Raw genomic sequence first — 56,480 nt, 5'->3', positions numbered from 1 at the left:
GTCGCGCCGGCCCCGGTTGGGGTGCCGGTGGGGGTGGCGGAGGCGCCGGTGGGCGCGCTGACCTTCGCCGGCGCCTCCGGCGTGCGCGGCTGGGCCTGCGATGCGCGCCGGCCGGGGGTGCCGGTGGCGGTGGAGCTGCTGGTGAATGGGCAGGCGGTGGCGCAGGTGCTGGCCGATCGCGGCCATGCCGGGCTGCGCCGCGCCAGGCCGGATCTCGCGACCCACGGCTTCACCCATCGCTTCGACCCACCGCTGGAGCTGGCGGAGGGGGCGGATGTGGTGCTGGAGGCGCGGGTGGGCGGCCGGCTGCTGCTGCACAGCCCCTGGTTCCTGGCCCGCCGCCTGCGGCCGGAGACGCCGAAGGCGGGGCCGGAGCCCGTGCCGCAGCTGGTCAGCCTGGCCGCGGACACGCCGCGCGGCTGAACCAGCTTGCCCCCTCCCCGTCGGGGGAGAGGGCGTCAGGCGCTCAGCCCCGGGCGACGGCGACCTGGGCCTTGGCGGCGGTCAGCATCAACCCGCTGTCGTTCATGATGGTCGCCAGGTTGAAGCCGCGCTCGAACATCTCCTTCGAGTACTGGCCCGTCATGGTGTGGATGCCGACCTTCACCCCGGCCGCCTGGGCGGTGGTGCGGATCTTGTCCAGCACGGCCAGGAACTCCGGCTCCCGCCGGTCCTGCAGCGGCGCCATGCCGAGCGAGAGGCTGAGATCGGAGGGGCCGATATAGATCGCGTCCACGCCGGGGACATTGACGATGGCCTCCAGGTTGTCGAGCGCCGTCTTGGTCTCGATCATCGGGATGACCAGCACATCGTCATTCGCCGCATTGGTATCGGCCGCGGCGCCATAGATGCCGGAACGGATCGGGCCGAAGCTGCGGCTGCCCTTCGGGGGGTAGCGGCAATAGGAGACCAGGGCGCGGGCCTCGGATTCCGTGTTCACCATCGGGCAGATCACGCCCTTGGCCCCGCCATCTAGCACCTTGCCGATGATGCCCGGCTCGTTCCAGGGCACCCGGACCATGGGGGTGACGCCATGCGGCTGCATGCCCTGGAAGCAGGCGACCATGGACATGTAGTCCTGCACGCCGTGCTGGATATCGACGGTCAGGCTGTCCCAGCCGGCCTGCGCCATGACTTCGGCCGTGAAGCCATGTGGGATGGCAAGCCACCCGTTCACCACGGGCTTGCCTGCCGCCCAGGCCGCCTTGACGCCGTTTGCCATCTTCTACGTTCCCCCGCGGGTGGTTGTATGATGACTCGACGCTAGGCGCGCGCCGCCGGGGCGTCAACGCGGCGGGGCGCATTCAGGCGCCCGCATGGCAGGCCAGGCGCTTTGCGGGGGGCGGGGCGCGTGGCAGGCTGCGCGCCATGAACACCATCTCCCCCCGCCCGGTGGATGCCGTCATCGCCGCCGCCTCCGCCTTCCTCGGCGAGCGCATCACCACAAATGCCGCGCTGCGCGAGCAGCACAGCCATGGCGAGGACAGTTCCACGCCGACCCTGCCGGATGCCGTCGCCTTCGTGGAGACGACGCAGGAGGTCAGCCAGCTGCTGGCGCAGTGTCACCAGCATGGCGTGCCGGTGGTGCCCTTCGGCGCCGGCACCAGCCTGGAGGGGCATGTGAACCCCGTCCGCGCCGGCATCAGCCTCGACCTTTCGCGCATGACCGCGATTCTCGAGGTGAACGAGCAGGACATGGACTGCCTGCTGGAGCCTGGCGTCACCCGCCAGCAGTTGAACGAGCATCTGCGGGACAAGGGCCTGTTCTTCCCGGTCGATCCCGGCAGCCACTGCACGCTGGGCGGCATGGTCGCCACGCGCGCTTCCGGCACCAATGCCGTGCGCTACGGCACCATCCGGGAAAACACGCTGGGGCTGGAGGTGGTGCTGGCGGATGGAAGGGTGATCACCACCGGCGGCCGCACCCGCAAGGCGGCGAATGGCTACGACCTGACGCGGCTGTTCATCGGCAGCGAGGGCACGCTCGGCGTCGTCACCAAGGTCCGCCTGCGGCTGCACGGCATTCCGGAGGCGATGAGCTCCGCCGTGGTGCAGTTCCCGACGCTCGCCGGCGCGGTGGAGAGCACCATCCAGGTGATGCAGCTCGGCATCCCCGTGGCGCGGATCGAGCTGCTGGACGACGACATGATGGCCGCCTCCATCGCTTTCTCGAAGCTGGAAGGCTTCGCCCCGCTCACCACCCTGTTCCTGGAATTCCACGGCACCGAGGCCGGGGTGCGCGAACAGGCGGAGCTAGTGGAGGCGATCACCACGGAAAACGGCGGCAGCGGCTTCCGCTGGGCGACCGACCCCGCCGAACGCGCCAAGCTGTGGAAGGCGCGGCATGACAGCTACTGGGCCGGCGTCGCCTGGAAGCCGGGCCGCAAGGCGCTGACCACCGATGTCTGCGTGCCGATCTCCCGCTTGGCGGAGGCGCTGGTGGGCGCCAAGCAGGAAGCCACCGAACGCGGCCATACCACCTGCATCGTCGGCCATGTCGGCGACGGCAACTTTCATCAAATGATCCTCTACGATCCGGCCGATCCCAACGGGCTGGAGGGCGCCTGGGACATGGACCGGCGCGTGGTGGCGCGCGGCCTGTCGCTGGGCGGGACCTGCTCCGGCGAGCATGGCATCGGCCTCGGCAAGCGCGAATTCCTGGAGACGGAGCACGGGGCGGAGGCGCTGGCCGTGATGCGCAGCCTGAAGGCCACGCTGGACCCGAAGGGCATCATGAACCCGGGCAAGATGTTCCGGAATTGAGGTGATGTCCCCCGCCCAGGCCGGGATGGCGCTGCCCATCCTGGTGCTGTGCCTTGGCCATATCTTTTCGAATGCCGTGCGGACGATTCCGGCGGTGGCGGCGGATGTGCTGATGCGCGACCTCGGCCTGACGGCGGAGGCGCTGGCGCAGATCACCGGCGCCTTTCCGCTGGCCTTCGCGGCGGTGATGCTGCCGGTCGGCATCGCGCTGGATCGCTTCGGTGTGCAGCGCGTGGCACTCGGCCTGCTGACGGTGGCGGGCTGCGGCGCGGTGCTGGGCGCGCTGGCGACCGGGCCCTGGTCCATGCTGCTGGCCCAGGTGGTGCTCGGCGCCGGCTGTTCGGGGATGTTGATGTGCCCCATCACCTTCGCCGCAAGGGGGCTTTCCACCGCGCGCTTCGCGGTCTGGTCCGGGCTGATCCAGGCGGTGGGCAATACCGGCATGCTGCTCTCGGCCAGCCCGCTGGCTTTGCTGATCGAGGCGGTGGACTGGCGCGCCGGCTTCCTGGCCTGCGCCGGCATTGCGGCCCTCGCCTTGCCGCTGGTGGCGCTGCTGGTGCCGCGCGACCGGCCCGCGGCGCAGCCGCCGCGCAGCCTGGGGGCGGATCTGCGGGAGGTGGCGCGCATGGCCGCCCAGCCGGCGCTGCGCGGCGTGATGGTCTTCGTCTTCGCCTCCTTCGCCGCGGTGCTGGGGCTGCGCGGCCTCTGGGGCGGGCCCTGGCTGATGGAGGGCAAGGGGCTGGATCGCGTGGCTGCGGGCAATGTGCTGCTGGCCTGCACCGTGGCGCTGACCATCGGGCCGCTGCTGGCGGGGCTGGTGCTGCGGCGGGTCGGCCATGCGCCGGCGCTGCTGGCCGGCAGCCACCTGCTGTGTGCCGGCTTCATCCTGCTGATCGTGGGCGGGGGCCCCGGCGGCTGGCTCGCCACGCTGCTCGGCCGCCCGGTGCTGCCGGTGGCCTGGGATGCGGCGCTGCTGGTGGCCTTTGGGGGGATCATCTCCTTCCAGGTGCTGGCCTTCTCCATCGTCCGCGCGGCCGTGCCGCCGGAACAGGCGGGGCGGGCGCTTTCGGCGGCGAACCTGTTCTTCTTCTCCGGCGCCGCCTTCTTCCAGGCGCTGTCCGGGGTGATGGCCGCCTGGGGCGGTCCCGCGGCGGCGCTGACAACCTTTGCCGTGGGGCTGGTGGTCTGCTCGCTCGGCTTCCTGGCGCTGCGGCCGCGGTGAGGGGCTTCGCGCGCCGCGCTCGGCGCTGATGCAGGGCGGCAGGGTCGCCCCCGGCCTGCCCCTGTCGTAACTGTTCGGCCCGCCGTCTGATCGGCTAACTTTCCCGGATCGTGGGGGAGGGCGGGCGATGCTCAGGCTCATCGGGCTGCTGGCGTTGCTGGCGGGGGGCGCGGTGCTGGGCCATTGGCTTCTGCTGCAGGCACAACAGCAGCCCGGCCAGATTGGCCGCTTCGCCGCCGGCACCTGCGCCGCCTGTCACTGAGGCGGGGTGCCGCGGCGGCCGCGGCTGCGCTAGCATGGTCCTGCAGGAGGATCGCTTATGCTGCGCAGCATTCTGGTCGCTTTGGATGACACGCAGGGCGCAAAGGCGGCGCGCGACGCCGCCTTCGCCCTCTCCCGCCGCACCGGCGCCAGCCTGACGGCGGCGGTGGTGCTCGACCGCCCGCATACCGAAAGCGAGCACGAATTCGTGCCCATCGGCGGCGCCGCCTTCAAGGCGCGGCGCGACGCCGCGCTGGTGAAGCGGGCGCAGCAGGATGCGGACCAGGCGCTGGCCGAATGCGCCGCCGCCGCCGCCGGCCATCCCTATGTGGAGATCCGACTGGAGGAGGCGCCGGAGCCGGCCCTGCAGCGCGCCGGCGCGACGCACGACCTGGTGGTGATCGGCCGCGACAGCACGCTGGGCCTGGAGGAGGTGGAGGACGGCGTGGCCCCGGTGATCGAGCGCCTGCTGATGGACGGCGCCCGCCCCCTACTGGTGATCCCGCCCGAGCCTGTGCTGGCCGAGGGCCCGGTGCTGGTTGGCTACGATGCATCCCTGCCCAATATGGCCGCGCTGCAGCTCTTCGCCCTGCTCGGCCTGGCCGAAGGCGCGCCGGTGCGCGTCGCCTCCGCCGCCGAGACGCGGGAGGCCGCGCTCGCCATGGCGGAGGAGGGCTGCGTCTATCTGCGCCGCCACGGGCTGCAGGCGACGCCGCTGGCCCTGGTGGGCGACCGCCCGGCCGACCTGCTGCTGGCCGAGGCCGAGGGCATGGCCGCGCGCCTGCTGGTGGTCGGCGCCTTCGAGGAAAGCGGCCTGCGCCGCCTGCTGACCGGCAGCGCCACCCACGAACTGCTGCGCCGCGCCCGCTGCCCGGTTTTCATCCACCATTAGCGAAAGCCCTCCCCCGCACTTGCGGGGGGTCGCGGCACTGCCGCGACGCCTCGGGCTGGGGGGGGGGTAGTCCGGTACCCCGCGCCTTCCTCACCCCGGCCGATGCAGCACCGCCGGCGCCCGCGTCACCGTCCGCCGCCCGCGCTTGAAGGCATCCAGCACCGGGGCGATGCCGCGCAGCGCCTGCACCTCGTCCGGCGCATCCACCACCACCAGGTCGGCCGGCGCGCCCACCCGGATCCCGTAGTCGTCCTGCCGCATCAGCCGGGCGGAGCTGTCGGTGATCATCGACCACATGGCCCGCACATCCTCCGCATTGCCGCGCTGGATGATGTTTCCGTAGTGGCTCGCCTGCCGGATCAGCTGCCCATCGCCATAGGGGGTGAAGGGGTTCTGGATATTGTTCGACGAGATCGAGCAGACCACGCCCGCCTCCACCAGCCGGTTCGCATCCACCACGCTGCGCGGCACGTCGGCATCCCTGTGACGCCCGCCGAGATAGAGGTCGGTCGCGGGCAGCACCGTCAGTGCCACGCCGGCATCGGCCAGGCGCTTCGCCACCTTGTCCACCTCCGCCGGCGGCATGGTGGAGAGCTTGGTCACATGGCCGATGGCCACCCGCCCGCCCCAGCCGTATTTCTCCGTCAGGTCACAGACCAGCAGCGTGTCGAGCTCCGCGCCGCTGGTGCCGCTATCCAGGTGCATGTCGATGTCGACGTCGAATTCGCGCGCCATCTCGAAGACGCGGCGGATCTGCGCGGCGCGGTCGCTGTCGTAGTTCGGCGCGGCGCCGACCACCTTCGCGCCGTTGCGCAGCGCGGCGACCATCAGCTCGTCCGTGCCGGGATTGTTGGTCAGCCCCTCCTGCGGCATGACGCAGATCTCGACATCGATGGCCCAGGCGTAGCTGTCGATCAGCGCCTTCACGCCCTCGAAGAAGCGCAGGCCGATGCGCGGGTCGACCTCGACATGGGTGCGCATGCGGGTGCAGCCGTGCAGCACGCACATCTCGAGCGTCCGGCCGGCGCGTGCCGTCACCTCCTCCACCGTAATCTCGGGCTTGATGGCGGAGACGCGCTCCATCGCCAGGTGCGGGAAGCGCGTGGTCTCGCAGGCGCAGCGGTTGAACAGGCAGGACTTGTCGAGGTGGATGTGGGTCTCGACGAAGCCGGCGCAGACCAGCCGGCCCTTGCCCTGCACCGTCTCGGCCGCCTCCGCTTGCAGCCTTGGTGCGATGGCGGCGATGCGGCCGGCCTGCACGCCGATGTCCATCAAGGGGTCAGATGCAGCGGAATGAGGCAGACGCATCTCGCGCAGGAGGAGGTCGAATTCCATGCGGGGGCTCCGGGATACCAGTTGTGCGGCGGGCCACCGAACCATGCAGGACGCGCTGCGTCTACGGCACCGAAGTTGCTTTCACCCACCCGACCGGATCATCGGATCCAGGATGGGAGATGACGCAGATGCCCGACAATGCCGGCCCGACCCGCCGCCAGATCCTCGGCGGCCTTGCCACGGCCCTGGCCGCCCCTGGCCTGGCCCGCGCGCAATCCGCCTGGCCGGAGCGGCCGATCCGCTGGATCGTGAACTTCCCCCCGGGCGGTGCGGCCGACATCCTCTCCCGCATCCTGGCCGAGTGGTTCGGCACCAGGCTTGGCCAGCCCATCGTGGTGGAGAACCGCCCCGGCGCCGGCGGCATGCTGGGCAGCGACCTGCTGGCCAAGGCGCGCGGCGACCAGCACTTGGTGATGATCTCCAACGCCGCCTCGCACGGCATCGGGCCGGTGCTTTATGCGAACGTGCCCTATGACGCGGTGGCCGATTTCACCCACATCCACCTGGTCGGCACCTTTCCCAGCGTGCTGGCCGTCGGGCCGGGCGTGACGGCGCCGGATCTCGCGGCCTTCCTGGCGCAAGCCCGGGCGAAGCCGGGCGAGATGACCTATGGCTCCGGCGGCAATGGCACGATGAACCACCTGATCGGCCAGCTTCTGGCCCGCGCCGCGGGGGTCGAACTCACCCATGTGCCCTATCGCGGCTCCGCGCCCGCCATGACCGATGTGATGGGCGGGCAGATCCCGGCGCTGATGGAGAGCCTGCCCACCGCCCTGCCCAATCTCCGCGCCGGCCGCATGCGCCCGATCGCGACCAGCGAGCCCGAACGCTCCCCGGCCCTGCCGGATGTGCCGACCTTTGCCGAGGCCGGCTTCCCCGCCGTGGCCTCGACCAACTGGTTCGGCTTTTCCGCCGCCGCCGGCATCCCGCCCGCCGTGAAGGCGCGGTGGGAGGAGGAGATGGGCAAGGCCATGGCCTCCCCCGAGATCGCGGAGAAATTCGGCCGCATCGGCGTGCGCCCCGGCACGCTGGGCGCCGAGGCCTATACCGCGATGATCCGCAGCGAGCTGGACAAGTGGCGGGAGGTGATCCGCGCCGGCGGCATCAAGGTGGACTGAGCAGTCCGCCATACCCTCTCCCCCCACCGGGGGGAGAGGGATGGGTGAGGGGGGTCCGCAGCACCGTGCGGTGCTTGCCCCCTCAGCCCGCGAGCACCCCCGCTTCCCGCATCGCGGCGATCTCAGCCTCGGAATAGCCAAGCTCCGCCGCAATCGCCGCGCCATCGGCGCCCGGCGCGCGCAGGTCCCCCGTGCCGCCCGGGCGCGCACCGTCGATGGCCACCGGCAGGGCCGGCAGGTCGATCGGCGTGCCGTCCGGCAGGTGCAGCGGCACCAGCCCGCCGGAGCCCAGCAGATGCGGGTCTTCGAACAGCTCCGCCGGCTTGCCGATGGGGGCGAAGGGCAGGCCGAGTGCCTCGCACTTCGCCATCAGCTCCGGCTTGGTATAGGCGGCCAGGGCCGCGGCGATGCGCGGGATGGTGCGTTCCCGCTGCGCCACGCGCTGCTGCTTGGTGGCCAGGCTGGAATCGGCGGCCAGGTCCTGCAGCCCGAAGGCCGTGCAGAAGGCCGGCCACTGCGTATCCGTCACCACGCCGACGAAGACCTGCCCGCCATCGGCGGTGCCAAAGATGTCGTAGACCGGCCAGGCGGGGCGGCGGACGGACATGGGCGGCGGCGCCTGCCCGGTGATCTTGGTCTGCGCCATGTGCTGCGCCATCAGCAGGGCCACCGTCTCGAACAGCCCGGCCTGGATCTCGCCGCCCTTGCCGGTGCGCTGGCGCTCGGCCAGCGCGGCCAGGATGCCGATGACGGCGGACAGCCCGCCCATGATGTCGATGACGGAGGACCCCGCCCGCAGCGGCCGACCCTCCAGCCCCGTCATATAGGCGAGCCCGCCCATCATCTGCACCACCTCGTCCAAGGCGGTGCGGTGCTCATAGGGGCCGGGCAGGAACCCCTTGCAGGAACAGTAGATCAGCCCGGGATTGGTGGCCGACAATTCGGGAAAACCCAGGCCCAGCTTGGCCATGGCGCCGGGGCGAAAGTTCTCCACCACCACATCGGCCTTCGCCGCCAGCTTCTGGACCAGCGCCAGGCCCTCGGGCTGCTTCAGGTCCACGCACAGGCTGCGCCGCCCGCGGCCGAAGGCGGCGTAGAAGCCGGTGCCGGATCCGGTCAGGCGGCGGGTGCTGTCGCCCTCCGGCGCCGGCTCCACCTTGATGACCTCCGCGCCCAGATCGGCCAGCGTCATGCCCACGGTCGGGCCCATCACCATATGGGTAAATTCAAGAACGCGCATCCCGGCGAGCGGGGTCGGGCTGGTCATGCAGGGGCTCCGCTACGCGGCATCAGGTCACCGCCGAGTCGTCTTGTGAGATCGGAGGCCGCTTCGGCCACGGCCGCAAGATGCGCCGCCCGCTGCGCCTCGATCCGCGCCTTGGGGCCGGACAGGCCGAGCGCCCCGGCCAGGCTGCCGCCGGGACCGAAGACGGCGGCGGCCACGGCGGCGGTTTCGGGGTTCCGCTCGCCGAAGGTCGCCACCACGCCGAGGGCACGGGGGTCGGCGGCCGAGAGCACGCGGCCGCCGGCGCCGGCGGGCAGCGGGATCAGGTCGCCCGCCGCCAGGTCGTCGCCGATGCGGTTCGGGCTGCGGACGCGCGCCAGGCACAGGCGCTGGTCGGCATGCCGCACCCAGAAGCTGGCCGTTTCCCCGCTGCGCTGGGCCAGCGCCGCCAGCAGCGCCGGCAGGTGCCGCTCCACCGGCAGGGACCGGGCATAGAGCGTGCCCCAATGGAACAGCATGGGCCCCAGCGCCCAGCGCCCATCCGCCAGCCGGCTGACGCAGCGGGCGCGCTCCAGCGAGGCGAGAAGGCGCAGGATGGTGGATTTGTACAGGCCGGTGCGGGCGGCCAGTTCCGCCAGGCTCAGCGCCGCATCGCCTTCCCGGAAGGCGCCCAGGATGGTCAGGGCGCGATCTACCGCGGCGACGCCGCTTTCAGGCGCGGTGCTCACCCGGCGCGAACCCCGGCCTCGCGCAGGATGACGGCCCATTTCGCCATTTCGGCCGTGACGAAGGCATGGGCCTCGGCCGGGCTGTTGCCCACCAGACGTTCGGCGCCGAGCTCGGCCAGGCGGGTCCGCGTCGCGGGCTCGGCCAGCACGGCGGCGACCTCCGCCTGGATGCGGGCCAGCAGCGGGTCCGGCGTGGCGGCGGGGGCGAGGATCGCCTGCCAGACCATGAAGGTGGCGTCCGGGAAGCCGGCCTCCGCCATGGTCGGCACATCCGGCATCACCGGGCTGCGGCTAGGGCCGGAAATGGCCAGCGCCCGGGCGCGGCCGCCCTGGGCCAGGCCGAAGCCGGTCAGCCCGGCATCGTAGAGCATGTCCAGCGTGCCGGAGGCGAGGTCGAGCGCCGCCGGGGCGCCGCCGCGATAGGGCACCTCGGTCATCTTGATTCCGGCGGCGCGCAGGAACAGCAGCGACACCAGCTGCAGCGCGCCGCCGCCGCCGGTGCTGCCATAGGTCAGCTTCTCGGGATTGGCGCGCGCCGCGGCAACGAAATCGGCCAGCGTCCGGTGCGGCGAATTGGGCGGCACCAGCAGCACCATCGGGCTTTCGGCGACGATCGAGACCGCCTTCAGATCGGCCGCCGGGTCGTAGTCCAGCTGCGGGTAGATCGCCTTGGTCACCGCATGGCCGATGTTGTGGAACAGCAGCGTATGGCCATCGCCCGGCGCCTTGGCGACGAAGGAGCTGCCGATGGCCCCGCCGGCGCCGGTGCGGTTTTCCATCACCACCCGCTGCGGCAGGCGCTGCGACAGCCGGTCCGCGACCAGCCGGCCGATCACATCGGTGGCGCCGCCGGGGGCATAGGGCAGCACCATGCGGATCGGGCGGTTGGGCCAAGCCTCCTGGGCGCGCAGCGGGGTGGCGGCGAGCAAAGCGGGGGCGGCGAACAGGCTGCGGCGGCGGAGATTCATGGCGTTTCCCTTCTCGTCGTTCTATCTGTCAGAATGACGTTCTGTTTCTGAGATGAGCTTACGCACAGGCCCGCCGCGCGGGTCAAGCGCGGCGCGTCCTCTCAGGCCCGCTCGTAGACCAGGTGCAGGGCGTCGCCCACGGTCCGGCTCTGCCGCAACGCCAGCCTTGTCTCCGGCGTGCCGGGCGGGAAAAGCGGGATGCCGGCGCCGAGGATCAGCGGCAGCACCGCCATCTCCAGCCGGTCCAGGGCGCCGATCGCCAGCAGCCCGCGCAGCAATTGCCCGCCGCCTTCCACCCAGACGCGGCCGAGGCCGCGCTGGCGCAGATCCGCCACCAGCCCCGGCAGGTCGCCGGCATGGGCCTCGACCCCCGGCGGGGCATCGGCCAGGGGGCGGCTGGTGACCACCCGCACCGGCTTGTCCGGATAGGGCCAGTCGCCCATCTGCCGCACCGCCTCATAAGTGCCGCGGCCCATCAGGATGGTCTCCACCCCGGCGTAGAATTCGGCGAAGCCGAAGGCCTCGGGCGGCGGCGCGCCCTGCAGCAGCCAGTCCACCGCGCCATCCGGCCGGGCGATCATGCCGTCCAGCGAGGTCGCGATATGGCAGTGGAAGACCGTCACGGCGCCGGGATCTCGGCAGCCAGCAGGCTGCCCGACTGGCTTTCGGTGATCACCAGCGTGCGGCCATCGGGCGCGAAGGCGCAGTTGGTGGGCATGCGGCCGAAGCCCGTGCAATCCACCCGATGCGTCGCAATGCCATGCGGATCCACCACCCAGACCTGGCCATGGCCGGGATTGGCGACGAACAGCCGGTCATGCGCATCCACCGCCATGCCATCGGGGCCGGAGGTGCCGGCCGGCACCCGGAAGAACAGGTTCGCCTTGGCCACCACCGCATCCGGCCGCAGGGCGAAGCGCCAGACCTCGCAGGACCGAGTCATGGCCACCAGCAGATGCGTGCCGGCGCGGTTCAGCGTGAGGCCATTGGGGCTCGGCCCGTTCGAGATCAGCCGGTCCATCCGCCCGTCGCGGTGCAGCCGCCACACGCGCCCGGTGGGGTCCTGCAACCCGGTCTGGCCCTGGTCGGTCAGCAGGATGGAGCCATCCGGATGCAGGATCAGGTCGTTGATCCCGCGGAAGCCCTCGCTGTGGATATTCTCCGCCACCGCGGTCATGGCGCCGGTCCGCGGATCGAGGCTCAGCACGCCGTGGCGGTAATCGGCGACCAGCAGCTCCTCCTCCCGCGCTGCCAGGCCGTTCGGCCAGCCTTAGTAGTCCGCCACCACCTCCCACTGGCTGCCGGAGATGCGGAAGACGCGGCCATGCGGGATGTCGGTGCAGAACAGATTGCCGGCGCCGTCGAAGCAGGGGCCTTCCAGGAAGGAATCCACCGGCGCGCCGCCGCGATTCGCATCCGCCCAGGCGCTGGGGCGGGGCCGGCGCAAGGCATCGGGCAGGCGGGAGAGCAGGCTGGGGGCGATGACGGCGGGCGGCGTGTTCCACATGGGTTGAACCTGCCCGGGTCTTGCCTGGCCGCCAAGCCGGCGCCAGTGTCATCCCATGGGACAAACGCTTTTCCAAAAGATCTGGGACGCGCATGTGGTGCAGGCCCGCGATGACGGCCTCGCCTTGCTCTATGTGGACCGCCACTATTTCCACGAGGGCAGTTTCCACGCCTTCAACATGCTGAAGGCGCGTGGTCTGGCAGTGCGCCGCCCCGACCTGACCTTCGGCTTCGGCGATCACTACGCGCCGACCGTGGGCCGCAGCACGCCGGAGGTGAAGGACCCCGAAATCCGCGGCATCATCGAGACATTCGAGGAAAATGCCCGCGCCAACCGGATTCGCGCCTTCGAACTGGCCGACCCGGACCAGGGCATCGTGCATGTGGCGGGGCCGGAGCAGGGGCTGACCCTGCCGGGCATGACGGTGGTCTGTGGCGACAGCCATACCTCGACGCATGGCGCGCTCGGCGCCCTGGCCTTCGGCATCGGCGCCAGCGAGGTGGCGCATGTGCTGGCGACGCAAACCATCTGGCAGTCCCCGCCGAAGCAGATCCGCTGCACCTTCGACGGCGCGCTGCCCGCCGGCAGCACCGCCAAGGACATGGCGCTGGCGCTGATCGCCCGGATCGGCACCGGCGGCGGGCTGGGCGGCGCGATCGAATTCGCCGGCGTGGCCGTGCAGGCCTTGTCCGTGGAAGCCCGGCTGACCCTCTGCAACATGGCGATCGAGGCCGGCGCCCGCACCGGCATGGTGGCGCCGGATGCGGTGACCGCCGCCTGGCTGAAGGGCCGCCCCTATGCGCCCGCGCAGCCCGACCCGGCCTGGTCCCGCCTGTTCAGCGACCTGGACGCCCGCTTCGACTCCGAGGTGACGCTCGACGCGACAAAAATCCGCCCCATGGCCACCTGGGGCACCAGCCCGGAGGAGGCCGTGCCGCTCTCCGGCCGCGTCCCCCGCCTGGATGAAGCCCCCGACGAAACCCGGAAAAAGGCCTGGGCGCGCAGCCTGGACTACATGGGCCTGCGGGGCGGAGAGGCGATGGCCGATGTGGCGCTGGACCGCGTCTTCCTCGGCTCCTGTACCAATGCCCGCATCGAGGATCTGCGCGAGGCCGCCGCCGTGCTGCGTGGCAAGCGGCTCGCCGTGCCCATGCTCGTCTCGCCCGGATCCTCCCGCGTCAAGCGCGCGGCGGAGGCCGAGGGGCTGGACCGCATCTTCAAGGAGGCCGGCGCGCGGTGGGAGGAAAGCTCCTGCGCGCTCTGCGTCTCCATGCATGGCGAGACGGTGGGGGAGGGCGAGCGCTGCGCCTCCACCTCCAACCGCAATTTTGCCGGCCGGCAGGGGCGGGGGGCACGCACCCACCTGGTCTCTCCGGCCTCCGCCGCCGCCTCGGCCGTGGCGGGCCGGCTGGTGAGTGCCCTCTGATGGACGCCTTCACCCAGCTCACCGCCATCGCGGCGCCGCTCGACCTGGCGAATGTCGATACCGACCAGATCATGCCGGCGCGCTTCATGCGGCGGCCGCGCGACGAACGCTACGCGACCTATGGCTTCCACGACCAGCGCTTCACGGCCGAGGGCGCGAAGCGGCCGGACTTCATCCTGAACCAGCCGCCCTACGATACGGCCGCCATCCTGGTCGCCGGCCGCAATTTCGGCGTGGGGTCGTCGCGGGAGGCCGCGGTCTATGCGCTGCTGGCCATGGGCTATCGCTGCGTGGTCGCGGCCAGCTTCGGCGATATCTTCTTCTCCAATGCGCTGAAGAACGGCCTGCTGCCGGTGCGGCTGCCCGAGTCGACGGTGAACGAGCTGCGCGCCGCCGTCGCCGCCGCGCCGGGCACCACACTTTCCGTTGACCTACGGACTCAGATCCTGACCGCGCCCGACGGTTCCACGCATGAATTCGTCGTGCCGGGCTTCGCACGCGACTGTCTGCTGCGCGGCCTGGATGAAATCGGGCTGACCCTGACTCTGGAGCCGGAGATCGCGGCCTTCGAGCAGCGCCGCGCGGCCGGTTAGCGCCGCGCAGAAAACTTGACGCGGCCGGTCGGGATAGGTTTGGGTGCGGTCCAAATCTCGGATCGCTTCCATGCCCAAACAGCACCAGGCCGCGCCTCGCGCGGCTTTTTCAGCTTCGGCCGCGCTCCTGGGGCTCTGCCTTCTCGCCGCCCCGGCCCAGGCCCAGTTCGGGCCGCAGGGGCCGCCGGCGGTGGGCGTGGTGGAGGTGGAACGCCGCCCGGTGCGCGAAAGCACCGAATTCGTCGGCCGGGTGGAGGCGCAGAACCGCGTCGAGCTGCGCGCCCGCGTTACCGGCTTCCTGCAGGAGCGCACCTTCCGCGAGGGCCAGGAGGTGACCGAGGGCCAGGTGCTGTTCCGCCTGGAACGCCCGCCCTTCGAGGCCGAGGTGGCCCGCGCCCGCGCCTCCGTCGCCTCGGCGGAGGCGGAGCTGCAGAACGCCAATAGCGCGCTGGCCCGCGCCCGCGACCTGGTGCGCAGCTCCGCCGGCACGCAGGTGAATGTGGAGAATGCGACGGCCGCCCAGCGCACCGCCCAGGCCACTCTGCTGGGCGCCCAGGCGCAGCTGCGGGTGGCGGAGATCAACCTGGGCTATACCGAGATCGCGGCGCCCTTCGCCGGCAAGGTCGGGCGCTCCACCTTCTCGGTCGGCGCCGTGGTGGGACCCACCAGCGATACGCTGGCCACCGTGGTCAGCCAGGACCCGATGCGCGTCTCCTTCCCCGTCAACCTGCGCACGGGGACGGAACTGCGCGACCGCTACGCGACGCGCGGCGGCGCGGAGGCGGTGCGGGTGCGCATCCGCCTGGTGACCGGGGAGATCTACAACCAGGTCGGCCGCATCGAATTCATCGACCCGCAGGTGGACCGCAACACGGATACGGTGCTGGTCCGCGCGCTGATCCCCAACCCGCCCCGCGGACCCGCCAATAGCGACGGCAGCGTGGACCGGGAATTGATCGACGGCATGTTCGTGAATGTCTTCGTCGAGGGGGCGGAGCCGGTGCAGGCGGTGGTGATCCCGCGCAGCGCCGTGCTGCAGGACCAGGGCGGCAACTATGTCTGGGTGCTGGATGCCGAGAACAAGCCGGCCCGCCGCCCGCTGACGCTCGGCCGTTCCATCGCCGACCAGGTGGTGGTGGAGCGCGGGCTGGAGACCGGGGAGCGCGTGGTGGTGGAAGGCGTGCAGCGCGTGCGCGCCGGCCAGGCGGTGCAGCCCGGCCCGGCTACCCCGCCCATGCGTGCACCGGGCGCGGCCCCGGGCGCCCAGCCAGCCGCCCAGCCCGCCGGCCGGCAGGGCTGACGCCGCATGATCTCCGCCGTCTTCGTCGATCGCCCGCGGCTGGCGATCGTCCTTTCCATCCTGCTGACGCTGGCCGGCGGGCTGGCCATGCTGCGCATCCCGGTGGCGCAGTTCCCGGATATCGTGCCGCCGCAGGTCTCCGTCACCACCAGCTACCCTGGCGCCTCCGCCGCCGTAGTGGAATCGACCGTGGCCCAGGTGGTGGAATCCGCGGTGAACGGGGTGGAGGGCATGATCTACATGTCCTCCAACAGCGCCAATGACGGCAGCTACTCGCTTTCCGTCTCCTTCGCGCTGGGCACCGACCCGGATATCGCGACGGTGAATGTCAACAACCGCGTGCAGTCGGCGCTCGCCCGGCTGCCGACGGAGGTGCAGCGCGCCGGCGTGACGGTGCGCAAGCAGTCCTCCGCGGTGCTGCAGTTCATCGCCGTGACCTCGGACAACCCCGAGCACGACGCGCTGTTCATCTCCAACTACGTCACCATCAACATGCTGGACCGGCTGGCGCGGACGCCCGGCATCGGCTCCGCCCAGATTTTTGGCGCACGCGACTACTCGATGAGGATCTGGTTCGAGCAGGACCGGCTGATCAGCCTGAACCTGACGCCGGCGGATGTCATCGCCGCGATCCAGGCGCAGAACGTGCAGGCCGCGGTGGGGCGCATCGGCGCGCAGCCGATCTCGGATGACCAGCAGTACCAGATCAACCTGCAGACCCAGGGCCGCCTGACGACGCCCGAGGAATTCGGCGCCATCGTCATCCGCGCCGATGCCACCGGATCCCTGCTGCGGCTGCGCGACGTGGCGCGCGTCGAGCTCGGCGCCGCGCGCATCGACCAGGAAAGCCGGCTGAACGGCCGCCCGGCGGTGACGCTGGCGACCTATCTCTCGCCCGGCGCCAATGCGGTGACGGCGGCCGGCAACCTGGCCACGACGCTGGAGGATATGTCCCGGCGCTTCCCCGAGGGCATGCGCACGCAGGTCTTCTACGACACCTCCACCTTCGTCGTGGACACGATCCAGGAGGTGATCAAGACGCTGCTGGAGGCCTTCGTCCTGGTCGTGCTGGTGGTGCTGCTGTTCCTTGGCAGCTTCCGGGCCACCATCATCCCGACGATCGCCGTGCCGGTCAGCCTGATCGGCACCTTCGCCGTGCTGCTGCTGCTGGGCTTCTCGGCCAATACCGTCTCCCTGCTGGCCATGGTGCTGGCGATTGGCATCGTCGTCGACGACGCCATCGTGGTGGTGGAGAATGTCGAGCGGGTGATGTCGGAACACCCGGAGCTGACGCCGGCCGAGGCCACCAAGCAGGCGATGCGGGAGATCACGGCGCCGATCATCGCCATCACCCTGGTGCTGCTCTCGGTCTTCGTGCCGGTGGGCTTCATCCCCGGCCTGTCGGGCGTGCTGTTCAGCCAGTTCGCCGTCACCGTTTCCGTCGCCATGGTGATTTCGGCCTTCAATGCGCTGACCCTGTCTCCGGCGCTCTGCGCGCTGTTCCTGCGGCCGCATCCGGCGGGGCATGGGCCGCGCAAGGGCTTCCTCGCCGCCGTCATGCGCGGCATCGACTGGGTGCGCGACAAATACGGCAATATCGTCGCGCGCCTGGTGCGCTTCTCCATCCTGTCGCTGGTGCTGGTCGCCGTATCCGGCGCCGGCATCCTGTTCCTCGGCGGCCGCACGCCGCAGGGCTTCCTGCCGGCCGAGGACCAGGGCGCCTTCTTCGTGCAGATGCAACTGCCGGCCGGTGCCAGCCTGTCCCGCACCCGCGCGGCGGTGGAGCAGGTGGAGGCGATCATCGCCCCGGTGCCGGGCGTGGACCGCATCCTGTCCATCGTCGGCTTCAGCCTGATCGATGGCGGGTCGCAGTCCAATGCCGCCTTCATCGTGGTGCGGATGAAGCCCTTCGCGGATCGCCCCTCGGCGCAGGAAAGCGTGTTCGCCGCCATCGGCACGGTCTTTGGCGCGACGCAGCAGGTGCGCTCGGCCAATACCTTCGCCTTCAACATCCCGCCGATCATCGGCCTCGGCACCGGCGGCGGCTTCGAATACCAGATGCAGAACCTGGAGGGCCGGCCGCCGGAGGAGATGTTCTCCGCCATGCAGGGCCTGGCCGCCGCGGCCAACCAGGATCCGCGTCTGACCGCGGTCTTCTCCACCTTCACCGCCAATACGCCCTCGCTCTACCTGGATGTGGACCGCGACAAGGCGCAGGCGCTGGGCGTCCGCATCAGCGATATCTTCAATGCGCTGCAGACCACGCTGGGCGGCTTCTACGTCAACGACTTCAACCTGTATGGCCGGTCCTGGCAGGTGAATATCCAGGGCGAGGCGACGGATCGCGACGACATCCCCGACCTCTGGCGCATCCATGTGCGCAACAGCGCGGGAGAGATGGTGCCGCTGCGGTCCTTCGCGGATGTGCGCATCGTGCTCGGGCCGCAGACCATCAACCGCTACAACAACGTCCGCTCCGTGCGCATCGGCGGGTCGCCGCGGCCGGGCGTTTCCTCGGGCGATGCGCTGGCGGCGATGGAGCAGCTTTCGGAAACCGCGCTGCCGGCCGGCTATGGCTATGAATGGACCGGCACCGCGTTCCAGGAAAAGCAGGCCAGCGGCCAGACCGGCATCATCATGGCCCTCGCCTTGCTCTTCGCCTATCTGTTCCTGGTCGCGCTCTATGAAAGCTGGGTGATCCCGATCCCGGTGCTGCTGTCCATCTCGGTCGGCGCATTGGGATCCTTCGGCGCCATCGTGCTGGCGGGGCTTTCGCTCGATGTCTATGCGCAGGTGGGGCTGGTGGTGCTGATCGCGCTCGCCGCCAAGAACGGCATCCTGATCGTCGAATTCGCGAAGGAGAAGCGGGAGGCCGGGATGCCGATCCGGGAGGCCGCGGTGATGGGCGCGCGGCTGCGCTTCCGGGCCGTCATCATGACCTCGGTGGCCTTCATCCTCGGCCTGGTGCCGCTGATCATCGCCTCGGGCGCCGCCAGTGCCTCCCGCCGCGCGGTGGGCACGCCGGTCTTCGGCGGCATGCTGGCGGCCTCCATCGTCGGCATCTTCATCATCCCGATGCTCTACGTGGTGTTCCAGTCGATGCGCGAAGGCGTGAAGCGGCGCTTCGGCCGCCGCGGGGCGCCGTCGCCGTAAAGGCGTCACGCGCCCCCTTCACGGAAGGCCCCGGGACAGCAGATACTCATCGGAACCAAGCGGGGATGTGACGCCATGGCGAAGTTCGGATTGAGCCAATCGGTGCGACGGGTGGAGGATCCGCGGCTGCTGACCGGCCGGGGATCCTATACGGATGACCTGGCCATGGCCGGCCAGGCCTATGGCATCGTGCTGCGCAGCCCGCAGGCGCATGCCACCATCACCCGCATCGACACCGCCGCGGCCCTGGCCCTGCCGGGCGTGCTGGCGGTGATCACCGCGGCAGACCTGAAGGCCGCGGGCATCGGCGACCTGCCCTGCCTGATCCCGCTGAAGAACCGCGACGGAACCTCGCGCGGCGACACGCCGCGCCCGGCGCTGGCCGATGGCGTGGTGCGCCATGTGGGCGACCCGGTCGCCTTCATCGTGGCCGAGACCGCCCAGGCCGCGCGCGACGGCGCCGAGGCGGTGGAGGTGGAGTACGACGCCCTGCCCGCCGCCACGGACCTGGCCACCGCCTTCCAGCCCGGCCAGCCCGCCGTCTGGCCCGGCATCGCCAATAATGTGGTCTTCGACTGGGAGGCCGGCGACAAGGCCAAGGCGGACGCCGCCTTCGCCCGCGCCACCCATGTCACCCGGCTGACCGTGGTAAACAACCGCGTCGTGGTCGCCAGCATGGAGGCCCGCGCCGCCGTCGCCGCCTGGGAAGGCGACAAGCTGACGCTGCACACCAATACCCAGGGCTCCTGGCTGCTGAAGAACATCCTTTCCGGCAGCATCTTCAACATCCCGGCCGAGAATGTCCGCGTGGTGACGCCCGATGTCGGCGGCGGCTTCGGGATGAAGCTGTTCCTCTACCCGGAGCATGTGCTGGTGACCTTCGCGGCGCGCCAGGTCGGCCGCCCGGTGAAATGGGCCAGCGAGCGCAGCGAGGCCTTCCTGTCGGACACGCATGGCCGCGACAACATCACCCTCGGCGAGCTCGCCCTGGATGCGGAGGGCAAGTTCCTGGCGCTCCGCACGCGCAACTATGCCGGCATGGGCGCCTATCTCTCCACCTTCGCGCCCTTCATCCCGACCGGTGCCGGCACCAAGGTGCTGGCCAGCGTCTATGGGTTCGAGGCGATCCACGCCCATGTCATCGGCGTTCTCACGAACACGGTTCCGGTCGACGCCTATCGCGGCGCCGGGCGGCCGGAGAGCAACTACCTGGTGGAACGCCTGATCGACGCCGCGGCGCGGGAGATCGGCATCGACCGCATCGAGCTGCGTCGCCGCAACATGGTGAAGCAGGAGGCCATGCCCTGGGTCTCCGCCATGGGCCAGCGCTATGACAGCGGCGATTTCGGCCAGCTGATGGACGCGGCGCTGGCCAAGATCGACTGGGCCGGCTTCCCGGCCCGGCGCGCCGAAGCGGCGCGGCGCGGCAAGCAGCGCGGCATCGGCCTGGCCTACTACCTGGAGGCCACCGGCGGCGCGGCGACGGAGAATGCCAAGGTCGTCTTCGCCGATGACGGTTTTGTCGATCTCTACGTCGGCACCCAGTCCACCGGCCAGGGGCACGAGACGGCCTATGCCATGATGACCAGCCATGAGCTCGGCATCCCGATCGACAAGATCCGCGTGCGGCAGGGCGACAGCGAGACGCTGCCCTCCGGCGGCGGCACCGGCGGCGCGCGCAGCCTGTATTCCGAGGGCCAGGCGATCCTGGTCACCACTGCCTCGGTGGTGGAGAAGGGCAAGCAGGCCGCCGCCGAGCAGCTGGAAACCTCGGTCGCCGATATCGAATTCGTCTCCGGCGCCGGGCGCTTCGAAGTCGCTGGCACCGATCGCGGCATCGGCATCCTCGACCTCGCGGCCATCCAGCGGAAGCGCGTGGCGGCGGGCGAGAGCGCCATCCTGCTGGATGCGATGGAGACCGCGAATATCGACAGCCACACCTTCCCGAACGGCTGCCATGTGGCGGAGGTGGAGGTGGACCCGGAGACCGGCATCGTCACCGTGCCGCGCTACATCGTGGTGGACGATGTCGGCCATGCGCTGAACCCGCTGATCGTGCGCGGCCAGGTGCATGGCGGCGTGGCCCAGGGCATCGGCCAGGCGCTGCATGAGCGCACGAGCTACGACAATGGCTCCGGCCAGCTGCTCTCGGCCTCCTTCATGGACTATGCCCTGCCGCGGGCGGAGGACCTGCCGGATATCGACGTGGACCTCATCGAGGTGACCTGTGCGACCAATCCGATGGGCGTGAAGGGCGCCGGTGAGGCCGGGGCGGTGGGATCCCCGCCGGCGGCGATCAATGCGCTGGTCGATGCGCTCTCGGGTTCGGGCGTCACCCATATCGACATGCCGGCGACGCCGGAGACGGTGTGGAAGGCGATCTCGGCCGCCAGGGCCGCCTGAGACCTATAGCCCTCCCCCTTCTCAGGGGGGAGGGTTGGGTGGGGGGCTCCTCCCCCGAAACCTCTGGCTACCGGAAGACCAGGTTGATCATCTGGCAGGTATCAAGCCGCCGGCGTTCCTCGTTGCGGCCATCCATCCAGACGATCCGCACATCGTTCAGGCAGTCCCCCGCCGGCAGCCGCACCGCCAGGTGGCGGCCGGGCGGCAGCACCTGTTCGCCCAGCCGGTCCTCGCCCCAATTGTCCTCCCGCACGGAGGAGACATAGACCTCCCGGATCACGGCGCTGCCGTGGTTCACCAGGTTGAAGGAGGGATTGGCCTGGCTGGCGCCCGACGCCGGGGCCGAACCAGCGCCCGTGCCGAAGACCATCTGGCTGATCCGGCAGGTATCCTGCCGCCGCCGCTCCTCCGGCCGTCCATCGGCATAGACCACGCGCACATCCTGCAGGCAGCCGGCGGAGGGCGCGATGCGCAGCGGGAAGCTGCCGCCATCCGGCAGCACCTGGGACTGCAGCAGGTCGTGCCCCCAGTAGCGATCCTCGCTGGGCGAGACATAGATCTCCCGGATCGTCTGGCCGCTGCGATTCACCAGGTTGAAGGAGGGATCGCCGGACTGGCCCCAGGCCGGCCCCGCCGGCGGCAGCACCAGGCTGGCGAGCAGCAGCAGGAAGCCCGTCAGGAAGGTGAGGCGTGAGGGCAGCGGGCGCATCGGCTGGGGTCCATCCGGAGCAGGGGGCGGCAGGCTACAGAATCCCGCCCACCCCCTCAACCAGGGGGTCAGCCAACCAGGGTCCGGGGCGCCAGGGTGGTCCCGGCATGCGCCGTGCCGGCCCAGCCGGCCAGGTCTTCCATGGCCCGGCGATCCTGGATCTCGAGCCGCCCCTTGTTCAGCGTGGCGATGCCTTCCTTGCGCATGCTGGCCAGCGCCCGGTTGGCATGTTCCACCGAAAGCCCCAGCGCATCGGCCAGATGCGCCTGCTTCAGCGGCACCGCGGCGCCGCGCGCATCCGCCCCGCCGCGCCGCAGCAGCCGGCCATGCAGTTCCAGCAGCAGATGCGCGACGCGCCCCGCCGCATCGCGCCGGCCGAGGCTGGTCAGGCGCTCCCGCATCCTGGCGCGGTCACGCGTCAAACCCTCGACATAGGATAGCGCCAGGCCGGGATCATGGCCCATGAAGGCGCAGAGCCTTTCCTTGGACAGGATGCAGAAGGAGGCATCGGTCAGCGCCTCCACCTCCGCCGCATCCTCGCTGCGCTCCACCAGGTCGCCGGGCAGGTGGAAATCCAGCACCTGGCGGCGGCCATCGGGGGTCGCCGTCCAGGTGAAGGCCCAGCCGGCATACATCGTGAAGACCGCGTCCAGGATGGCATCGCCCGAGCGCACCAGCCGGACACCGGACCGGATGCGCGCAATCTCCCCCACCCGCGCCTGCGGAATCACCCGGAACAGCGCGAAGGGCCGCACCGTGCAGGCGGCGCAGCTTCCGGGCAGGGGGGTCAGGTTCGGGTTGCGGCTCATGGGTGTGCTGCCATCCAATATGCGCAACCTACGCTCCCGGCCCTTTGATGGGAACAGCAATCGCCACATGTCCGCAATGGCTTGGCCGCCGTCAGGCCTGTTGCCCCGGGTGACCTGCCCGGCCGAGAATGGTCGCTTCAGGGAAGGAAGCACGCATGTCCGGATTCGCCTCCGCCAACGACCTGGCCGAGAAGACCGTCTCCTTCGACGAGCTCGGCCCGGGCCTCTATGCCTATACGGCGGAGGGTGACCCGAATTCCGGCGTGATCGTCGGGCCGGATGGGGTGGTGGTGGTGGATGCGCAGGCGACGCCGGCCATGGCGCAGGATGTCATGGCCCGCATCGCCACCGTCACGCCGCGCCATGTCGGCCAGGTGGTGCTGACGCATTACCACGCGGTGCGGGTGCTGGGCGCCAGCGGCTACGGCAACCCGGTGATCCTGGCCAGCGAGGCGACGCGCCGGCTGATCGTCGAGCGCGGCCAACAGGACATGGACAGCGAGATCGGCCGCTTTCCCCGCCTGTTCCGCGGCAAGGAAAGCATCCCCGGCCTCACCTGGCCGACCCATACCTTTGAGAAGCGCATGACCATGTGGCTGGGGGAGCGGGAGGCGCAGATCATCCATGTGGGGCGAAGCCATACGGCCGGGGACACGGTGGTCTGGCTGCCGAAGGAGCGCGTGCTGTTTGCCGGCGACACGGTGGAATTCGGTGCCACCCCCTATTGCGGCGATGCGCATTTCGCCGATTGGTCCGCCACGCTGGATGCGGTGGCCGCGCTGGGGGCGGAAAAGCTGGTGCCCGGCCGCGGCCGCGCCCTGCTGACCAAGGCCGATTGCGCCGAGGCGATCGAGGGCACGCGGTCCTTCACCACGGATCTGTTCACCCGCGTGCGGGAAGGCGTCGCCAAGGGCTGGGACCTGAAGGCGGTCTACGACGACACCATGGGATTCATGCGCCCGAAATACGGGTCCTGGGTCATCTTCGAGCACTGCATGCCCTTCAACGTCACCCGCGCCTTCGACGAGGCGAAGGGCCTCGACCATCCGCGCATCTGGACGGCGGAACGGGACGTGGCGATGTGGCAGGCGCTGGAACACGGCACGGCGATGCCCTCCGCCGAAGTGCCGCGCTGAACCCGTGCCGCACGTCAATCCGCGCTATGAAGCGGCGCCCCGCCCACCCTCGGGCCAGGACCACCGCGCGGTGGTGGTGGTCGGCGGCGGGCTGGTCGGGCTGACCCTGGCGCTGGATCTCGCCCGCCACGGCGTCGCGGTGACGCTGCTGGATGAGGAGGACAGCGTCGCCACCGGCAGCCGCGCCATCTGCTTCGCCCAGCGCACGCTGGAGATCTTCGGGCGTCTCGGCCTGGGCGAGCGCCTGCTGGAAAAGGGCGTTACCTGGCAGACCGGCCGGGTGTTCCACCGCGAAAGCCAGGCCTTCGCCTTCGACCTGCTGCCGGAGGCCGGGCACCAGAACCCCGCCTTCGTCAATATCCCGCAATACCATGTGGAGGCCTGGCTGGTGGAGGCCTGCGCGGCCGCCGGCGTCGACCTGCGCTGGCGCCATGCGGTAGCCGGGCTGGAGACCGATGCGGAAGGCGCGACGCTGGCCGTCGAAACCCCCGAGGGCCCCTATACGCTCCGCGCCGACTGGCTGCTGGCCTGCGACGGCGCCCGCAGCTTCGTCCGGCGCAGCCTGGGCCTGACCTTCCAGGGCCAGGTCTTCCCGGACCGCTTCCTGATCGCCGATGTGGTGATCCGGGGCGAGGTCGCCTTCCCCGCCGAACGCTGGTTCTGGTTCGACCCGCCCTTCCACCCCGGCCAATCGGTGCTGCTGCACAAGCAGCCCGACGACCTCTGGCGCATCGACTTCCAGCTGGGGCCGGAGGCGGATGCGGCGGTGGAGACGGAGCCCGGCCGGGTGCGGGACAGGGTCGCCGCCATGCTGGGGCCACAGGTGCCCTTCGAGCTGGAATGGGTCAGCCTCTATACCTTCCGCTGCCGGCGGCTGGACCGCTTCATCCATGGGCGGGTGATCTTCGTGGGTGATTCGGCGCACCAGGTCAGCCCCTTCGGCGCCCGCGGCGGCAATGGCGGGGTGCAGGATGCGGACAACCTGGCCTGGAAGCTGGCTTCGGTGCTGCGCGGCCAGGCCGGGCCGGGCCTGCTGGCCAGCTACGAGGCGGAGCGCATCGTGGCGGCCGATGAGAACATCCTGCATTCGACGCGCGCCACCGACTTCATCTCGCCCAAATCGGCGGCGGCGCGGGCCTATCGCGACGCGGTGCTGGAACTGGCGGAAGGCCAGGCCTTCGCCCGCGCCCTGGTGAATTCCGGCCGCCTGTCGCGCCCCGCGCATCTGGCCGGCAGCCCGCTGAACGCCCCGGATGATGGCCATTGGCCCGGCGGGGCCGCGCCCGGCAGCCCGGCGCCGGATGCGCCGCTGCTGCGCGATGGCGCGCCGGACTGGCTGCTGCACCATCTCGGCGGCGATTTCGCGCTGCTGGTCTTCGATGCGGTCTGGTCGCCGGTGGCAGGGTTGGCCCCCCTTGGCCTCCGCCCGGTCTTCATCACGGCGGAGGAGACGCCCGGCGCGCTCTGGGACCATGCGGGCCTAGCCGCCGCCCGCTATGGCGCGCCGCCGGGCGGGGCCGTGCTGATCCGCCCGGACCAGCATATCGCCGCCCGCTTCGCCGCGCCGCGCGCCGGCGCCGTCCAGGCCGCCCTGGCCCGGGCGATGGGAGGGACCCCGCCATGATGCTCGACACGCGCCCGCGGCTGGAGGATCCGGATGCGGTTTTCGCGCTGCTGGTCGCGGCGCATGCCGGGCTGGATGAGGCAGCCTCGCGCCGGCTGGATGCGCGGCTGGTGCTGATCCTTGCCAATCACATCGGCGATCCCGCGGTGCTGCGCCAGGCGGTGGCGCTGGCGGCCTCGGCCGACCGCGCGCCTGGGACGGCCGCGGCGGAAGCACCCGGGCTGGGGCAGAGGCCCGGCCTATCGGTCCCATAGGATCCTGGGGACTCCCCCTCTCTGCCCATGCGGAATAGGGTCGTATCCGCAACAAGCCAGAAGGAGGCGTCGCCATGGCCCACCCCACCCCGCTGAACAAGGAATCCCTGGACAAGGTGGCCGGAGGCGCCTTCCAGCAGACCGGCGCCGGCAACGACCAAGTCTACGGCACCGGGCAGGACGATGTCATCTTCAGCGGCGCCGGCAACGACACCGTGGGGGCCGGGGCCGGCAATGACCAGGTCTATGGCGAGGCCGGCCATGACGACCTGGCCGGGGGTTCCGGCAGCGACCTGCTCTTCGGCGGCGCCGGCCACGATACGCTGACTGGCGGCAAGGGCGAGGACGAACTGCAGGGCGGCGATGGCGATGACAGCCTGGATGGCGGCGTGGGCGATGGCGCCTCCGACCTCGCCTTCGGCGGCGAAGGCAATGACAGCTTCATCTGGGCGCCGGGCGATGGTAGCGACCAGTTCCAGGGCGGCTCCGGCACGGATACCCTGCAGCTGGACAATGTGAGCCTGCACCAGCTGCAGTCGGCCCTGACGCTGGAGGGCAATACCAACCTGCAGATGTCCGTCACCCAGGATCAGAACGGCACGTTCATCAGCTTCACGGATGCGCAGGGCAATCCCGCGACCTTCCAGGGCGTGATCCAGATCGGCGGCGAGACCCTGCGCTTCAGCCAGATCGAGCGGATCCAGCTGGTCTGAGCCGGCCGGTCCGGGCCACGGGCGTCCGTCGGCGCGCGGCGCGGCTCAGCGCAGTTGGCTCAGCCGGATCGTCGGGCTGCCGCCGAGGCCGGTCCGGTCTTCCAGCCGCACGCCGGTCACCTGCCAGCGCGGCGCCAGCGACTCGCTGGTCAGTTCCAGCTGCAGGGTGATCGGCGCGACGCTGCCGCGCAGCGGCATCTCGAAGCGGGTCAGGCCGACCGGCACGGTGCGGCGCAGCGCCTCGACCGCCGCGCCGGGCGGCACGCCGCGGGCGCGGGCCACCTCCGCCAGCGCCTCCGGATTCGCCCAGGCGGCGCCGATCTCCTCCGCCATGGCGCCGAGGAAGGCGCGCGCCTGCGGGCTGCGGGCGGCATCGTCCGGCGCGCGCGCCAGGCTTTCGCGCACCGCCGCCTGCAGGGCGGGCATATGCAGGTGGCGGCTCATCTCCTGGCCGTCGCGGCCATCCAGCGCATGCACCACCTGCCAGGCGGTGGCATAGGGCGCGCTGAACCAGCCGGCGACGAGGAGCGGCAGAAACAGCAGCAGCGCGGCCCAGCCGCGGCGCCGGGCCGGGGCCCGGGGCGCGGCGGCGATGACCGGTCGCGGCGCCAGGCTGCGCGGCGGCAGACTGCGCGCGACGGGAGGCGGCGCCGGCTGGCGCGCGTCGTAGTCGGCCCAGACCTGATCCCACTCCGTTGTCACGCTTGCGCCCCGTGTGCCCACGTCGTGCCTCGCACGTTAAGATTGAATTGCCGGATCTTCCAGCCGGAAAGACAACCTTAAGTTGCTTCGCATGGCCTGAGATATCTCACCGAGCGGCCCAGGCCGCGACGCCATCCCGGCCGCGGCAGCCTCTCCTCGGTGGAGACGATCCAGGAGCGCTCTCCGGTTTCGGAGAATGAGGCGCCACTGGTGGGAAAAGGATTAACGAGAGATGCTGGGCTGTCGTTTTTCTGAGAACCGACAGGAAATGCGAGGCGACTCCCGGAAACCACAAGGGAGCCGGGGTGCAATCACGAATGCGTGATCCCTAGCGCGCCAGCGGCACCAGGGCCGCCTCCAGCCGCGACAACGCCAGACCCAGCGCCAGCGCCATGGACCGCGCCATGGCCGGCGCCTCCGCATCCGGCGCCAGCGGCGCCTCCGCCGAGACCTCCAGCGTCTCCACCACGCGGGAGGTCAGCCGCTCCTCCCGCAGCAGCAGGCCGGACAGGGCGGCGCGCGCCCGGCCGGCGGCGGGCACCGCCTCCAGCTGCGTCAGCTGCATCTCCAGCACCAGGTCCGCCTCCGCCCGGCTGCCCTGCGGCACCACGGCGGAGAACAGGCCGGAGGCCTGCAGCCAGGCGCGCAGCGCCGCATCGGTGAGGAGGGCCGGCGGCGCCAGCCATTCCTCATAGACCAGGATCTCATAGGACCCGTCCGCATTGAGTCGCCGCAGGCCCAGATCCTGCAGCCCGGGAACCGCCCGTACCAGGCGCACCTGCAGCACCGGCGCCCGCGGCCGCGACGCCTGGTTCTCCGGCCGCATCGGGGCCAGCGCATAGCGCCGCACCGGGACATTCGGCCGGTCCGGCAGGATGGAACAGCCGCCGGCCAGCAGGGGCAGGGCGGCGAGCAGGCTGCGTCGGTTCATCGGCGGCGATCCGGGGTGGGCGGCGCGCCGAACAGCAGCTGGGACGGCGAGCTTCGCAGCTGTTCGGCGGTGGCGCGCAGGTTGGCGGTTGTGGCCCGCAAGTCGATCAGGATGGGCAGCAGCTCGGCCTGGATATCCACCGTCGTCTCCCGCGCCGAGCGCAGGGTGCGCTCCAGCCCCTCCACCGCGCCGGGCAGGCGCTGCGCGGTGCGGCGCAGCTCCGCCGCGGCGCCATTGGCATTGGTCAGGATGCTGCGCAGCTCAGGCCCGTTCAGCAGCGCCCGCGCTTCCCCGGCTGCGGCGCGGAATTCGCCCAGCGCGCCGGCCAGGTCGGCGCCTTCCACCGCCTGGCGCACCAGCGCCATGGTGGCCGCGGCCTCCCGCAGCGTCTGCGCCAGGTCGCCATCGCCGGTCTGCCGGTTCAGGTTGGACAGCAGGCCTGCGATGTCGTTGGAAATCTGGTCCAGCGGGATTTCCGCGATGCGCTGGATCAGCAGCTCCGCCGCATTGGTCACCTGCGCCACGGTCGAGGGCACGCCCGGGATCACCGGGAAGCGCGGCTGCCAGGGCGGCGGCGTCACCGGGAAGCGCTGCGGGCTGACGAAATCCAGCTCCAGGTAGTTCACGCCGGTGATGCCCTGCGCGGTGATCCGCGCCCGCAGGCCCATCCGCACCGCCTCCGCCAGGTCCGGCGCCTCCCCAACCTGGCGCAGATCCACGCCGAAGCGCAGGAAGACGCGCTGGAAGCCGGCGCTATAGGCCGTGCCCTCCCGCCGCGGATATTCCGCCGCCACCAGGCCGATCTGCGTCACCCGGCCGATCGCGACGCCGCGGTAGCGCACCGGCGCGCCGACATCGAGGCCCTGCACCGACTCCTCGAAATAGCTTTCGAAGACCTCCGTGGTCTGCAGGCCGCGCCCGCCGGCCAGGAACAGCACGAAGCCCACCGCCAGCACGATGCCCACCAGCACCAGCGCGCCGACCCGCGCATAAAGCGCCCTACCGCTCGCCATCACGCCGCCTTTCGCAGGAAGAAGGCCTGCACCGTGGGGTGGGTGCTGTGGTCGCGCAGCTCGCGCGGGTCGCCTTCGGCAATCATTCCCTTGGCCCCCTTGTCCAGCATGATGCAGCGGTCGCCGATCGCCAGGATCGAGGCCAGCTCATGCGTCACCACCACGAAGGTGGTGCCCAGCGAACGCGACAGGTCGCGGATCAGCGCATCCAGCCCCGCCGAGGTCACCGGATCCAGCCCCGCCGAGGGCTCGTCCAGGAACAGGATGGGCGGATCCAGCGCCAGCGCGCGGGCGATCCCCGCCCGCTTCAGCATGCCGCCCGAAATCTCCGACGGCAGCTGGTCCGCCGCCGCCGAAAGCCCGACCAGGCCGAGCTTGGCGCGCGCCACCTCCCGCCGCGCCTCGGGCGGCAGGGTGGTGTGCTCGGCCAGCGGCATCTCGACATTCTCCAGCAGGGTCTGCGACCCGAACAGCGCGCCCTGCTGCCACATCACGCCGATCCGCTTCAACAGATCGAGGCGGGAGGCCCCCTCGGTGGACCAGACATCGGTGCCCAGCACCGCCACCTTGCCCTCCGCCGGCGGCACCAGGCCGATCATCAGCTTCAGCAGCGTGGACTTGCCGCAGCCGGACCCGCCGAGGATGACGAAGACCTCGCCCCGCCGCACATCGAAGGTCACGTTGCGAAACAGCGTGTTGGTGCCGAAGCGCGCGGTCAGGTCGCGCGCCTCGATCACCGCCGGCGCATCAGGGCCCGGCGCCTTGTCGTCCAGAGCCTCGCTCACAGCCCCAGCCTTTCGAACAGCACGGCAAAGATGCCGTCCAGCACCACGATGGCGACGATGCCGCCCACCACGGCCGAGGTCGCCGCATCGCCCACCGCGCGCGGCCCGCGGCCCGCGCCCATCCCGGCGCGGCAGCCGATGATGGCGATCGCCAGCCCGAAGACGGAGGCCTTGAACAGACCGCCCAGCAGGTCCTTCAGGCTGACGAAATTGACCAGCTGCTGCGCCACCGTGTTCAGCTGGAAACCGAGCAGCTGCATGATCAGCGCCATGCCCGCCAGCCCCGCCAGGGTCAGCAGCAGCGACAGCACCGGCATCACCAGCACCCCGGCCAGCACCCGCGGCAGCACCAGCAGCGCCATCGGGTCGATGCCCATGATGCGCAAGGCCGCCACTTCCTCATTCACCGTCATGGTGCCGAGCTCCGCCGCATAGGCGGACCCCGTGCGCCCGGCCAGCACCACGCCGGCCATCAGCGGCCCCAGCTCCCGCAACAGGGAAATGCCGACCAGGCTGGGCACGAAGATCTCGGCGCCGAACTGCCGCAGCGGAATCGCCGACTGGAAGGCCAGGATCACCCCCAGCAGCGCCCCCAGCAGCGCGGCCAGGCCGAAGGCGCGCGTGCCGGCCTCATCCAGGTGGCGCAGCAATTCCCGCACGCGCAGCCGCCCGGGCCGGATCAGCGTGCCGAGCGCCACCACCAGCGTCTCGCCCAGGAAGGCTAGCGCCTCCACGCCGCCATTCAGCGCGCCGACCACCCGCCGCCCGAGACCGGATAGCGGTGCGAAACGGCGGGCCACCACCGCCGGGCGCGGCGCCGCCAGCGCATCCCGCACCCGGTCCAGCACCGCCACCACGCCGGGCGACGCGCCCTCGATCCGGCTGCCCTGGGCGGCGGATTGCGCGGTCAGCAGCAGGGTGGCCCCGGTGGTATCCACCGCCTCCACCCCCGCCAGGTCGATCAGCAGCGGGGCGCCGGGCTTGCGGGCCTCGGCCATCAGCCGCGCCCACAGCGCCGCCGCCGCCTGGGTATCGATGCGCCCGGACAGGGCCATGCGACGCGCCCCATCCTCCTCCCGCATCGCAAGACTCTCCGCCAGCGGCCCCGCCTCCTCGCCGTCATCCCAAAGCCATATGGCCATGCCATTATGGCAGAGGTCGCCGCATACTGCGTCACTGCAACGCAGCAAGCACGTTTCCGACTGCAACCTCGCCGGATTCCCAGGCCCCGCCCACGGTGCCGGCCAGCCGCGCATGGCAGGCCTCCCCCGCCAGGCACAGCCGCCCGCCCGCCAGCGGCGCCGCCAGCACCCCCCGCGCCGCCGCCCGGCCGACCCTGGCGGTGCTATAGACGCCGCGCGCGAAAGGGTCGCGCATCCAGTTCGTCACCACCGGCCCGGCCCGCAAGCCACGCGCCGCCTGCGCCCCGAAGCGCAAGGCCACCTCCGCCCGCATGAAATCCTCGGCCGCCGCATCGCCCGCCGCCTCCAGCGCCGCCGCGGCATCGCCCCCCACATGGCAGGCCAGCAGGTCCCGCCCGAAAGGCCGCGCCGACATGGCGACCAGAGCCTCGCCCGGCGCCACCTGGCGATCCACCGAGCTGAACTCCGGCAGGCCCAGCCCCGCCACACCCCGAAACCCCACCTTCACCACCTGCCCCAGCGGCAGGTCCTGCGCGGCCTGAACCACCTCCGCCGGCAAGGGCGGATCGAAGCGCACCGCCCCAGCCACCAGCACATCCGTCGGCAGCGTCACCACCACCGCCCGCGCCCGGATCGTGCCGAAATCCCCCTCCGCCTCCGCCCACGCCCCACCCCAGCGCAGCCGCCGCACCCCCGCGCCCAGCCGGATCGGCAAACCCTCCGCCAAGGCCGCCAGCAGCGTGCCGAACCCGGCCTCCGGCAACATGTTCCGGCCATCCAGCGCCGTCGCCGCGAAATCCTGCAGGCTCAACCGCTCCAGCGGCGCCGCGGCGATGATATCGCCCTGCCAGGCCGCCACCGTCGCATCCCAATCCCCGCCCCGCGGCACCGCCGCCGCCACGCTGACATCCGGCCCCCCCGCCGCCACCCGCGCCCGCACCGCCTCCGCAAACCCATCCCAGGCCGCCCCATAGGCCGCCTCCTCCTCCGCCGTGGCCAGCCGCCCCCCCACCCGCGTCTGCTCCCGCCGCAAGGCATCCGAATCCACCAGCCGAAACCCCAGCGCCCCCGCCAAAGGCACCAGCGGATTGCCCTCCGCATTGTGCAGCCAGGCCGCCCCCAGATCGAACGGCACCCCCAGCCGCCCATCCGTGACCACCCGCCCCCCCACCCGCGCCCGCGCCTCCACCACCAGCACCGACCGCCCCGCCGCCCGCACCGCCCGCGCCGCCGCAATGCCAGCAGCGCCCGCGCCGATAACCAGAACATCCGGGTCTGCCATGGGGGGCCTCATGCGGTGCGGGGTCGGGGATGGGGTAGGGCGTGCGGGTTGTTGCCAGGGGGCGTTGCCCCCCGGCGCCCCCCACCAAAGGGACAGTGGTCCCTTTGGAATCCCATCAAGGGGTGGGAGAGAGGAGGGGCGAGGCGGGTCCGCAGGGACCGGCGCGCGCGCCGTGCCCCTCCTCTCTCCCACCCCTCCATACCGGGGTTCGAAGGGTCCACTGACCCTTCGTGGGGGGAGCGCGAGGGGGGCAAAGCCCCTCTCGCATCACTCGCGCGCCCTGCCTCAGCCCGACATCGCATGCATGAGGACCGCCGCGGCGACCGAGACGTTCAGGCTTTCGACGCGGCCGCTGCCGGGCAGGGTGACGCGGTGGGTGCAGGCGGCGGCGGTCAGGCCGGGCAGGCCGATTTCCTCGTTGCCGAGGGCGAGGAGGAAGGGTTTGCCGCGGGGCAGGGCTTCGGGGGGTACGCCCCCGGCGGCGACGGCGGCGACGGTGGTGAAGCGGGGGGCCAGGGCGCGCAGGCCCACGGCCGGGTTGGGCAGGCGGAGGATTTCGAGGTGTTCCAGGCCGCCTTCGGCGATCCGGTAGGCGGCGTCGGAGAGGCCGGCCTGGCGTGGGTCGTTGGACAGCAGCAGTCCGGTGCAGCCGAAGAAGGCGGCGGAGCGGGCGATGGCGCCCAGGTTGTGTGGGTTGCCGATGCCGTCGAGCAGCGGCAGGACGGGGGCGGCGAGGAGTGCCGGCGGGAAGGGGCCGGTGCCGAGTTCCGGGATGGTGCGTGGCACGGCGATGGCGACGACGCCGCCGTGGTGTTCGGTGCCGGCGATGCGCATCAGCTCGTCGGGGGTGACTTCCCGGTAGGGCCGGCGGTTGCGCGCCATCTGGGCGCAGAGGGGGCCGACCTCGCGGCGGCGGGTCTCCAGGTAGAACAGGCGGAGGACGGCGTCCGGCCTTGTGGCGAAGGCGGCGGCGGCGGCGGCGGGGCCGCAGAGCCGGTCGAGGTCGGAGTCGCGCCAGCCGCGCACCGGCGCCTGGCCGGGTTCCACGGGCGGGCGGGGGGTATTGGCCAGTTCGGGGCGTTCCGGGGGGCGTTCGGGCGCGCGTCCCCGGCTGAAGGGGCGCGCGCGGAAATCGCCGCCCTCGGGCGGGCTCAGGCGGTCGCGGTCGCTTCGGCCGTCTCCGGCCTGCTGCGGCCCATCTGGGGGACCGCGTCGTTCTGGCCCAGGAATTTTGCACCCTCCTCGCGGATTTCCGCGGCTGCGTCATCGTACAGGAACGGCAGGAAGGCGTATCGCCGTCCGCGCGTGACCGGACGCGCCTCATGCAGCAGCGAGCAGGAAAACACCACAGCCCCGCCCGCCGGCGCCTTGTAGGTCTGCGGGCCGAATTCGGGGAAGTTCAGCTCCCCGCCTTCGTATTCGCCGGTATTGAGGTTCATGGTCACGGCAAAGCGGCGGTGGGCGGTGGCCTTGGTGGTGTTGTCGCGATGCGCCCGGAAGAAGCCCTTGTCGGCGGAATCGTAGCAGGCGACGACGTAGCGTTCCAGGCGGGTGACGTTGTACTGGAAGGCGCGACGGATTTCCGGCACCAGGCGCGCGTTCAGCCGGGCGCGGATCTGCGCCTTCAGCGCCTCGTCCTGCAGGAAGACGTCCTTCCGGCGCTTGTGGCTGGGGTCCATCACGCCGACGGTGCGGCCGCCCTCCTCGCGCATGAAGCCGCTCTCGCCGCCGCCGACGGCCTCGTATTCCGCGATCAGGCGGCGGCAGAAGGCCGGTTCGAAGACCCGCGGCAGGATCAGCACGGGGGCTGCCAGCGGCACGCCGGCATGCTCGCCGGGCGGCGGCAAGGCGGCGAGTGTCGCCATCGCCTCGGCGCCGGCCTCCAGCGGCCAGACGGCGAAGACGCGCAGCATCGGGTCCAGCAGCACCCAGCCGGGGCGCAGGCTGCCGTCGGCCTCCGTGGCGCGGAAGGCCTGGCGTGCGGCGCCGGTATCGTCCCACAGCACCCGGCGGCCATGGCCGTCCGTGATCCGCCCGGCCTGTTCATCGGCCGGGTCGGTGCCGATCACCAGCAGATAGGCGTGTTCCACGCGCAGCACCGCGGCATGGGGGGCGACCATGCCGGCCAGCCGCTCCAGCTGGCCCGGCGCGCCGAGTGGGCCCGGGATCAGCACCATCAGCCAGCGGCCCGCCGTGGTGTCGAAGGCGAAGCGCGGATTGCCGGCGGCGCGGGCGTGGAAGGGCGGGATGGGCTCCCCGGGGTTGAGCTGCGGCATCGGCATGGGGTGGGGTCCTGCTGCGTGTTGCGCCGGGGGCCGGAAACTATGCCACCTTCGCGCTTTTGGCGGCCAGGGCCTGCAGCTGGGCGAGCAGGGCCTCCGGCACCTCCAGCCCATCGGCCGCCGCATGGGCCGCGAGGCCGGCGCGGCGGCTGCCGGGCAGGCGCACGCCGGGGTCGCCCTGCATGGCGGCCAGCAGGAATTCCAGCCGATCGGCGAAGCCGGCCTCCCCGGCCAGCGCGCCGGGGTCGATCGCCAGCAGCGCGTGGCCGAGGCGGGGGCGATTGCCCTCGGCGGCGAAGAAGCTGTCCGCCTCGAAGCCGAAGGCGGCGCCGGTCAGGGCGCAGCAGAGCAGTTCGACGACCAGGGCCAGCAGCGCGCCCTTGGCGCCGCCCATGGCCAGCATGGCGCCATCCAGCGCCGCGTTGGGGTCGGTGGTCGGGTTGCCCTCCGCGTCCAGCGCCCAGCCGAGCGGGATCTTCTTCCCGGCCTTGGCGGCCAGCATGATCTTGCCGCGGGCGACCTCGGACAGGGCCATGTCGATGACCAGGGGGGCGGCGTCGCGGCGCGGGAAGGCGGCGGCGACGGGGTTTGTGCCCATCAGCGGGCGGCGGCCACCCGGCACGGGCATGGCGGCCGGGGAATTGGTGAAGGCCAGCGCGACGAGGCCCTGCCGGGCCAGCGCCGCCACCGGCAGGCCCATGGCGCCGGCATGGTGGCTGTTGGTGATGCCGAGGAAGGCCACGCCATTCCTGCGCGCGCGCGCGGCGGCCTCCCGCAGCGCGAGGTCGAGCGCCGGATAGGCCAGGCCGTGCCGCGCATCGATCAGCGCCGCACCGCCGCGTTCGGCAAGGATCGCGGGGATGGCGTTGCCATCGGCCCGGCCATTGGCGAGGAAGCCGGCATATTGCGGCACGCGGGACAGGCCATGGCCACCCTGGCCCTCGGCCTCGGCGGCCACCAGCGCCTGGGCGGTCAGCCGCGCCATCTCGGGATTGGCGCCGGCGGCGGCCAGCGCCGCGGTGGCGAGGTCTTGGGCTTCGGCGAGGGTCAGGCGCGGCATGGGGGCGGGCTCATCCGGAGGTTTCACGCATCCGGCTTGATCCCGGCTTCCGTGACAAGGGTGGCCCAGCGATCCGTCTCGGCCCGGACGAACTGGGTGGAGCGCGCGCTGTCCCAGCCGAGCACCTGGAAGCCGCCCTCCTGGGCGCGCCGCGTGGTCTCCGGGTGGTGGATGGCGGCCAGCACGTCGCGTTCCAGCCGGGCGAGGATGGCGGGCGGCACGGCGGCCTGGGTCAGCACCGCGGTCCAGTTGGTGATCTCCAGCTCCGGCAGCCCGGCCTCCCGCACCGTCGGCACATCGGGCACCAGCGGGTGGCGCTCCGCACTGGTGACCGCCAGCGCCCGCAGCCGCCCGCCACGGATCTGCGCCAGGCATTCGGGCAGGTTGGAGACCATCATGTCGAGGCTGCCGCCGGCAAGGTCGGTGACGGAGGGGGCGCCGCCGCGATAGGGCACGTGCACGATATTGTCCCCGGCGCGGGCCACGCGGCGGAACAGCTCCAGCCCGAGATGCGGCGGGGAGCCGGTGCCGGAGGACCCGCCATTCAGCCTGCGCTCCCGCGCCAGCGCCACCAGCCCGGCGAGGTCCCGCGCCGGGCTCTTCTCGGCATTCACCACCACCGCCAGCGGCAGCGAGCCGAGTACGGAGATCACGGAAAAGGCGCGCCGAAAATCGTAGGGCGCGGCGGGGAACATGGTGGCGTTCACCGCATGGGTCAGGGTGATGGCCAGCAGCGTATGCCCATCCGGCTCCGCCTTGGCCGCCAGGTCGGCGCCGATCAGCGCATTGCCGCCGGCGCGGTTGTCGATGACCACGGCACGGCCCCAGGCCTCGCCCAGGCGCTGCGCCACCAGCCGGGCCATGATGTCGGTCAGCCCGCCGGGCGGGAAGGGGACGATGTAGCGCGGGTTGCGGTCCGGAAAGCTTTGTCCATGCGCCCCGAGGGGCAGCATCGCGGCGGCGAGGCCGAGGACGTGACGGCGGCGAAGCATGAAACCTCCCATCCTGCGTCTTGATGCGCGGCGGGAGAGTGGCAGCAGAGGCGGCGCCCGGGACAGAAGAATCCGTTCCGGTCGCGGGTCAGGCCGGCGTCACCTCCAGCGCCGCGTGGCAGATGCGGTCATCCTCCGGCGCCCGGCCCAGCGCCGGATGCACCCCGCCCGGCGGCACCGGCGGCAATTCCCAGACCAGCCGATGGCTGGCGCGGGCGGCAAAGCCGGCGGCGGCGAAGGCGGCCAGGAATTCGGAAAGGCCCAGCTGGTTGCAATAGAGCCCGGCGCGGGCCACCGCCGGCCCTTCCCAGAAGCGCGGGCCGAAGGACAGGTGGCGCAGCCCTCCGCCCAGATGGTCGTGGAAATCCACCGCATGCAGGCCGAGCCCGCCCGGTGCCGTCACCCGCCGCAGTGCCGCGAGCAGCGGGGCCAGCGCGTCCCGCCGCACATGCTCCAGCGCCACCTCGGAGAAAGCCAGATCGACGGAGCCCGCCGGGACCGCGGCCAGTGCCTCCGGCCCGCCGACCAGCAGCCGGGCGCCGCAGGCGGCCAGCACCTCCGCCCTGTTCCGGCAGGCGGAGAGGTCGGGCGGCGTAAGGCCGGCCTGGCGGGCGGCTTCCGCCGCGGCGCGATAGGGGGCGAGGTCCTGCGGCGCGGCATCCTCCACATCCAGGTACCAGATCGGACCCAGGCCAAGCGCGGCCGCGATCGGGGCGCGCAGCACCATCGATCCGGGCCCGACCTCCAGCACCGATCGCGGGGCGCGGCCGGACAGGGTCCGGAAGCGGTCCATGCGCCATTGCAGCGGCGCCACCAGCCGACCGGGATCGAGTGCCGCGAAGGAATGGCGGCGCAGGCCCAGCGCGCGCCAAGCCCGCGCCGGCACCGGCAGGGCGCCCAGCGCCAGCTTCACGGCCAGTTTCAGCCACCAGGGCGCCGGCGCGCCGGCGGCATAGCCGGGGGGGACGGGCTGGTCCTGCGGCGGGATCTGGGACGCGCGAAGGGGCGGGGCGGTCTCGGTCAAGGCGGGCATGCGGGGTCCGGTAGGGGGCCTGCCAGGGTAGCGCAATGCGCCGCGCCGGAAAGCCATCGGTGAAAGACCGGTCCGAGTGAACCAGGACCGGTGCGCCCGCGTTCCGGATCAGGACACCGCCCCGAGGACCACCAACCGCATGCCCGAATTCCCGCCCGCCGCCCATCGCGGCGTCAGCGCCGCCGGCGTGCCGCAGAGTGGCGCCGCCATCGCCCAGGCCGCGCTGGTGGTCATCGCGGTGCTGTATTTCGCGCGCGACCTGCTGGTGCCGCTGGCGCTGGCCGTACTGCTGTCCTTCGTGCTGGCGCCGATCGCCCGCGCCCTGCGGCGCATCGGCATCCCCCGCGTCCCCGGCGTGTTGCTGGCGGTGCTGGCCGCGGTCGCCGTGATCGGCATGCTGGGCCTGGTGATGGGCCGGCAGCTGGCGGAGCTGGCGAGCGACATCCCGCTGTACCAGTACGAGCTGTCGCGCAAGCTGGCCTCGGTCAATGCCAGCGGCGGGCTGGTGGAACGGGCGCAGGAGATGCTGCGCGGCCTTGCCGCGGGGGCGGAGCGCGCGGCACCGCAGCCGGTGCCCTCGCTGAATGCGGATGCGGTGCGGCCGCTGCCGGTGGAGGTCCGGCTGCCGGACCCGAAGCCCTTCGAGCTGCTGCAGAACGTGCTGCAGCCGCTGCTCTATCCGCTGGCCACCTTCGGCATCGTTGTGGTGCTGGTGATCTTCGTGCTGCTGTACCGCGAGGATCTGCGCGACCGGGTGATCCGCCTGGTCGGCGCCGGCGACCTGCACCGCACCATGGCGGCGATGGACGACGCGGCCTATCGCCTGTCCCGCTTCTTCCTGGCGCAGACGGCGATGAACGCGGCCTTCGGCGTCTTCATCACCATCGCGCTGTTCTTCATCGGCGTGCCGCAGCCGGCGCTCTGGGGCATTGTCGCCGGGCTGATGCGCTTCGTGCCCTTTGTCGGCACCTTCGTCGCGGTGGGCTTCCCGCTGTTGCTGGCGCTGGCGGTCGATCCGGGCTGGAGCATCCCGCTGATGGTGCTGGTGCTGTTTGCCATCAGCGAGGCGCTGATGGGCCATGTGCTGGAGCCGATGGTCTTCGGCCATTCCACCGGCCTTTCCCCCATCGCGGTGGTGGCGGCCGCCACCTTCTGGACCTGGCTCTGGGGCCCGATCGGGCTGCTGGTGGCGGTGCCGCTGACCGTCTGCCTGGTGGTGCTGGGGCGGCATGTGAAGCAGTTCGAATTCCTCGAGGTCGCGCTCGGCGACCGGCCGCCGCTCGACCCGCCCGAGACCTTCTACCAGCGCGCCCTGGCCGCCGATGCCGATGCGCTGGAGGAGCAGGCCGACGACGTGCTGCGGGAGAAGCGGCTGTCCGACTATTACGACGAGGTGGCGCTGCCGGCGCTGGCGATGGCCCAGGCCGATGCGCTGCGCGGCAGCTTCGCGCCGGAACGGCTGACGGCGCTGCGGGCCCGCGTCGCCGCCCTGATCGAGGATCTGGAGGAGGAGGTCGAGGACGACCGCCCGCCGCAGGCCGCGCCGGCCGAGCTGGACGAGGCGGAGGAAGCCAGCCGCCCGGCGGATCCGCCGCCGCCGCCGGAGGTGCTGGTGCCGCCAGGCTCCGTCATCTGCCTGGCCGGCCGTGGCCCCTTCGACGAGGCCGCGGCGGGCATGCTGGCGCAGCTGCTGCGCAAGCGCGGGATGGGCGCCGTGGCCGCCCCGGCCGAGCTGCTGCGCGGCGGCGACCTGGTGGGGCTGGAGCCGGAGGCGGTGCGCCAGGCCTGGTTCTGCACCATCGAGGGCGGCGCCTCCGCCGCCGCCTCCCGCTACCTGCTGCGCCGGCTGCGCCGCCGCTTCCCGCAGGCGCAGGTCTGCGCCCTGGTGGTCGGCGTCACCGCCGAGGGCCGCCTGCCCGATTCACTGCGGGAGGAAGGGGCGCTGGCGGTGGAGGGCCGGCTGGCCGATGTGGCGCGGGCGGCGCTGCGCCTGGCCCCGGCGGTAGCGGCGGAGCCCGCCGCCTGAAGCAGCGGCTACAGCACGATCTGTCCGAATGGACAGATCTCGTGCTGTAGAAGCTATTGTTTCTAAAGCACGAAATCGGTTCACCCTGATTCAGTGTGAACCGATAGTGCTTTAGCCGATCAGCAGATGGTCGGAGAGGCTGGCGAGGCCGGGCGCCATGTCGTCGTTGCGGATGGTGCCGAAGGCGGTGCCTTCCAGGATGGCGAGGCCGGCGGAGGGGCTGCCGAGGGTCAGCGCGAAACCCTCATCCGCCTCAGGCGCCGCATCGCGCAGCACGCGGACCTTGATGAGCTGCTCCGTCTGCCCCGCGGCGAAACTGACCGTGCCGCCGGGCAGCACGCCGCCGAGAAAGTCCGCGGCATCCGCGGCCTGCGGCCCATGGCCGCGCACCGACCAGGCGGCCTGGCCGGCCCCCGAAACATCGCCGCCGCGGGTGACGATATAGGAGAAGACGCTGACGCCGCTGCCGGTGCCCTCGCCGCGGTCGGTGATCTCGCCCGCGAGGGACAGGCTGCCGCGGGGCGCGGCATCGTCATCGCGGATCACGCCCTGGGCCGTGAGGGACTGGCCGCCGCCGGCCGGGCGGGCGATCAGGGTGAAGCCTTCATCCGCCTCCGCCACCGCATCGCGCAGCACGCGGATCTTGATGAGCTGCGAAGCTTCCCCGGCCGCGAAGGTCAGGCTGCCGGCCGGCAGCACGTCGCCCAGGAAATCCGCGGCCGAGGCCGCCTGCGCCCCGGCACCCTGCACCGTCCAGTCCAGCCGCGCCGGGCCCGAAAGATCGCCGCTGCGCGTCACCGCATAGCTGAAGACGCTGACCCCGCTGCCCGTGCCCTCGGCGCGGTCGGCGACCTCGGCCGCCAGGGCGAAGCTGGATGGGAGGGCGTCGTCGTCGCGGATGATGCCGCTGGCCGTCGCGGTGCCGAGGCTGACGCCTGCGGGGGCGGAAAGGCTGATGGTGAAATGCTCATCGGCCTCCGGCACCGCATCCCGCAGCACCCGCACCTTGACGGTCTGCTCCGCTTGGCCGGGGGCGAAGGCGAGGCTGCCGGAGGGCAGGACGCCATCCGCGAAATCCGCCGCCTGGGCCGCCACCGGGCCACTGCCCGTCACCGACCAGCCGGCCTGCAGCGCCTGCGAAAGATCGTCGCTGCGCGTCACGACATAGGTGAAGACGCGAAGGCCGGAGCCGGTGCCCTCCGCCAAGTCCGTGGCCGTGCCGAGGATGGAAAGCCGCGCCAGGGCGGCATCGTCGTTGCGGATCAGGCCACTGGCCTCGCCGTCGGCGATCTCCGCGCCGCGCGGCCGGGACAGGGACAGGGTGAAGGCCTCGTCGCCTTCCACCTGGGTGTCGCGCAGCACGCGCAGCCGGATCAGCTGCTCCGCCTCTCCGGCTGCAAAGGTCAGGCTGCCCGAGGGCAGGACGCCGCCCAGGAAATCCGCCGCATCCGCCGCCTGCGCGCCGCTGCCGCGCACCGCCCAGTCCACGCTGCTGGCGCCGGAGAGGTCGCCACCGCGGGTGACCCGATAGGTGAAGACGGAAACGCCGACCCCGCTGCCTTCCGCCCTCTCCACCAGCTGGGGGACGATCGAAAGGCGGGACGGGCCCGGAAGGTCGTCATCCAGGATGGTGGCCACCGTGGCCGTGCCCGCATTGGCGGCCACCGCGCCGCCCTGCACGCGGTCCAGCTGCACGAAGAAGGATTCGTCTGCCTCGTAGGAGAGGTCGCCGAGGATGGCGACGCTGAAGGTCTTGCTGGTCTCGCCGATGGCGAAGGTCAGCGTGCCGCTGCTGGCCAGGTAGTCGAGCCCGGCCTTCGCCAGCCCATCGGCGGTGGAATAGGTGACGCTCACGGGCTGGGCCGCCGCGGCGGAGAGCTGCACGGTGAAGGTCAGGCGGGTCTGCCCCGCATCGCCTTCCACCACCTCCGGATATTGCGGCGTCAGCGAGACGGTGGGCAGCGGCGGCGCATCGTCGTTGCGGATCGTGGGAATGGAGACGGTGCCGGAATTGGCGAGCACCGCGCCGCCGGTGACGCCATCCAGCCGCAGGAAGAAGGATTCATGCGGCTCATAGACCCGGTCGCCCAGGACCGGCACCTGGATGGTCTTCGTCGTCTCGCCCGCCGCGAAGACCAGGACGCCCGATTGCGCCTCGTAATCCGTGCCGGCCAGGGCGCTTCCATCGGCCGTGGAATAGGCAACGCGCACGGTCGTGGCGGCGGCGGTGGAAAGGCGGACGGTGAATTCCACCAGGCTGCGGCCGGAATCGCCTTCCGCGATATCGGGCCAGCCGGATGCGAAGGCGACGGTGGGCAGCGGCGGCGCATCGTCGTTCAAGATGGTGCCGACGGCGCTGGCCGCCGTGAAGGAAAGCGCCGCCGGGCCGGTGACCTGCTGCAGGTTGAGCAGGAAGCTCTCATCCGCCTCATAGGCCGTGTCGCCCAGGATCCGGATGGAGACGCTCTTGCCGGTTTCGCCCGGCGCAAAGCGCAGCAGGCCCTGCTGCGCCTGGTAGTCCAGCCCGGCCAGAGCGTTGAGATCCGCGGTCTCGAAGGCGACCGTCACCTCCTCGGTCGCCGCGGCGGAGAGGAGGATGGTGAATCCGAGAAGCCGGCTGCCGCCGTCGCCTTCCGCGATATCCAGGAACTGGGAGCCGACCGAGACGATTGGGTAGGCCATGCTGGCGCCGCTCACGAAAGGGTGAGGGCAAGATATGCAAGAAACTTTACTTCTACAATATGCCGTCGGCACCCAGCTGCCGCAGGGCGTCGGCGATATTGCGCCGCGCCCGCTTCTCGCGTTCCAGGAAGAAGCGGTCCGTGTGGTAGATGCGGTCGCACCAGAGCAGCATCTGCAGCGCGGCGATGCGGCCGGCGCGGTAGCGATCTTCCGGCAGATGCGCGTATTCGCGGCGGTTCGCGGCCTCGAAGGCCTCGAAGCGCGCGGGTGGGTCGCCGAGGACGGCCTGGTCCATGTCGAGCAGCAGGGCCGCATCGGCGCGCAGGCCCGGATCCTCGGCCTCCGGCAATTCCTGGCGCAGCACGGCATGGATAAGCGCCTCTGCCCGCGCCAGCATGGGCGGCGGCAGGATCCGGCCGAGGTGGCGGTGCATCACGCGGATGCTCTCGGCCTCCGCCTGCGGATTGGCGCGGTCGAAGACGGCGGTGTGGAACAGGATTGCCAGGATGAAGGCCGGCTTGTCCGCCAGCGCATGGGAAACCTCCTCCGCCATGGCCAGCATGGCGGAGATGCGCGCCCAGTCATGCCAGGCGCGATGCGGTTCCGCATGGCGGTGCTGCAGGTCGGCGAAGATGGCCGGGGTCACGGCGTGGCGTCATCCTCGCGCATCGGTGCCGGGCCGAAGCCCGGCACCGAGGGCTTCAAGCGCTTTCGTAGAGGCGCGTCAGGCTGAATTCGCGGTGGCCGAGCAGCTCGGCCGCCGTCAGCTCGCCATCGGCGGTGCGCAGGATGCAATCCAGCAGCGCCTCACCGGCCTCGTCCATGTTCATCTGCTTCTGCAGCAGGCCGGTCACATCGACGTCGATGTGTTCGGACATGGTCCGCTGGGTGCGCGGATTCGCCGTCAGCTTGATCACCGGCAGGATCGGGTTGCCGATGACATTGCCCTGGCCGGTCGGGAAGGTGTGCACGGCGAAGCCCGAGGCCGCGCAGAGCGTCACCATCTCGGCGGCGGCGGAGGAGCTGTCCATGAACCAGAGGCCGGAATGGGTCGGCACCTCGGCCTTGTCCAGCACGCCATCGACCGTGCACTTCTTGCCGATCTTGGTGATGTTCCCCAGGGCCTTTTCCTCGATGGTGGTCAGGCCACCTTCGATATTGCCCTTGGTCGGCTGGCTGTCCGACAGGTCGTTGGTCTTGTTCGCCTCGATCACGCGCTGGTAGCGGTCGAACATCGCCATGAACTGGTCGCGGATCGCGGGCGTCTTGCAGCGCGCCGCCACCAGATGCTCGCCGCCGGTGATCTCGCTGGTCTCGCCGAAGACCAGGGTGTTCCCGTTGGCCCAGAGCTTGTCATAGGAATTGCCGACGGTGGGGCAGGAGGCGAGGCCGGAGGTGGTGTCGCTCTCGCCGCATTTCGTGGAGACCCAGAGCTCCACCAGCGGCGCCTTGGTCTTCTTCAGCTTGGAGGCATGCTTCACCAGCCGATAGGCGGCGCGGGAGGCGCTGGCGATGGTGTTGATGTCGCCATTCTGCTCGATGGCGAAACCTTCCACCGGCTTGCCGGACTTGGCGATGCCCTCGACGATCTTGCCGGTCCAGCCGGGCTCGATGCCGATGACGATCACGCCGGCGACGTTCGGGTTGGTGCCGGTGCCGATCAGCGTCCGGAAGTGCAGGTCGAGGTCCGCGCCGAATTGCAGTCGGCCATAGGCGTGCGGAATCGCCAGCGCGCCCTTGATGTTGTTCGCCACCGCCTCGGCGGCCGCATTCGACAGATCGTCGACCGGCAGGATGATGACGTGGTTGCGCACGCCCATCCGGCCATTCTCGCGCCGCCAGCCTTCGAAGCTGGCATCCCTCAGGTTCAGGCCCATCGGTTCCGTTCCCCTACCAGCGCTTCGTCTTGACGTTGTGCACGTGCAGATGCTCGCCGGCGCCGATATCGGCCACCGCGCGGCCGATATCCGTGCCGTACTTCATGATGGTATCACCCTTGGCGATGGGCCGGATGGCCAGCTTGTGGCCGATCGGGATGTCCGACTTGGCGTCGAACTCCATCATCTTGTCCTGGTCCATGATCCAGCCGTTCAGCCTGGTGCCGGCCTTCAGGCCTTCCACCACAACCACGCCCACGCTGTCGCCCTCATCATGGACGACGAAATGGATTTGCATCGATCCCCCCGGTAGCGCTTGCAGGCGGCACCCTAGGCCCGCCGCCCGCCCCCTTCAACCGCCCCCCGCGACGTGCCATTCAGGGCGGGGAAACACGGGAAGAAGGGACTGCCGCCATGGCGGGCGTCTACTGGTATGCCGGGAACTGGTCCACCGAGGAGCCGAAGGTGATCGGCCCCATGGACCACGCCTTCTGGCTCGGCAGCGTGATCTTCGATGGCGGCCGGTCCTTCGGCGGCGTGGCGCCGGACCTCGACCTGCATTGCGCCCGCGCCGTGCAATCCGCCCGCAACATGCTGATGAAGCCCACCAAGACCCCGGCCGAGATCGAGGAGCTGTGCCGGGAGGGCATCCGCCGCATGGGCCCGCAGGCGGAGCTCTACATCCGCCCCATGTTCTTCGTCCGCAAGGGGCTGGGCGCCGCCCGGCCGGACCCGGACAGCACCGACTTCATCCTGGCGATCTACGACAGCCCGCTGCCGGAATACAAAGGCTTCTCCGCCTGCCTGGCGCCGCAGCGCCGCCCGGCGCCGGACCAGGCGCCGACCGATGCCAAGGCCGCCTGCCTTTATCCCAATGGATCCCGCGCCGCCGCCTTCGCGCATGAAAAGGGGTTCGAGGCCGCGGTGGTCTGCGACCCGATCGGCCATGTGGCGGAATTCGCCCATGCGAACCTGATGTTCGCCAAGGACGGCAAGGTGATCACCCCGGCGGTGAACGGCACCTTCCTGGCCGGCATCACCCGCGGCCGCGTCATCGCCCTGCTGCGCGAGGCCGGCGTGACGGTGGAGGAACGCGCCGTGAAGCCGGAGGAGCTGGACACGGCGGACGAGATCTTCTCCACCGGCAACTACGGCAAGGTGCTGCCGTGTTCGAACTGGCAGGGGCGGCACATGCAGCCGGGGCCGCTCTGCCAGAAGGCGCGGACGCTGTATTTCGACTGGGCGGAGGCCAAGTGGCGCATCCTGCCCAAGGTCGCAGCCTAGCCTTCCCTCTCCCGCAAGGCGGGGGGTTGCGGCGCTGGCGCAACGCCGAAGGCCGGGTGGGGGCACTACCCGCGCAGCCGCACCCGCAGCCCGGGCGGTGAGGTGGCGCTGGCATCCTCCAGCGCCACGGCCAGCCCGTGCAGCTCCGCCACCGCGGCGACCAGCGCCAGGCCGAGCCCGGCGCCCTGGCTGCTGCGCGCCGCATCCAGCCGGTGGAAGCGGCGGAAGACCAGGGGTTTGTCGGCGTCGGGGATGCCGGGCCCGTCATCCGTCACCGTGATCTCCGGCCCTGGCCGCAGCGCCAGCTGCACGCGCCCCCCCTCCCGCCCATGGCGGATCGCGTTCTCCACCAGGTTCGCCAGCATCTGCGCCAGCAATTCGCGGTCGCCCTGCATCGCCACGCCCGGGGCGAGGTCCGTCTCCAGCCGCTGGCCGCGCTCGGCGGCGGCGCTCGCATAAAGCTCCGCCACCGTCTCCATCACCGCGGTCAGGTCGACCCCGGCGAAGGCCGAACGGCGGGCGCCGCTCTCGATCTGGGCGATGCGCAGCAACGCCGCGAAAATCTCCAGGATGCGGTCGCATTCGGCCACCGCCGCCTCGGCCTCTTTCCCCTCCAGCGATTCCAGCCGCTGGCGCAGCCGGGTGAGGGGGGTGCGGAGGTCGTGCGCGATATCGTCGGTCACTTGGCGCAGCGCGGCCATCGTATCCGCCAGCCGGTCGAGCGTGGCGTTCACCCGCCGCGCCAGGCGGTCGAATTCATCGCCGCCAGGGCGCGCCGCCAGCCTTGTGGCCAGCCTTCCCTGCTCCACCTCTGCCAGGGCGCGCTCCATCTGCGCGGCGCGGCGCACCACGCTGCGGCCGATCACCAGCCCGCCGGCCAGCGCCAGCAGCAGCGCCGCGCCGCCCACCCAGCCGGCGGCGCCGAGCAGCCGCGCCTCCAGTTCCCGCACCGGGGCCAGGTCGCGGCCGACCAGCAGGAAATGCCCGGCCGGCAGCGGCGTGCCGAGCGCCAGCAGCACGCTGTCATCGGTCGCGGCATCCAGCCCCATGGTCGCCCAGCCGGGGCTGCGGGGCGCCGCCGCCAGATTGCCCGCGATCCGACCGCCATCCGGGCCTGACAGCAGGAAATATTGCGTGCCGCTGCGGTCGGCGGCGATCCGCGCCTCGATCGACAGCGCGATGGAGGTGGGCCCGCCCAGCCGTCCGGCATTCAGCAGCACGCCGGCATCGCGCTCGATCTCCGCCTGGATCTGCTGCACCGCGAAGCGGGAGGAGGCCCAGAAGCCGATGCCCGCCAGCAGCAGCGTGCCCAGCAGCGTCAGCGCCAGGTGCAGCAGGGTGATGCGGAAGCCGGTGGTGGCCCACCAGCGCGTCGGCCTTTCCTCAGGCATCGGGGGGTCGGGCGACGTAGCCGGCGCCGCGCAGGGTGTGGATCAGGGTGGGCTCCCCCAGCTTGGCGCGCAGGCGGCTGATATGGGTCTCCACCACGCTGGTGCGCGGGTCGAAATGGATGTCCCAGACCTGCTCCAGCAGCATGTTCCGGGTCACCACACGTCCGGCCTGGCGCAGCAGGACCTCCAGCAGGCGGAATTCGCGCGGCTGCAGCTCGATCCGCTGGCCGGCGCGGGTCACGCTGCGGCGCAGCAGGTCCATTTCCAGATCCGCCACGCGCAGCACCGAAGGCTCCGCGTTCAAGGCCGGCCGGCGGCCCAGCGCATGCACCCGGGCCAGCAGCTCGGCAAAGGCGAAGGGCTTGGCCAGGTAGTCATCCGCGCCGGCATCCAGCCCCTCCACCCGGTCGCCCAGCCCGGCGCGGGCCGTCAGCATCAGCGTCGGCGTCGCCACCCCGGCGGCGCGCAGCGCGCGCACCAGGCCGAGGCCATCCAGGTTCGGCAGCATGCGGTCCACCACCAGCAGGTCGTAGCCGCCGCCGATCGCCTCCATCAGCCCGGCGCGGCCATCCGGCACATGGTTCACCAGATGGCCGGCGCCGGTCAGGCCGCGCGCCACCTCCGCCGCCGTGCCGGCATCGTCCTCCACCAGCAGGATCCGCAAAGGCGCGCTCCTCCAACCTTACGAATTGGTAGCCCAGCCGCGAGCTGGCGGTGAGCCGGGCCCCTTAGATCGCCACTACGGGCCTATCCCGCATCGCAGAGGACCACGTCATGAGCAACACCCTGACCAAGCTGCCCCGCTCGCGCAAAATCCTGGCCGCCGGGCTGCTGTCCCTCGCGCTGGGCACCAGCGCGCTGACGGCGCTGCCCTTCGCCGGCCATGCCCAATCCCCGGCGGCCGAGACCGCCATCACCCTGCCGCGCCAGGCCGGCCCCGCCGGCTTCGGCGACCTCGCCGCCCGCGTGGCGCCGGCCGTGGTGCGCGTGACCGTGACCGGGGAGGCGCCGGCCGCCGCCCTGGCGGAAATCCCGCCCGAGCTGCGCGGCACGCCCATGGAACCCTTCTTCCGCCGCTTCCAGCAGCAGCAGCGCCCCGGCCAGCAGCCGGCGCCGCAGGGCCGCGCCCGCATGGGCCAGGGCAGCGGCTTCATCATCGATGCCGCCGGCTTCATCGTCACCAACAACCATGTGGTGGGCGATGCCACCAATGTCCGCGTGGAACTGGCCGATGGCCGCGACATGCCGGCCCGCGTCGTCGGCCGCGACCAGCAGACCGACCTGGCGCTGCTGAAGGTGGAGGCCGGCAGCCCGCTGCCGACCGTGGCCTGGGGCGACAGCGACGCCACCCGCATCGGCGACTGGGTGGTGGCCATGGGCAATCCCTTCGGCCTCGGCGGGTCCGTCACCGCGGGCATCGTCTCCGCCCGCGGCCGGCAGATCGGCGCCGGGCCCTATGACGACTTCATCCAGACCGATGCGCCGATCAACCCGGGCAATTCCGGCGGCCCGCTGTTCAACGCGAATGGCGAGGTGGTGGGCATCAACACCGCCATCTACGCGCCGGGCGGCGGCAATGTCGGCATCGGCTTCGCCGTGCCGTCCCGCATGGCGCGGCACGTGATCGCCGATCTGCAGCGGGATGGCGTGGTGGCGCGCGGCTGGCTGGGCGTGGCGATGCAGCCGATCGACAGCGAGCTGGCCGCGGCGCTGCGCCTGCCCAACCAGCACGGCGCCCTGGTGGCGAATGTGGAGCCGGACAGCCCGGCCGCCCGCGCCGGCCTGCGCGCCGGCGACGTGGTGGTGGGGATCGACGGGAAGGAGATCACCAGCCCGCGCGACCTGGCGCTGGCGGTGGCAGAGATCGAGCCCAATAGCCGCGCCACCCTGGCCCTGCTGCGCGACGGCAGCCGGACCGAGCAGGCGGTGACGGTCGGGCTGCGGGAGCAGCCGCAGCAGCAGGCCGAGGCCCGCCCTGAGGGCGCCCGCCCCGGCTCGCTCGGCCTGCGCCTGGCGCCGCGCGGTAGCGCGAGCGTCCAGGGCAAGGGCGCGCCCCAGGCGGAAGGCCAGGGCAACCGGGGCGTGCAGGTGGCCGCCGTTGACCCCGGCAGCGTCGCCGAGGCCCGCGGCATGCGCGCCGGCGACATCATCCTGCGCGTCGGCGACCGCGTGGTGAACAGCCCGCGCGACGTGACGGAGGCCGTGGCCGCCGCCCGCCGCGAAGGCCGCCCGGCCATCGCCCTGCAGGTCGCCCGCGACTCCGGCAATGCCTTCGTGGCGCTGCCGCTGTCCGGCCAGGGCTGAACCCCCCCCGGGTTCACGTCACGCCGCCCGGCGCCGCCCTTGGCGGGCCGGGCGGGAAGGGCGCCGCCGGGTGGGCTGTCAGCCACCCGGCGGCGCGCTACCCTGCTGGCGGAAACGCCACAGGACCCGACCATGACAGCGACCGAGCGCCGGAAAGCCTTCCGGGCCGTGCTTTCCGGCACCGCCTGCCTGCACCCCGCCAGCGTCTTCGACGCCATCTCCGGCCGCATCGCCGCCGATCTCGGCTTCGAGACCGCGATCCTCGGCGGCTCCGTCGCCTCGCTCGCCGTGCTCGGCGCGCCCGACCACATCATCCTGACCCTCACCGAATTCGCCGACCTCATCCGCCGCATCACCCGCGCCGGCGCCCCACCCCTGCTGGTGGATGCCGACCACGGCTACGGCAATGCGCTGTCCGTCATGCGCACCGTCGAGGAGCTGGAGACCGCCGGCGTTGCCGCCCTGACCATCGAGGACACGCTGCTGCCGCGCCCCTACGGCCCGGACCGCACCGAACTCCTCCCCCTCGCCGAGGGCCTCGGCAAGATCCGCGCGGCGCTGGCCGCCCGCACCGATCCCAGCCTGGTGATTGTCGCCCGCACCTCCGCCCTCTCCGTGACCACTACCGAGGACGCCGTCACCCGCGCCCGCGCCTATGCGGAGGCCGGCGCCGACGGCATCTTCGTCACCGGTCTCACCGACCTCGCCCAGCTCACCGCGCTGCGCGAGGCGACCGGCCTGCCCCTCCTCGTCGGCAGCGCCAAGCCCGGCCTCGGCGGTGCCGCCGATCTCGCCCGCCACGGCGCCCGCATCGCCCTGCAAGGCCACGCCACCTTCCCCGCCGCCATGCAGGCCGTGCACGACACCCTCAAGGCGCTGCGCGACGGCACCGCACCCAAGGACCTGCAAGGCCTGCCGGATTCTGCCACCACCAAGCGCTGGCAGCGGGACGGCCACTACGACACCGCCATCCGCGACTTCCTGGGCGGCTGACCCGGCCCCTGGCGCGCCTCCGCCATTCGCCCATACTCGTGGCGAATCGGAGGAAACGAACCAGGTGACGAGGCGGGAGTCCCGCGGCGCGTGAAGCCCCTCGCGCCCTTCCGGCAGCCGGGCTTCCGGCGGCAATTCCCGGCCGACCTCGCCACCTCCTGGGCCTTCGAGGTCGAGACCCTGGTGCTCGGCTGGTTCGTCCTGACGGAAACCGGCTCCGTCGTCTGGCTCACCGCCTTCGCCGCGCTGCAATACCTCGGCACGCTGATCGCCCCGATGTTCGGCGTGGCCGGCGACCGCATCGGCCATCGCCAACTCCTCTCCGCCATGCGCGGCTTCTACGCCGCCCAGGCCGCCATCATCGCCGCCATGGCCCTCACCAACACCCTCGGCGCCCCGCAGGTCCTCGTCATCGCCACCATGATGGGTCTGGTGCGGCCCTCCGACCTCGGCCTGCGCAGCGCCCTGATCGCCGCCACCATGCCGCCACCGCTGATGACCCAGGCCATGGGCATCTCCCGCAGCAGCGCCGATTCCGCGCGCATCGCCGGCGCCCTGGCCGGCGCCGGACTGGTCGCGACCCTCGGCCTCGGCCCCACCTACCTGGTCGTCACCGGCCTTTACCTGTTCAGCCTGGCCCGCACCCTCGGCGTCGCCGTCCCCACCCGACCCCCCGTCGCCCGCGCCTCCCCCTGGCGCGACCTGCGCGACGGCTTCGCCCATGTGCGCGGCAACCCACCGCTCCTCGCCACCATGCTGCTGGCCTTCCTGGTCAACCTGGCCGCCTTCCCCACCACCGGCGGCCTGCTGCCCTACGTCGCGCGCGAAATCTACGGAATGGACCAGGGCGGCCTCGGCACCCTCGTCGCCTGCTTCGCCGGCGGCGCCCTGGCCGGCACCTGTGTCGTCATCGCCCGCGGCGCCGCCCTGAAACCGGCCCGCAGCATGGTGCTGTCCTGCCTCGCCTGGTTCCCCATGCTGATGCTCTTCGCCCAGATCCGGGACCCCATCGCCGGCATGACCCTGATGGCCGTGATCGGCTTCACCCAATCCTTCGCCATGGTGCCGATGTCCGTCATCCTGCTGCGCTGCGCCGACGAACCCTACCGCGGCCGCGTCATGGGACTGCGCATGCTGGCCGTCTACGGCCTGCCCATCGGCCTGGTCCTGTCCGGCCCCGCCATCGCCTGGCTCGGCTTCACCCAAGCCACCACCCTCTACGCCACCATCGGACTGCTCTGCACCATCGCCATCACCACCACCTTCCACCCCCACCTGCTGCCCAGCACCGCAACCGCCAACACACCACGGCCTGGCTGAGGCGGTCGGTGGCCGGGACGGGGTGGGTGTTGGGCTGGTGGTTTGCAAGGAGGGCTCCGCCCTCCCTGCACCCTCCCGCCAAGGGGCAGTGGCCCCTTGGAACCCTTTGATTCATGAGTGGAAATGGAGAGGGGGGGGGGAGGAACCGCATGTCAGGCGGTCCCGCTGGCCCCTCTCCATTTCCACTCAAGGTCCTGAGGTCCAGGAGGCACGTCGGACACATGTGTCCGACCCTGGTGGGGGGTGCCGGGGGGCAAAGCCCCCTGGCGATCACCAGCGCACCACCCGCCCCCTCCGGCCGCCGACCGCCTCAATCCGGCCGAGGCGTGAGGGCGGTTTGGAGCCAAGTGCAGAAGGTGTGGACGGTGGAGCGGCGGGAGGCGAGTTCGGTCATCACCAGGTGGTAGCCGGTGCCGTCGTCGAGGGTGGGTTGGAAGGGGCGGATCAGGCGGCCGGCCTGGATGGCGTCGGCGACGAGGATGCCCCAGGCGACGGCGAGGCCTTGGCCGGCTTCCGCGGCGGCGAGGGTGAGGGCGGTTTCGTCGAAGCGGGGGCCGGGGGTGGCGAGGGCGGGGTCGAGGCCTGCGGCGGTCAGCCAGTCTCGCCAGTGGGGGCGTTCGGCGTAGTGCAGCAGGGTGGAGTTGGGGATGGCGGTAGCGGCGGGGGTGCCGGCGGGCAGGTAGTCGGGCGCGCAGACGGGGAAGAGCACTTCGCGGGTGAGGGGGCGCACGACGTGGCCGGGCCAGTCGCCGGTGCCGGCGCGGATGGCGACGTCGACATCGGCGCCGTGGAGTTGCGCGAAGTAGCGGTGGGTTTCGAGGCGGAGTTCGATCCAGGGATGGGCGCGGGTGAAGTCGGCGATACGGGGGGCGAGCACGCGCATGGCGAAGGTGCGGGCGGCGTTGACGACGAGGGTGGTGCGGGACCGGGGTTGGCCGATGCGGAACAGGCCGGCTTCGAGTTGTTCCAGGCCGCGGCGCACGTAGTCTGCCAGCAGGTCCCCGGCCTCGGTCAGTTTCAGGCCGCGCGGGCCGCGCAGGAACAGGGTTTCGGCCAGTTGTTCTTCCAGGGCCTTCACCTGGCGGCTGATGGCGCCTTGGGTGACGCCGAGTTCCTCGGCTGCGCGGGCCATGTTGAGGTGGCGGGCGGCGGCATCGAAGGCGCGAAGGGCCTGGAGGGGGAGGGCGGTGACGCCTTGAGTTAGGCTCATGGCGGCGCACCCTAATGGATCGCTACCGGGGGCGCCAAGCGGGCGGCAGACTGCCGCGATCCGCCGGAGCATCTCGGAAAAAAATGCACTTCGATCCCGTCACGCTGCAGATCCTGTGGAGCCGGCTGATCTCGATCGCCGATGAGGCGGCGGCGGCGCTGTTGCGGACCTCGTTTTCCACCATCGTCCGCGAGTCCAACGATTTCGCGACGGTGCTGATGGATGCGGAGGGCAACAGCCTGGCGGAGAATTCCATCGGCATTCCGAGTTTCGTGGGTCTTCTGCCGCGTACGCTGAAGCACATGCTGGCCGAGTATCCGCTGGAGGAGCTGCGGCCGGGCGATGTGCTGATGACCAACGATCCCTGGATGGGCACGGGGCATCTGCTGGACATCACCACGGCGATGCCGGTGTTTCATCAGGGCAGGCTGGTGGCCTTCGCGGGTGCCACTTCGCACATGCCGGATATCGGCGGCACCTTGTGGTCGGCCGATTGCACGGAGGTCTTCGAGGAAGGCCTGCGGATTCCGCCCACAAAATTCCTGGTGGAGGGGCGCGAGAACCGGGAGGTGGTGCGCTTCATCCGCGGCAATGTGCGCGTGCCCGACCAGGTGATGGGCGACATCCAGGCGCAGATCACGGCGATCACAGTGTGTGCGCGGCGCGTGGTGGAATTCCTGGGCGATACGGGCCTCGCGGATCTCACGGCGCTCTCGGCGACGCTGCAGGCGCGCGCGGATGGCGCGATGCGCCAGGCGATCGCGGCGCTGCCGGATGGCACCTGGCACGGCACGGTCTTCGCGGATGGCTATGAGGAGGCCGAGACGCGCATCCAATGCGCGGTGACCATCGCGGGCGACAGCCTCAGCGTGGATTACGCCGGCACCTCGCCGCAGATCGCGCGCGGGCTAAACAGCGTGATGAACTACACCTACGCCTATACGGTCTATCCGCTGAAATGCGCGCTGGACCCGATGACGCCGCGCAACGAGGGCAGCTACCGCGCCATCGGCGTGACGGCGCCGGAGGGATCCATCCTCAATCCGCGCTGGCCGGCGGCGGTGAATGCGCGGCATCTAACGGGGCTGTTCCTGTCGGGCGCGCTGTACAAATGCCTGGCGCAGATCGCGCCGGGGCTGGTGGTGGCGGACAGCGCCTCTCCGGCGCCACGGCCGGTCTATACGGGCCAGGATGATCGCGGCGATCGCTTCAGCCAGGTGCTGTTCGGCAGCGGCGGCATGGGTGCGACACAGGGGCGCGACGGGCTGAACACCACGGCCTTCCCGACCAATTCGGGCTCCGGCTCCATCGAGGCTTTCGAGGCCTCCGCGCCGATCCTCGTCTGGCGCAAGGACCTGTTGGCGGATAGCGGCGGGCCGGGGCAGTTCCGCGGCGGGCTGGGCCAGGAGATCGAGCTGGAGGTGATGACCGACCAGCCCGTGCGCCTCTCGCTGATCTCGGACCGCATGAAGCACCCGGCGGGCGGGCTGGATGGCGCGCAGGCGGGGGCGCCGGCGCTGGTGCAGTTGCAGGACGGCCGCAAGCCGCATCCGAAGTCGCGCACCATGCTGGCGCCGGGGGACCGGCTGACCATGCATCTCGGCGGCGGCGGCGGCTATGGCGACCCCGCCTTGCGGGACCCGGTGGCGGTGCAGCGGGACATCGCCGATGGTTACGTCACGCCCGAGGGGGCGCAACGCGACTACGGGAGGAAAAACCAATGACAATGAAGCTCACCCGCCGTGCCCTGGCAGCCGCCTTCGCGGCTGCGCCCTTTGCAGCCCACGCGCAGGCAAACTGGCCGACGCGGCCGCTGCGGATGATCGTGCCCTTCGCGCCGGGCGGTGGCTCCGACACGCTCGGCCGGCTGCTGGCCACGCCGCTGGGCGCGGAGCTGGGCCAGCCCGTGGTGGTGGAGAACCGCGCCGGCGCCGGCAGCCAGATCGGCGCGGAGGCGGTGATGCGCAGCCCGCCGGATGGGCTGACCCTGCTGCTGGGCGATACGCCGCTGGCGACCATCCCGGCGGTGCAGGCGGCCAACAACCAGCCCGTGGCCTTCGACACGGCGCGGGATTTCACGCCGATCGCGACGCTCGGCGTGGCGCCGGCGCTGCTGGTGGTGGCGAGCAGCTCGCCCTTCCGCACCACGCGGGACCTGCTGGAGGCCGCCAAGGCGCGGCCGGAGGCGGTGAACGTCGCCTCCGGCGGCACCGCCACCAGCACGCATCTGATGATCGAGCTGCTGCAGATGCGCAGCGGCGTGAAGGTGACGCATGTGCCCTATCGCGGCACCGGCGCGGCGCTGCCGGATGTGCTGAACAACACGGTGCAGGCGATGATCCAGGCAATGGCCACCGCCGCGCCGCTGGTCGCCGCCGGGCAGATGCGGGTGATCGGCGTGGCGGCGGAGCAGCGCCTGGCCGCCATGCCGGATGTGCCGACGCTGCGCGAGCAGGGCGTGGACCTGGTCGCCGGCTTCTGGTGGGGCGTGCTCGGCCCGGCCGGCATTCCCGCGCCCATCGTGGCGCGGCTGCGCGAGGCGATCGACAAGTCGATGGCGACGGAAACGGTGCAGGCCCGGCTGCCGGCGCTGGGGCTGGAGCGGCTGCAGCTCGGCCCCGATGACTTTCGCAGCATGCTGGTGAGTGAGACGGCGCGTTGGCGCGACGTGGTGACGACGGCGGGGATCAAGCCTGAATGAGTGATGTCTCGAAGCCGCTGCGCATCGGTGTGGATGTCGGCGGCACCTTCACCGACTTCGTGCTGGTGGATGACGCCACCGGCCGCGTGCTGACCGGCAAGCGGCTGACCACGCCGGACGATCCCGGCCGCGCCATCCTCGAAGGCATCTCCCGGATCCTGTCGGAGGCGGGCGCCGCCATCGGCGATGTGCGCCAGGTGGTGCATGGCACGACGCTGGTGACCAACACCGTCATCGAGCGCAAGGGCGCGCGCATCGGCCTGGTGACCACGCGCGGCTTCCGCGACAGCCTCGAGATGGGGCGGGAGATGCGCTACGACCTTTACGACCTCTTCCTCGACAAGCCGGAGCCGCTGGTGCCGCGGCCGCGCCGCCATGCGGTGACGCAGCGGCACGATGCGCGCGGGCGCGAGCTGGTGGCGCTGGTTGAATCCGAGGTACGCGACGCGGCGCGTGCCTTGGGCGCGGATGCGGTGGAGGCGGTGGCGGTCTGCCTGCTGCACAGCTACCTCGACCCCGCGCATGAACGCCGCATCGGCGCGATCCTGGCGGAGGAGCTGCCGGGCGTGCCCGTCACGCTGTCCTCCGACGTGGCGCCGGAAATCCGTGAATACGAGCGCGCGAATACCGCCTGCGTGAATGCCTATGTCCTGCCGCTGATGGATCGCTATCTCGCGAGCCTGGAGGCGGAGTTGCGCCGGCGTGGCCTCGGCGGGCCGCTGCATCTGATGCTCTCGGCCGGCGGAATCGCATCGGTCAGCTATGCGCGGGCCAATCCCGTGCAGCTGATCGAGAGCGGTCCTGCGGCGGGTGCGACGGCCGCGATGCATTACGGCCGCATCGCCGGCGTGTCCGACATGATCTCCTTCGACATGGGCGGGACAACGGCCAAGATGTGCCTGATCGAGAAGGGGGAGGCGGAACATGCCTCGACCTTCGAGGCGGCGCGGGTGCGGCGCTTCCGCAAGGGGTCGGGGCTGCCGTTGAAGGTGCCGGTGATCGACCTGATCGAGATCGGCGCCGGCGGTGGCTCCATCGCGCATGTGAACGCGATGGGGCTGCTGAACGTCGGGCCGGAATCCGCGGGCTCTGTGCCCGGCCCGGTCTGCTACGGGCGCGGCGGCACGCAGCCGACGGTGACGGATGCGGATCTGCTGCTGGGCTATCTCTCGCCGGAGTATTTTCTGGGCGGCGAGATGGCGCTGGATCTGGCGGCGGTGGAGCGTGCGATGGAGACGCAGCTCGGCCAGAAGCTCGGCATGACGGCGCTGGAGGCCGCGGCCGGCATCCACAGCATCGTCAACGAGAACATGGCCGCCGCCACGCGCATG

Annotated in this window: 51 protein-coding genes (2 of these 51 cut by a window edge); 23 read left to right on the top strand and 28 right to left on the bottom strand. The window is 71.5% G+C overall.

All coding sequences use genetic code 11. The annotated features are described in order from the left end of the window. On the top strand, positions 1–423 hold the 3' portion of the coding sequence (locus J3S20_RS01085; RefSeq protein WP_216833835.1) for a hypothetical protein. The gene continues 384 nt to the left of window position 1, outside the view; the window shows 423 of its 807 coding nt (coding positions 385–807); the start codon falls outside the window, past its left edge; the stop codon is at positions 421–423. Between the two features lie 43 nt (positions 424–466). Here J3S20_RS01085 and J3S20_RS01080 read toward each other — a convergent pair whose 3' ends face one another. After that, the gene (locus J3S20_RS01080; protein ID WP_216833834.1) at positions 467–1,222 is read right to left on the bottom strand and encodes an HpcH/HpaI aldolase family protein; all 756 of its coding nucleotides are present in this window, start codon (positions 1,220–1,222) and stop codon (positions 467–469) included. Between the two features lie 146 nt (positions 1,223–1,368). On the opposite strand from J3S20_RS01080, the gene J3S20_RS01075 reads away from it, so the two are divergent. From J3S20_RS01075 to J3S20_RS01065, 4 genes are all read left to right on the top strand, one after another. Continuing rightward, positions 1,369–2,763 (top strand): FAD-binding oxidoreductase, encoded by a 1,395-nt coding sequence (locus tag J3S20_RS01075; RefSeq protein ID WP_216833833.1) that lies wholly within the window; start codon positions 1,369–1,371, stop codon positions 2,761–2,763. Positions 2,764–2,767: 4 nt separating this feature from the next. Then, positions 2,768–3,985, top strand: coding sequence for an MFS transporter (locus J3S20_RS01070; protein ID WP_216833832.1), 1,218 nt, complete (start codon positions 2,768–2,770; stop codon positions 3,983–3,985). Positions 3,986–4,112: 127 nt separating this feature from the next. Further along, on the top strand, positions 4,113–4,247 hold the full coding sequence (locus J3S20_RS30680) for a hypothetical protein (RefSeq protein WP_281419393.1): 135 nt from the start codon (positions 4,113–4,115) through the stop codon (positions 4,245–4,247). A gap of 57 nt (positions 4,248–4,304) precedes the next feature. Then, positions 4,305–5,138, top strand: coding sequence for a universal stress protein (locus tag J3S20_RS01065; RefSeq protein ID WP_216833831.1), 834 nt, complete (start codon positions 4,305–4,307; stop codon positions 5,136–5,138). Positions 5,139–5,228: 90 nt separating this feature from the next. Here J3S20_RS01065 and J3S20_RS01060 read toward each other — a convergent pair whose 3' ends face one another. Continuing rightward, positions 5,229–6,410 carry an amidohydrolase family protein gene (locus J3S20_RS01060; protein WP_246602220.1) on the bottom strand — a complete coding sequence of 394 codons (1,182 nt, stop codon included), beginning with the start codon at positions 6,408–6,410 and terminating at the stop codon, positions 5,229–5,231. Between the two features lie 182 nt (positions 6,411–6,592). Here J3S20_RS01060 and J3S20_RS01055 point away from each other — a divergent pair, with 182 nt between their 5' ends. Further along, on the top strand, positions 6,593–7,591 hold the full coding sequence (locus J3S20_RS01055) for a Bug family tripartite tricarboxylate transporter substrate binding protein (RefSeq protein WP_246602219.1): 999 nt from the start codon (positions 6,593–6,595) through the stop codon (positions 7,589–7,591). Positions 7,592–7,673: 82 nt separating this feature from the next. Here J3S20_RS01055 and J3S20_RS01050 read toward each other — a convergent pair whose 3' ends face one another. The 6 genes from J3S20_RS01050 to J3S20_RS29995 form a co-directional block, all read right to left on the bottom strand. Continuing rightward, positions 7,674–8,858, bottom strand: a complete 1,185-nt coding sequence (locus J3S20_RS01050; protein ID WP_216833829.1) for a CaiB/BaiF CoA transferase family protein — start codon at positions 8,856–8,858, stop codon at positions 7,674–7,676. Continuing rightward, positions 8,855–9,544, bottom strand: a complete 690-nt coding sequence (locus J3S20_RS01045) for an IclR family transcriptional regulator (RefSeq protein ID WP_216833828.1) — start codon at positions 9,542–9,544, stop codon at positions 8,855–8,857. The genes J3S20_RS01050 and J3S20_RS01045 overlap by 4 nt, the downstream gene beginning before the upstream one ends. Continuing rightward, complete coding sequence (locus tag J3S20_RS01040; RefSeq protein ID WP_216833827.1) at positions 9,541–10,512, bottom strand: Bug family tripartite tricarboxylate transporter substrate binding protein; 972 nt, start codon at positions 10,510–10,512, stop codon at positions 9,541–9,543. Before J3S20_RS01040 ends, J3S20_RS01045 begins: the two co-directional genes overlap by 4 nt. A 101-nt stretch (positions 10,513–10,613) precedes the next feature. Beyond that, complete coding sequence (locus J3S20_RS01035; protein WP_216833826.1) at positions 10,614–11,135, bottom strand: dihydrofolate reductase family protein; 522 nt, start codon at positions 11,133–11,135, stop codon at positions 10,614–10,616. Beyond that, the gene (locus J3S20_RS01030; protein ID WP_281419425.1) at positions 11,132–11,767 is read right to left on the bottom strand and encodes an SMP-30/gluconolactonase/LRE family protein; all 636 of its coding nucleotides are present in this window, start codon (positions 11,765–11,767) and stop codon (positions 11,132–11,134) included. The genes J3S20_RS01035 and J3S20_RS01030 overlap by 4 nt, the downstream gene beginning before the upstream one ends. A 15-nt stretch (positions 11,768–11,782) precedes the next feature. Continuing rightward, positions 11,783–12,019 carry a hypothetical protein gene (locus tag J3S20_RS29995; RefSeq protein ID WP_246602217.1) on the bottom strand — a complete coding sequence of 79 codons (237 nt, stop codon included), beginning with the start codon at positions 12,017–12,019 and terminating at the stop codon, positions 11,783–11,785. 55 nt (positions 12,020–12,074) lie between these two features. Between J3S20_RS29995 and leuC the strand changes: the two genes are divergently transcribed. The 5 genes from leuC (at position 12,075) to J3S20_RS01005 (ending at position 20,894) form a co-directional block, all read left to right on the top strand. After that, on the top strand, positions 12,075–13,445 hold the full coding sequence (leuC, locus tag J3S20_RS01025) for a 3-isopropylmalate dehydratase large subunit (RefSeq protein ID WP_216833825.1): 1,371 nt from the start codon (positions 12,075–12,077) through the stop codon (positions 13,443–13,445). Continuing rightward, positions 13,445–14,038 (top strand): 3-isopropylmalate dehydratase small subunit, encoded by a 594-nt coding sequence (gene leuD / locus J3S20_RS01020; RefSeq protein WP_216833824.1) that lies wholly within the window; start codon positions 13,445–13,447, stop codon positions 14,036–14,038. Before leuC ends, leuD begins: the two co-directional genes overlap by 1 nt. A 70-nt stretch (positions 14,039–14,108) precedes the next feature. Further along, positions 14,109–15,338, top strand: a complete 1,230-nt coding sequence (locus tag J3S20_RS01015; RefSeq protein ID WP_216833823.1) for an efflux RND transporter periplasmic adaptor subunit — start codon at positions 14,109–14,111, stop codon at positions 15,336–15,338. Positions 15,339–15,344: 6 nt separating this feature from the next. Then, positions 15,345–18,491, top strand: a complete 3,147-nt coding sequence (locus J3S20_RS01010; RefSeq protein ID WP_216833822.1) for an efflux RND transporter permease subunit — start codon at positions 15,345–15,347, stop codon at positions 18,489–18,491. A 75-nt stretch (positions 18,492–18,566) separates the two neighbouring features. After that, a complete protein-coding gene (locus J3S20_RS01005) occupies positions 18,567–20,894 on the top strand; it encodes a xanthine dehydrogenase family protein molybdopterin-binding subunit (protein WP_216833821.1) in 2,328 nt (775 codons plus the stop codon). Between the two features lie 67 nt (positions 20,895–20,961). Here the strand turns inward: J3S20_RS01005 and J3S20_RS01000 are convergent, their stop codons facing one another. Next, positions 20,962–21,603 carry a hypothetical protein gene (locus J3S20_RS01000; protein WP_216833820.1) on the bottom strand — a complete coding sequence of 214 codons (642 nt, stop codon included), beginning with the start codon at positions 21,601–21,603 and terminating at the stop codon, positions 20,962–20,964. A 68-nt stretch (positions 21,604–21,671) separates the two neighbouring features. Then, positions 21,672–22,412, bottom strand: coding sequence for a Crp/Fnr family transcriptional regulator (locus J3S20_RS00995; protein WP_216833819.1), 741 nt, complete (start codon positions 22,410–22,412; stop codon positions 21,672–21,674). A gap of 155 nt (positions 22,413–22,567) precedes the next feature. Here J3S20_RS00995 and J3S20_RS00990 point away from each other — a divergent pair, with 155 nt between their 5' ends. From J3S20_RS00990 to J3S20_RS00975, 4 genes are all read left to right on the top strand, one after another. Then, the gene (locus J3S20_RS00990; RefSeq protein ID WP_216833818.1) at positions 22,568–23,548 is read left to right on the top strand and encodes an MBL fold metallo-hydrolase; all 981 of its coding nucleotides are present in this window, start codon (positions 22,568–22,570) and stop codon (positions 23,546–23,548) included. Between the two features lie 4 nt (positions 23,549–23,552). After that, positions 23,553–25,172, top strand: a complete 1,620-nt coding sequence (locus tag J3S20_RS00985) for an FAD-dependent oxidoreductase (RefSeq protein ID WP_216833817.1) — start codon at positions 23,553–23,555, stop codon at positions 25,170–25,172. After that, on the top strand, positions 25,169–25,426 hold the full coding sequence (locus tag J3S20_RS00980) for a DUF2783 domain-containing protein (RefSeq protein ID WP_216833816.1): 258 nt from the start codon (positions 25,169–25,171) through the stop codon (positions 25,424–25,426). The genes J3S20_RS00985 and J3S20_RS00980 overlap by 4 nt, the downstream gene beginning before the upstream one ends. 74 nt (positions 25,427–25,500) lie before the next feature. Beyond that, positions 25,501–26,139, top strand: a complete 639-nt coding sequence (locus J3S20_RS00975) for a calcium-binding protein (RefSeq protein ID WP_216833815.1) — start codon at positions 25,501–25,503, stop codon at positions 26,137–26,139. A gap of 45 nt (positions 26,140–26,184) precedes the next feature. Here J3S20_RS00975 and J3S20_RS31030 read toward each other — a convergent pair whose 3' ends face one another. From J3S20_RS31030 to J3S20_RS00920, 11 genes are all read right to left on the bottom strand, one after another. Further along, the gene (locus J3S20_RS31030) at positions 26,185–26,841 is read right to left on the bottom strand and encodes a DUF2939 domain-containing protein (RefSeq protein WP_216833814.1); all 657 of its coding nucleotides are present in this window, start codon (positions 26,839–26,841) and stop codon (positions 26,185–26,187) included. 328 nt (positions 26,842–27,169) lie between these two features. Beyond that, on the bottom strand, positions 27,170–27,772 hold the full coding sequence (locus J3S20_RS00965; protein WP_216833813.1) for an ABC-type transport auxiliary lipoprotein family protein: 603 nt from the start codon (positions 27,770–27,772) through the stop codon (positions 27,170–27,172). Further along, positions 27,769–28,785: an MlaD family protein gene (locus J3S20_RS00960; RefSeq protein WP_216833812.1), complete on the bottom strand. Its 1,017-nt coding sequence runs from the start codon at positions 28,783–28,785 to the stop codon at positions 27,769–27,771. The genes J3S20_RS00965 and J3S20_RS00960 overlap by 4 nt, the downstream gene beginning before the upstream one ends. Further along, positions 28,785–29,570, bottom strand: a complete 786-nt coding sequence (locus tag J3S20_RS00955; RefSeq protein ID WP_216833811.1) for an ABC transporter ATP-binding protein — start codon at positions 29,568–29,570, stop codon at positions 28,785–28,787. The genes J3S20_RS00960 and J3S20_RS00955 overlap by 1 nt, the downstream gene beginning before the upstream one ends. Beyond that, on the bottom strand, positions 29,567–30,712 hold the full coding sequence (locus J3S20_RS00950) for an ABC transporter permease (RefSeq protein ID WP_246602216.1): 1,146 nt from the start codon (positions 30,710–30,712) through the stop codon (positions 29,567–29,569). The genes J3S20_RS00955 and J3S20_RS00950 overlap by 4 nt, the downstream gene beginning before the upstream one ends. Before the next feature lie 31 nt (positions 30,713–30,743). Next, on the bottom strand, positions 30,744–31,994 hold the full coding sequence (locus J3S20_RS00945; protein ID WP_216833810.1) for a flavin monoamine oxidase family protein: 1,251 nt from the start codon (positions 31,992–31,994) through the stop codon (positions 30,744–30,746). Between the two features lie 285 nt (positions 31,995–32,279). After that, a complete protein-coding gene (locus J3S20_RS00940; protein WP_216833809.1) occupies positions 32,280–33,041 on the bottom strand; it encodes a TrmH family RNA methyltransferase in 762 nt (253 codons plus the stop codon). Positions 33,042–33,145: 104 nt separating this feature from the next. Beyond that, positions 33,146–34,276 carry a 2OG-Fe(II) oxygenase gene (locus tag J3S20_RS00935; protein WP_216833808.1) on the bottom strand — a complete coding sequence of 377 codons (1,131 nt, stop codon included), beginning with the start codon at positions 34,274–34,276 and terminating at the stop codon, positions 33,146–33,148. Positions 34,277–34,316: 40 nt separating this feature from the next. After that, a complete protein-coding gene (locus tag J3S20_RS00930; protein WP_216833807.1) occupies positions 34,317–35,336 on the bottom strand; it encodes an Ldh family oxidoreductase in 1,020 nt (339 codons plus the stop codon). A gap of 23 nt (positions 35,337–35,359) precedes the next feature. Further along, complete coding sequence (locus J3S20_RS00925; protein WP_216833806.1) at positions 35,360–36,328, bottom strand: Bug family tripartite tricarboxylate transporter substrate binding protein; 969 nt, start codon at positions 36,326–36,328, stop codon at positions 35,360–35,362. Between the two features lie 88 nt (positions 36,329–36,416). Continuing rightward, positions 36,417–37,352: a methyltransferase domain-containing protein gene (locus tag J3S20_RS00920; RefSeq protein ID WP_216833805.1), complete on the bottom strand. Its 936-nt coding sequence runs from the start codon at positions 37,350–37,352 to the stop codon at positions 36,417–36,419. Between the two features lie 148 nt (positions 37,353–37,500). Between J3S20_RS00920 and J3S20_RS00915 the strand changes: the two genes are divergently transcribed. After that, the gene (locus J3S20_RS00915) at positions 37,501–39,387 is read left to right on the top strand and encodes an AI-2E family transporter (RefSeq protein WP_216833804.1); all 1,887 of its coding nucleotides are present in this window, start codon (positions 37,501–37,503) and stop codon (positions 39,385–39,387) included. 111 nt (positions 39,388–39,498) lie between these two features. On the opposite strand, the gene J3S20_RS00910 is transcribed toward J3S20_RS00915, so the two are convergent. From J3S20_RS00910 to J3S20_RS00895, 4 genes are read right to left on the bottom strand one after another with little or no spacing between them, the layout of a single operon-like run. Continuing rightward, entirely contained in the window at positions 39,499–42,069 is a 2,571-nt protein-coding gene (locus J3S20_RS00910) for a Calx-beta domain-containing protein (protein ID WP_216833803.1), read from the bottom strand. Between the two features lie 52 nt (positions 42,070–42,121). Beyond that, positions 42,122–42,715 (bottom strand): HD domain-containing protein, encoded by a 594-nt coding sequence (locus J3S20_RS00905; RefSeq protein WP_216833802.1) that lies wholly within the window; start codon positions 42,713–42,715, stop codon positions 42,122–42,124. Positions 42,716–42,770: 55 nt separating this feature from the next. Then, positions 42,771–43,946: a UxaA family hydrolase gene (locus J3S20_RS00900; protein ID WP_281419391.1), complete on the bottom strand. Its 1,176-nt coding sequence runs from the start codon at positions 43,944–43,946 to the stop codon at positions 42,771–42,773. Between the two features lie 13 nt (positions 43,947–43,959). Continuing rightward, positions 43,960–44,244, bottom strand: a complete 285-nt coding sequence (locus J3S20_RS00895; RefSeq protein ID WP_216833801.1) for a UxaA family hydrolase — start codon at positions 44,242–44,244, stop codon at positions 43,960–43,962. A 116-nt stretch (positions 44,245–44,360) separates the two neighbouring features. On the opposite strand from J3S20_RS00895, the gene J3S20_RS00890 reads away from it, so the two are divergent. Beyond that, entirely contained in the window at positions 44,361–45,230 is an 870-nt protein-coding gene (locus J3S20_RS00890) for a branched-chain amino acid aminotransferase (protein WP_216833800.1), read from the top strand. A gap of 65 nt (positions 45,231–45,295) precedes the next feature. Here the strand turns inward: J3S20_RS00890 and J3S20_RS00885 are convergent, their stop codons facing one another. Continuing rightward, entirely contained in the window at positions 45,296–46,621 is a 1,326-nt protein-coding gene (locus tag J3S20_RS00885; RefSeq protein ID WP_216833799.1) for a sensor histidine kinase, read from the bottom strand. Next, the gene (locus J3S20_RS00880; RefSeq protein WP_216833798.1) at positions 46,614–47,285 is read right to left on the bottom strand and encodes a winged helix-turn-helix domain-containing protein; all 672 of its coding nucleotides are present in this window, start codon (positions 47,283–47,285) and stop codon (positions 46,614–46,616) included. The genes J3S20_RS00885 and J3S20_RS00880 overlap by 8 nt, the downstream gene beginning before the upstream one ends. Positions 47,286–47,395: 110 nt before the next feature. Between J3S20_RS00880 and J3S20_RS00875 the strand changes: the two genes are divergently transcribed. The 3 genes from J3S20_RS00875 to J3S20_RS00865 all read left to right on the top strand — a co-directional run bounded on the left by J3S20_RS00875 (position 47,396) and on the right by J3S20_RS00865 (position 51,238). Next, on the top strand, positions 47,396–48,925 hold the full coding sequence (locus J3S20_RS00875) for a Do family serine endopeptidase (RefSeq protein WP_216833797.1): 1,530 nt from the start codon (positions 47,396–47,398) through the stop codon (positions 48,923–48,925). Between the two features lie 132 nt (positions 48,926–49,057). Continuing rightward, positions 49,058–49,918 (top strand): isocitrate lyase/PEP mutase family protein, encoded by an 861-nt coding sequence (locus J3S20_RS00870; RefSeq protein ID WP_216833796.1) that lies wholly within the window; start codon positions 49,058–49,060, stop codon positions 49,916–49,918. A gap of 90 nt (positions 49,919–50,008) precedes the next feature. Beyond that, positions 50,009–51,238 carry an MFS transporter gene (locus J3S20_RS00865; RefSeq protein ID WP_216833795.1) on the top strand — a complete coding sequence of 410 codons (1,230 nt, stop codon included), beginning with the start codon at positions 50,009–50,011 and terminating at the stop codon, positions 51,236–51,238. 310 nt (positions 51,239–51,548) lie between these two features. Here J3S20_RS00865 and J3S20_RS00860 read toward each other — a convergent pair whose 3' ends face one another. Continuing rightward, positions 51,549–52,448: a LysR substrate-binding domain-containing protein gene (locus J3S20_RS00860; protein ID WP_216833794.1), complete on the bottom strand. Its 900-nt coding sequence runs from the start codon at positions 52,446–52,448 to the stop codon at positions 51,549–51,551. 83 nt (positions 52,449–52,531) lie between these two features. On the opposite strand from J3S20_RS00860, the gene J3S20_RS00855 reads away from it, so the two are divergent. The 3 genes in view from J3S20_RS00855 to J3S20_RS00845 are tightly spaced (each overlapping or abutting the next) and all read left to right on the top strand, a layout consistent with a single transcriptional unit that may run on beyond the window. Further along, the gene (locus tag J3S20_RS00855) at positions 52,532–54,172 is read left to right on the top strand and encodes a hydantoinase B/oxoprolinase family protein (RefSeq protein WP_216833793.1); all 1,641 of its coding nucleotides are present in this window, start codon (positions 52,532–52,534) and stop codon (positions 54,170–54,172) included. Next, the gene (locus J3S20_RS00850) at positions 54,169–55,149 is read left to right on the top strand and encodes a Bug family tripartite tricarboxylate transporter substrate binding protein (RefSeq protein WP_216833792.1); all 981 of its coding nucleotides are present in this window, start codon (positions 54,169–54,171) and stop codon (positions 55,147–55,149) included. The genes J3S20_RS00855 and J3S20_RS00850 overlap by 4 nt, the downstream gene beginning before the upstream one ends. Beyond that, on the top strand, positions 55,146–56,480 hold the 5' portion of the coding sequence (locus J3S20_RS00845; RefSeq protein ID WP_216833791.1) for a hydantoinase/oxoprolinase family protein. Its footprint extends 762 nt past the window's final position; only the first 1,335 of its 2,097 coding nucleotides appear in the window; it begins with the start codon at positions 55,146–55,148; its stop codon lies off the right edge, out of view. Before J3S20_RS00850 ends, J3S20_RS00845 begins: the two co-directional genes overlap by 4 nt.

Source organism: Falsiroseomonas tokyonensis, assembly GCF_019024325.1.
Lineage (GTDB): Bacteria > Pseudomonadota > Alphaproteobacteria > Acetobacterales > Acetobacteraceae > Falsiroseomonas > Falsiroseomonas tokyonensis.
Note: the sequence above shows the minus strand (reverse complement) of the source record. Positions and strands in the feature narration are given on the sequence as shown.

Coding starts and splice junctions, on each gene's coding strand:
- J3S20_RS01080 (WP_216833834.1), bottom strand. CDS start 1,222: ATGGCAAACGGCGTCAAGGCGGCCTGGGCGGCAGGCAAGCCCGTGGTG.
- J3S20_RS01075 (WP_216833833.1), top strand. CDS start 1,369: ATGAACACCATCTCCCCCCGCCCGGTGGATGCCGTCATCGCCGCCGCC.
- J3S20_RS01070 (WP_216833832.1), top strand. CDS start 2,768: ATGTCCCCCGCCCAGGCCGGGATGGCGCTGCCCATCCTGGTGCTGTGC.
- J3S20_RS30680 (WP_281419393.1), top strand. CDS start 4,113: ATGCTCAGGCTCATCGGGCTGCTGGCGTTGCTGGCGGGGGGCGCGGTG.
- J3S20_RS01065 (WP_216833831.1), top strand. CDS start 4,305: ATGCTGCGCAGCATTCTGGTCGCTTTGGATGACACGCAGGGCGCAAAG.
- J3S20_RS01060 (WP_246602220.1), bottom strand. CDS start 6,410: ATGGACATCGGCGTGCAGGCCGGCCGCATCGCCGCCATCGCACCAAGG.
- J3S20_RS01055 (WP_246602219.1), top strand. CDS start 6,593: ATGACGCAGATGCCCGACAATGCCGGCCCGACCCGCCGCCAGATCCTC.
- J3S20_RS01050 (WP_216833829.1), bottom strand. CDS start 8,858: ATGACCAGCCCGACCCCGCTCGCCGGGATGCGCGTTCTTGAATTTACC.
- J3S20_RS01040 (WP_216833827.1), bottom strand. CDS start 10,512: ATGAATCTCCGCCGCCGCAGCCTGTTCGCCGCCCCCGCTTTGCTCGCC.
- J3S20_RS29995 (WP_246602217.1), bottom strand. CDS start 12,019: ATGTGGAACACGCCGCCCGCCGTCATCGCCCCCAGCCTGCTCTCCCGC.
- leuC (WP_216833825.1), top strand. CDS start 12,075: ATGGGACAAACGCTTTTCCAAAAGATCTGGGACGCGCATGTGGTGCAG.
- leuD (WP_216833824.1), top strand. CDS start 13,445: ATGGACGCCTTCACCCAGCTCACCGCCATCGCGGCGCCGCTCGACCTG.
- J3S20_RS01015 (WP_216833823.1), top strand. CDS start 14,109: ATGCCCAAACAGCACCAGGCCGCGCCTCGCGCGGCTTTTTCAGCTTCG.
- J3S20_RS01010 (WP_216833822.1), top strand. CDS start 15,345: ATGATCTCCGCCGTCTTCGTCGATCGCCCGCGGCTGGCGATCGTCCTT.
- J3S20_RS01005 (WP_216833821.1), top strand. CDS start 18,567: ATGGCGAAGTTCGGATTGAGCCAATCGGTGCGACGGGTGGAGGATCCG.
- J3S20_RS01000 (WP_216833820.1), bottom strand. CDS start 21,603: ATGCGCCCGCTGCCCTCACGCCTCACCTTCCTGACGGGCTTCCTGCTG.
- J3S20_RS00995 (WP_216833819.1), bottom strand. CDS start 22,412: ATGAGCCGCAACCCGAACCTGACCCCCCTGCCCGGAAGCTGCGCCGCC.
- J3S20_RS00990 (WP_216833818.1), top strand. CDS start 22,568: ATGTCCGGATTCGCCTCCGCCAACGACCTGGCCGAGAAGACCGTCTCC.
- J3S20_RS00980 (WP_216833816.1), top strand. CDS start 25,169: ATGATGCTCGACACGCGCCCGCGGCTGGAGGATCCGGATGCGGTTTTC.
- J3S20_RS00975 (WP_216833815.1), top strand. CDS start 25,501: ATGGCCCACCCCACCCCGCTGAACAAGGAATCCCTGGACAAGGTGGCC.
- J3S20_RS00965 (WP_216833813.1), bottom strand. CDS start 27,772: ATGAACCGACGCAGCCTGCTCGCCGCCCTGCCCCTGCTGGCCGGCGGC.
- J3S20_RS00960 (WP_216833812.1), bottom strand. CDS start 28,785: ATGGCGAGCGGTAGGGCGCTTTATGCGCGGGTCGGCGCGCTGGTGCTG.
- J3S20_RS00950 (WP_246602216.1), bottom strand. CDS start 30,712: ATGGCCATATGGCTTTGGGATGACGGCGAGGAGGCGGGGCCGCTGGCG.
- J3S20_RS00945 (WP_216833810.1), bottom strand. CDS start 31,994: ATGGCAGACCCGGATGTTCTGGTTATCGGCGCGGGCGCTGCTGGCATT.
- J3S20_RS00935 (WP_216833808.1), bottom strand. CDS start 34,276: ATGCCGATGCCGCAGCTCAACCCCGGGGAGCCCATCCCGCCCTTCCAC.
- J3S20_RS00930 (WP_216833807.1), bottom strand. CDS start 35,336: ATGCCGCGCCTGACCCTCGCCGAAGCCCAAGACCTCGCCACCGCGGCG.
- J3S20_RS00925 (WP_216833806.1), bottom strand. CDS start 36,328: ATGCTTCGCCGCCGTCACGTCCTCGGCCTCGCCGCCGCGATGCTGCCC.
- J3S20_RS00915 (WP_216833804.1), top strand. CDS start 37,501: ATGCCCGAATTCCCGCCCGCCGCCCATCGCGGCGTCAGCGCCGCCGGC.
- J3S20_RS00910 (WP_216833803.1), bottom strand. CDS start 42,069: ATGGCCTACCCAATCGTCTCGGTCGGCTCCCAGTTCCTGGATATCGCG.
- J3S20_RS00900 (WP_281419391.1), bottom strand. CDS start 43,946: ATGGGCCTGAACCTGAGGGATGCCAGCTTCGAAGGCTGGCGGCGCGAG.
- J3S20_RS00895 (WP_216833801.1), bottom strand. CDS start 44,244: ATGCAAATCCATTTCGTCGTCCATGATGAGGGCGACAGCGTGGGCGTG.
- J3S20_RS00890 (WP_216833800.1), top strand. CDS start 44,361: ATGGCGGGCGTCTACTGGTATGCCGGGAACTGGTCCACCGAGGAGCCG.
- J3S20_RS00885 (WP_216833799.1), bottom strand. CDS start 46,621: ATGCCTGAGGAAAGGCCGACGCGCTGGTGGGCCACCACCGGCTTCCGC.
- J3S20_RS00875 (WP_216833797.1), top strand. CDS start 47,396: ATGAGCAACACCCTGACCAAGCTGCCCCGCTCGCGCAAAATCCTGGCC.
- J3S20_RS00870 (WP_216833796.1), top strand. CDS start 49,058: ATGACAGCGACCGAGCGCCGGAAAGCCTTCCGGGCCGTGCTTTCCGGC.
- J3S20_RS00860 (WP_216833794.1), bottom strand. CDS start 52,448: ATGAGCCTAACTCAAGGCGTCACCGCCCTCCCCCTCCAGGCCCTTCGC.
- J3S20_RS00855 (WP_216833793.1), top strand. CDS start 52,532: ATGCACTTCGATCCCGTCACGCTGCAGATCCTGTGGAGCCGGCTGATC.
- J3S20_RS00850 (WP_216833792.1), top strand. CDS start 54,169: ATGACAATGAAGCTCACCCGCCGTGCCCTGGCAGCCGCCTTCGCGGCT.